48 protein-coding genes, 3 tRNA genes and 1 pseudogene are annotated in these 49,880 nt (G+C 72.1%); 17 read left to right on the top strand and 35 right to left on the bottom strand.

The annotated features are described in order from the left end of the window. Positions 1–110, bottom strand: a 110-nt coding sequence (locus AB0G35_RS32915) for a phosphoribosylformylglycinamidine synthase subunit PurS (RefSeq protein ID WP_359807651.1), incomplete at its 3' end; no start/stop codon positions are given. A 300-nt stretch (positions 111–410) separates the two neighbouring features. Here AB0G35_RS32915 and AB0G35_RS32910 point away from each other — a divergent pair. From AB0G35_RS32910 to AB0G35_RS32895, 4 genes are all read left to right on the top strand, one after another. After that, on the top strand, positions 411–731 hold the full coding sequence (locus AB0G35_RS32910) for an Lsr2 family protein (protein ID WP_030414484.1): 321 nt from the start codon (positions 411–413) through the stop codon (positions 729–731). A 119-nt stretch (positions 732–850) separates the two neighbouring features. Continuing rightward, positions 851–922 (top strand) — tRNA-Gly (locus AB0G35_RS32905). Between the two features lie 74 nt (positions 923–996). Further along, positions 997–1,069: transfer RNA gene (locus tag AB0G35_RS32900), tRNA-Gly, on the top strand. 455 nt (positions 1,070–1,524) lie between these two features. Further along, a tRNA-Gly gene (locus AB0G35_RS32895) sits at positions 1,525–1,600 on the top strand. Between the two features lie 69 nt (positions 1,601–1,669). On the opposite strand, the gene AB0G35_RS32890 is transcribed toward AB0G35_RS32895, so the two are convergent. Together AB0G35_RS32890 and AB0G35_RS32885 are read right to left on the bottom strand one after the other, a co-directional pair. Beyond that, the gene (locus AB0G35_RS32890) at positions 1,670–2,569 is read right to left on the bottom strand and encodes a phosphoribosylaminoimidazolesuccinocarboxamide synthase (RefSeq protein ID WP_360957078.1); all 900 of its coding nucleotides are present in this window, start codon (positions 2,567–2,569) and stop codon (positions 1,670–1,672) included. An 86-nt stretch (positions 2,570–2,655) separates the two neighbouring features. Then, the gene (locus AB0G35_RS32885; protein WP_360957075.1) at positions 2,656–2,994 is read right to left on the bottom strand and encodes a DUF3140 domain-containing protein; all 339 of its coding nucleotides are present in this window, start codon (positions 2,992–2,994) and stop codon (positions 2,656–2,658) included. Positions 2,995–3,183: 189 nt separating this feature from the next. Between AB0G35_RS32885 and AB0G35_RS32880 the strand changes: the two genes are divergently transcribed. Continuing rightward, the gene (locus AB0G35_RS32880) at positions 3,184–3,375 is read left to right on the top strand and encodes a DUF2795 domain-containing protein (protein WP_360957072.1); all 192 of its coding nucleotides are present in this window, start codon (positions 3,184–3,186) and stop codon (positions 3,373–3,375) included. A gap of 66 nt (positions 3,376–3,441) precedes the next feature. Continuing rightward, on the top strand, positions 3,442–3,888 hold the full coding sequence (locus AB0G35_RS32875; protein WP_360957070.1) for a DUF2267 domain-containing protein: 447 nt from the start codon (positions 3,442–3,444) through the stop codon (positions 3,886–3,888). 205 nt (positions 3,889–4,093) lie between these two features. Here the strand turns inward: AB0G35_RS32875 and AB0G35_RS32870 are convergent, their stop codons facing one another. From AB0G35_RS32870 to purD, 3 genes are all read right to left on the bottom strand, one after another. After that, the gene (locus AB0G35_RS32870; RefSeq protein ID WP_360957067.1) at positions 4,094–5,575 is read right to left on the bottom strand and encodes a N,N-dimethylformamidase beta subunit family domain-containing protein; all 1,482 of its coding nucleotides are present in this window, start codon (positions 5,573–5,575) and stop codon (positions 4,094–4,096) included. A gap of 212 nt (positions 5,576–5,787) precedes the next feature. Next, a complete protein-coding gene (locus AB0G35_RS32865; protein WP_360957065.1) occupies positions 5,788–7,599 on the bottom strand; it encodes a hypothetical protein in 1,812 nt (603 codons plus the stop codon). 345 nt (positions 7,600–7,944) lie between these two features. Next, entirely contained in the window at positions 7,945–9,210 is a 1,266-nt protein-coding gene (purD, locus tag AB0G35_RS32860) for a phosphoribosylamine--glycine ligase (RefSeq protein ID WP_360957062.1), read from the bottom strand. A gap of 303 nt (positions 9,211–9,513) precedes the next feature. Between purD and AB0G35_RS32855 the strand changes: the two genes are divergently transcribed. Further along, positions 9,514–10,314: an SLATT domain-containing protein gene (locus AB0G35_RS32855; RefSeq protein WP_360957059.1), complete on the top strand. Its 801-nt coding sequence runs from the start codon at positions 9,514–9,516 to the stop codon at positions 10,312–10,314. 69 nt (positions 10,315–10,383) lie between these two features. On the opposite strand, the gene AB0G35_RS32850 is transcribed toward AB0G35_RS32855, so the two are convergent. From AB0G35_RS32850 to AB0G35_RS32830, 5 genes are all read right to left on the bottom strand, one after another. After that, on the bottom strand, positions 10,384–11,034 hold the full coding sequence (locus AB0G35_RS32850; RefSeq protein WP_360957057.1) for a hypothetical protein: 651 nt from the start codon (positions 11,032–11,034) through the stop codon (positions 10,384–10,386). 139 nt (positions 11,035–11,173) lie between these two features. After that, positions 11,174–11,842 carry a GntR family transcriptional regulator gene (locus AB0G35_RS32845; protein ID WP_360957054.1) on the bottom strand — a complete coding sequence of 223 codons (669 nt, stop codon included), beginning with the start codon at positions 11,840–11,842 and terminating at the stop codon, positions 11,174–11,176. 112 nt (positions 11,843–11,954) lie between these two features. Then, positions 11,955–13,325: an aspartate aminotransferase family protein gene (locus tag AB0G35_RS32840; RefSeq protein ID WP_360957052.1), complete on the bottom strand. Its 1,371-nt coding sequence runs from the start codon at positions 13,323–13,325 to the stop codon at positions 11,955–11,957. A 187-nt stretch (positions 13,326–13,512) separates the two neighbouring features. Next, complete coding sequence (locus AB0G35_RS32835; protein WP_360957049.1) at positions 13,513–13,758, bottom strand: hypothetical protein; 246 nt, start codon at positions 13,756–13,758, stop codon at positions 13,513–13,515. Next, positions 13,755–14,036 carry a hypothetical protein gene (locus tag AB0G35_RS32830; protein ID WP_360957046.1) on the bottom strand — a complete coding sequence of 94 codons (282 nt, stop codon included), beginning with the start codon at positions 14,034–14,036 and terminating at the stop codon, positions 13,755–13,757. Before AB0G35_RS32830 ends, AB0G35_RS32835 begins: the two co-directional genes overlap by 4 nt. A 205-nt stretch (positions 14,037–14,241) precedes the next feature. On the opposite strand from AB0G35_RS32830, the gene AB0G35_RS32825 reads away from it, so the two are divergent. Together AB0G35_RS32825 and AB0G35_RS32820 are read left to right on the top strand one after the other, a co-directional pair. Further along, entirely contained in the window at positions 14,242–15,156 is a 915-nt protein-coding gene (locus AB0G35_RS32825; RefSeq protein WP_360957084.1) for a helix-turn-helix transcriptional regulator, read from the top strand. Next, positions 15,056–15,328 (top strand): DUF397 domain-containing protein, encoded by a 273-nt coding sequence (locus AB0G35_RS32820; protein ID WP_360957081.1) that lies wholly within the window; start codon positions 15,056–15,058, stop codon positions 15,326–15,328. The genes AB0G35_RS32825 and AB0G35_RS32820 overlap by 101 nt, the downstream gene beginning before the upstream one ends. Here AB0G35_RS32820 and AB0G35_RS32815 read toward each other — a convergent pair. From AB0G35_RS32815 to AB0G35_RS32805, 3 genes are all read right to left on the bottom strand, one after another. Further along, positions 15,303–16,115 carry a VTC domain-containing protein gene (locus tag AB0G35_RS32815; RefSeq protein WP_360957043.1) on the bottom strand — a complete coding sequence of 271 codons (813 nt, stop codon included), beginning with the start codon at positions 16,113–16,115 and terminating at the stop codon, positions 15,303–15,305. The genes AB0G35_RS32820 and AB0G35_RS32815 overlap by 26 nt on opposite strands. Before the next feature lie 158 nt (positions 16,116–16,273). Continuing rightward, positions 16,274–16,861, bottom strand: coding sequence for a Uma2 family endonuclease (locus tag AB0G35_RS32810; RefSeq protein WP_360957040.1), 588 nt, complete (start codon positions 16,859–16,861; stop codon positions 16,274–16,276). 161 nt (positions 16,862–17,022) lie between these two features. Then, entirely contained in the window at positions 17,023–18,309 is a 1,287-nt protein-coding gene (locus AB0G35_RS32805; RefSeq protein WP_360957037.1) for an adenylosuccinate synthase, read from the bottom strand. A gap of 207 nt (positions 18,310–18,516) precedes the next feature. Here AB0G35_RS32805 and AB0G35_RS32800 point away from each other — a divergent pair, with 207 nt between their 5' ends. After that, a complete protein-coding gene (locus AB0G35_RS32800) occupies positions 18,517–19,638 on the top strand; it encodes a hypothetical protein (RefSeq protein WP_360957034.1) in 1,122 nt (373 codons plus the stop codon). Between the two features lie 73 nt (positions 19,639–19,711). Here AB0G35_RS32800 and AB0G35_RS32795 read toward each other — a convergent pair whose 3' ends face one another. Next, positions 19,712–20,266: a MarR family transcriptional regulator gene (locus AB0G35_RS32795; RefSeq protein ID WP_360957031.1), complete on the bottom strand. Its 555-nt coding sequence runs from the start codon at positions 20,264–20,266 to the stop codon at positions 19,712–19,714. 113 nt (positions 20,267–20,379) lie between these two features. Between AB0G35_RS32795 and AB0G35_RS32790 the strand changes: the two genes are divergently transcribed. Then, entirely contained in the window at positions 20,380–21,393 is a 1,014-nt protein-coding gene (locus tag AB0G35_RS32790; protein WP_360957028.1) for an ABC transporter ATP-binding protein, read from the top strand. Beyond that, positions 21,390–23,030, top strand: a complete 1,641-nt coding sequence (locus tag AB0G35_RS32785) for an ABC transporter permease (protein WP_360957025.1) — start codon at positions 21,390–21,392, stop codon at positions 23,028–23,030. Before AB0G35_RS32790 ends, AB0G35_RS32785 begins: the two co-directional genes overlap by 4 nt. Before the next feature lie 197 nt (positions 23,031–23,227). On the opposite strand, the gene AB0G35_RS32780 is transcribed toward AB0G35_RS32785, so the two are convergent. The 14 genes from AB0G35_RS32780 to AB0G35_RS32715 all read right to left on the bottom strand — a co-directional run bounded on the left by AB0G35_RS32780 (position 23,228) and on the right by AB0G35_RS32715 (position 37,253). After that, positions 23,228–23,734: a carboxymuconolactone decarboxylase family protein gene (locus AB0G35_RS32780; protein WP_360957022.1), complete on the bottom strand. Its 507-nt coding sequence runs from the start codon at positions 23,732–23,734 to the stop codon at positions 23,228–23,230. A 121-nt stretch (positions 23,735–23,855) separates the two neighbouring features. Then, positions 23,856–24,512 (bottom strand): response regulator transcription factor, encoded by a 657-nt coding sequence (locus AB0G35_RS32775; RefSeq protein WP_360957020.1) that lies wholly within the window; start codon positions 24,510–24,512, stop codon positions 23,856–23,858. Next, complete coding sequence (locus AB0G35_RS32770) at positions 24,509–25,870, bottom strand: histidine kinase (protein ID WP_360957017.1); 1,362 nt, start codon at positions 25,868–25,870, stop codon at positions 24,509–24,511. Before AB0G35_RS32770 ends, AB0G35_RS32775 begins: the two co-directional genes overlap by 4 nt. A gap of 111 nt (positions 25,871–25,981) precedes the next feature. Then, positions 25,982–26,743: an alpha/beta hydrolase gene (locus AB0G35_RS32765; RefSeq protein WP_360957014.1), complete on the bottom strand. Its 762-nt coding sequence runs from the start codon at positions 26,741–26,743 to the stop codon at positions 25,982–25,984. Further along, positions 26,740–27,999, bottom strand: coding sequence for a kynureninase (gene kynU, locus AB0G35_RS32760; protein WP_360957011.1), 1,260 nt, complete (start codon positions 27,997–27,999; stop codon positions 26,740–26,742). Before kynU ends, AB0G35_RS32765 begins: the two co-directional genes overlap by 4 nt. Further along, the gene (locus tag AB0G35_RS32755; protein ID WP_360957008.1) at positions 27,992–28,834 is read right to left on the bottom strand and encodes a tryptophan 2,3-dioxygenase family protein; all 843 of its coding nucleotides are present in this window, start codon (positions 28,832–28,834) and stop codon (positions 27,992–27,994) included. Before AB0G35_RS32755 ends, kynU begins: the two co-directional genes overlap by 8 nt. Positions 28,835–29,001: 167 nt before the next feature. Then, positions 29,002–29,415 carry a DUF3151 domain-containing protein gene (locus AB0G35_RS32750; protein ID WP_360957006.1) on the bottom strand — a complete coding sequence of 138 codons (414 nt, stop codon included), beginning with the start codon at positions 29,413–29,415 and terminating at the stop codon, positions 29,002–29,004. Between the two features lie 114 nt (positions 29,416–29,529). Next, positions 29,530–31,074 carry an MFS transporter gene (locus tag AB0G35_RS32745; protein ID WP_360957003.1) on the bottom strand — a complete coding sequence of 515 codons (1,545 nt, stop codon included), beginning with the start codon at positions 31,072–31,074 and terminating at the stop codon, positions 29,530–29,532. Positions 31,075–31,189: 115 nt separating this feature from the next. Next, a complete protein-coding gene (gene fbaA, locus AB0G35_RS32740; RefSeq protein WP_360957000.1) occupies positions 31,190–32,212 on the bottom strand; it encodes a class II fructose-bisphosphate aldolase in 1,023 nt (340 codons plus the stop codon). Positions 32,213–32,429: 217 nt separating this feature from the next. Further along, positions 32,430–32,972: an orotate phosphoribosyltransferase gene (gene pyrE, locus AB0G35_RS32735; protein WP_360956997.1), complete on the bottom strand. Its 543-nt coding sequence runs from the start codon at positions 32,970–32,972 to the stop codon at positions 32,430–32,432. A gap of 10 nt (positions 32,973–32,982) precedes the next feature. Next, positions 32,983–33,831 (bottom strand): aldose 1-epimerase, encoded by an 849-nt coding sequence (locus AB0G35_RS32730; protein WP_360956995.1) that lies wholly within the window; start codon positions 33,829–33,831, stop codon positions 32,983–32,985. A gap of 58 nt (positions 33,832–33,889) precedes the next feature. Continuing rightward, positions 33,890–34,735, bottom strand: a complete 846-nt coding sequence (locus AB0G35_RS32725) for an SRPBCC domain-containing protein (RefSeq protein WP_360956992.1) — start codon at positions 34,733–34,735, stop codon at positions 33,890–33,892. A gap of 113 nt (positions 34,736–34,848) precedes the next feature. Continuing rightward, complete coding sequence (locus AB0G35_RS32720) at positions 34,849–36,546, bottom strand: polyamine aminopropyltransferase (RefSeq protein ID WP_360956990.1); 1,698 nt, start codon at positions 36,544–36,546, stop codon at positions 34,849–34,851. Positions 36,547–36,731: 185 nt separating this feature from the next. Then, positions 36,732–37,253 carry a DUF2617 family protein gene (locus AB0G35_RS32715; protein WP_360956987.1) on the bottom strand — a complete coding sequence of 174 codons (522 nt, stop codon included), beginning with the start codon at positions 37,251–37,253 and terminating at the stop codon, positions 36,732–36,734. Positions 37,254–38,034: 781 nt separating this feature from the next. On the opposite strand from AB0G35_RS32715, the gene AB0G35_RS32710 reads away from it, so the two are divergent. Then, entirely contained in the window at positions 38,035–39,237 is a 1,203-nt protein-coding gene (locus AB0G35_RS32710; protein ID WP_360956984.1) for a pyridoxal phosphate-dependent aminotransferase, read from the top strand. Positions 39,238–39,325: 88 nt separating this feature from the next. Here the strand turns inward: AB0G35_RS32710 and AB0G35_RS32705 are convergent, their stop codons facing one another. Beyond that, positions 39,326–39,862 (bottom strand): YbjN domain-containing protein, encoded by a 537-nt coding sequence (locus tag AB0G35_RS32705; protein ID WP_360956982.1) that lies wholly within the window; start codon positions 39,860–39,862, stop codon positions 39,326–39,328. Positions 39,863–39,991: 129 nt separating this feature from the next. Further along, positions 39,992–42,628 carry an ATP-dependent chaperone ClpB gene (gene clpB / locus AB0G35_RS32700; protein WP_360956979.1) on the bottom strand — a complete coding sequence of 879 codons (2,637 nt, stop codon included), beginning with the start codon at positions 42,626–42,628 and terminating at the stop codon, positions 39,992–39,994. 189 nt (positions 42,629–42,817) lie between these two features. Here clpB and AB0G35_RS32695 point away from each other — a divergent pair, with 189 nt between their 5' ends. The 3 genes from AB0G35_RS32695 (at position 42,818) to AB0G35_RS32685 (ending at position 44,487) form a co-directional block, all read left to right on the top strand. Beyond that, complete coding sequence (locus tag AB0G35_RS32695; protein WP_360956976.1) at positions 42,818–43,225, top strand: Uma2 family endonuclease; 408 nt, start codon at positions 42,818–42,820, stop codon at positions 43,223–43,225. 42 nt (positions 43,226–43,267) lie between these two features. Then, positions 43,268–43,672, top strand: a complete 405-nt coding sequence (locus AB0G35_RS32690; RefSeq protein WP_360956974.1) for a pyridoxamine 5'-phosphate oxidase family protein — start codon at positions 43,268–43,270, stop codon at positions 43,670–43,672. A 410-nt stretch (positions 43,673–44,082) separates the two neighbouring features. Continuing rightward, entirely contained in the window at positions 44,083–44,487 is a 405-nt protein-coding gene (locus tag AB0G35_RS32685; protein WP_360956971.1) for a hypothetical protein, read from the top strand. A gap of 120 nt (positions 44,488–44,607) precedes the next feature. Here the strand turns inward: AB0G35_RS32685 and AB0G35_RS32680 are convergent, their stop codons facing one another. Genes AB0G35_RS32680 through dnaK form a run of 4 tightly spaced genes read right to left on the bottom strand, consistent with a single transcriptional unit; the run spans position 44,608 to position 48,786 of the window. Next, complete coding sequence (locus AB0G35_RS32680; RefSeq protein ID WP_261956876.1) at positions 44,608–45,060, bottom strand: helix-turn-helix domain-containing protein; 453 nt, start codon at positions 45,058–45,060, stop codon at positions 44,608–44,610. Position 45,061: 1 nt separating this feature from the next. Then, positions 45,062–46,234 (bottom strand): molecular chaperone DnaJ, encoded by a 1,173-nt coding sequence (gene dnaJ / locus AB0G35_RS32675; RefSeq protein WP_360956968.1) that lies wholly within the window; start codon positions 46,232–46,234, stop codon positions 45,062–45,064. 45 nt (positions 46,235–46,279) lie between these two features. Then, positions 46,280–46,936: a nucleotide exchange factor GrpE gene (gene grpE / locus AB0G35_RS32670; RefSeq protein ID WP_310728446.1), complete on the bottom strand. Its 657-nt coding sequence runs from the start codon at positions 46,934–46,936 to the stop codon at positions 46,280–46,282. Beyond that, positions 46,933–48,786 carry a molecular chaperone DnaK gene (dnaK, locus tag AB0G35_RS32665; protein WP_360956964.1) on the bottom strand — a complete coding sequence of 618 codons (1,854 nt, stop codon included), beginning with the start codon at positions 48,784–48,786 and terminating at the stop codon, positions 46,933–46,935. Before dnaK ends, grpE begins: the two co-directional genes overlap by 4 nt. Positions 48,787–49,092: 306 nt before the next feature. Between dnaK and AB0G35_RS32660 the strand changes: the two are divergent. Continuing rightward, positions 49,093–49,880, top strand: a pseudogene (locus AB0G35_RS32660) (Fe-S oxidoreductase); the annotation flags it as partial.

The raw sequence follows: 49,880 nt of genomic DNA, 5'->3' as shown, positions 1-49,880 counted from the left end.
ACATCGGCGATCCCTTCGAAACCCAGACGAGGCAGTGCGCGCTGCACCGCCTGCCCCTGCGGGTCGAGGATCTCCGGCTTGAGCATGACGTCGACTACGACGCGTGCCACGGGCACTCCCGGTGGTGTGGTGCGTAAGGCGGTGCCCTCACAGTACCGTGTTCGAAAATCTACGCGCATAGATATCCTGCCTGCCCGATCACGGTGCGGTATCGGGCGGAGTGCACCCCAGGGAAAATCCTCGAAAAGATCCGGAGGCCGGATTGCGGGAAGACACGCTGACGAAATTAACTGGGCTTCACAATGCAATGCCCATCGCTGTACAAATGAAAAAGCATTGATCCCAATCAGCCGGATCCGGAGCATCACCCCACGTCAACACGGGGTCGCTCCACGAAAGGACCGATATCCGTGGCGCAGCGCGTAGTAGTAACGCTCTCCGATGACATCGACGGAGGAGAAGCCGCAGAGACGGTCGCCTTCGGATTGGACGGGAAGTCGTACGAGATCGACCTCAATCCCGCCAATGCGAAGAAACTGCGCGGCGCCCTCGCTCCCTTCGTCGAGGCCGGCCGTAAGCGGGCCAAGTCCGGCAAGGCCTACACCCGTACCGCGGTGACCCCCGACCCGGCCGCCGTCCGCGCCTGGGCCCGCTCGCACCAGATGGACGTCCCGCCGCGCGGCCGGATCCCCAAGAAGGTCTACGAGGCCTTCAACGCGGCGAACCACTAACCGACTTGCCGGCGTCCGCCGGCCCGGGCGCAGCCGACTTGCACAGCACCCCTACTGATCAGCTAGAGTCTGGAGCACGCCGAGGGGCGAGGCCGAAAGGCCGGGCCCCGAGGAGTCACGCGGGTGTAGCTCAGTAGTAGAGCGCCCCCTTTCCAAGGGGGAGGCGCAGTGTGCAATCCCTGTCACCCGCTCTGACAGTCTCGACCAGTCTTTTGGATCAGGTAGAGTAGCTGTCGCGCCACCGGTGAAAGCCGAGTGGATGCCTGCGGACGTAGCTCAGTTGGTAGAGCGCAACCTTGCCAAGGTTGAGGTCGCGAGTTCGAGCCTCGTCGTCCGCTCAGAATGAAGGCCCCGGTCCTTGTGACCGGGGCCTTCTGCATTTCCCGCCGACCGCCCGGAATCATGATCTGCAGGAATTGGCGTGAGGGATGTCACGGGCGCAGTGATCGAGAGGGAAGAGAACGCGTCGGGAGCTCGCAGATCGTTTTCCGGGTTCCGGGCGACGGCCACCGGCGGAGAAGGCGCGGACCCTCCGGGCCTTGCCGGCGGAAACTGTTTCGCCGGCTGGGGAGTTGGCGTTCGAAGGGGGCGGGCTCCCGGCTTCCGACGGCGCCGGGGCCGGTGTGCGTCTGGCGCCGGGGCCGGTGTGCGTCGACCGACCCTCGGTGGCCGCGTGAGCCGGCCGGGACGGATCCGTCCTGCGGCGGCGGTCCTCGGACGCCCCCAGGGTTGGCTATAGTGGACCCCGCACCGCGCGGTGAGCGACTGGAAACAGGAGCTCGGCACGGAGCATGCGGACGTAGCTCAGTTGGTAGAGCGCAACCTTGCCAAGGTTGAGGTCGCGAGTTCGAGCCTCGTCGTCCGCTCCATGGAGGAAGAGCCCCCGGTCGGTGACCGGGGGCTCTTCCCTTTGTGTCCGGCTGGGCGTCCGGCGGCCGTTACGACCAGCTCAGGCCGGTGAGGCGCTCGTACGCCTCGATGTACTTGGCGCGGGTGCGCTCGATGACCTCCTGCGGGAGGGCGGGCGGCGGCTGCTCGCCGGTGCGGTCCCAGCCCGAGGCGGGCGAGGTGAGCCAGTCGCGCACGTACTGCTTGTCGAAGGACGGCTGGGAGCGGCCGGGCTGCCACTGGTCGGCGGGCCAGTAGCGGGAGGAGTCCGGGGTGAGGACCTCGTCGGCCAGGACGAGGGTGTCGCCGTCGAAGCCGAACTCGAACTTGGTGTCCGCCAGGATCAGTCCGCGTTCGCGGGCGATGTCGCGGGCCCGGGCGTAGACGGCCAGGGTCAGCTGGCGCAGCTGGGCGGCGGTCTCGGCGCCGATCTGGCGGGCGACCTCTTCGTAGGAGACGTTCTCGTCGTGGTCGCCGACCGCGGCCTTGGTCGCGGGGGTGAAGATCGGCGCGGGGAGCTCGGAGCCGTCGTCCAGGCCCTCGGGGAGCGCCAGACCGCAGACGGTACGGCTCTGGCGGTACTCGACGAGGCCGGAGCCGGCGAGGTAGCCGCGGGCCACGCACTCGACGGGGACCATGCGCAGCGACTTGCAGACCAGGGTGCGGCCCGCCCAGTCGGCCGGGGCGCCGGGCGGGAGCTCGGTGGACAGCACGTGGTCGGCGGCCAGGTCGGAGAGCTGGTCGAACCACCACAGGGACAGCTGGGTGAGCACCCGGCCCTTGTCGGGGATCTCGCTGGGCAGCACCCAGTCGTAGGCGGAGATGCGGTCGCTGGCGACCATGATCAGCTCACCGGCGGCGTTCTGGTAGAGGTCGCGCACCTTGCCGGTGTGAAGGTGGGTGAGCCCCGGGACCTCCACGGGCTCAGGCTTTTCTACAAAACCGGACACGCTTCCTCCGCGTAGGTTGATCCAGGAGTCGTACCGATTCTCCCGTACGCCGAGGTACGGCGATGCCGCAGGGGTGCGGGGGCCCGCTAGGCGGGCTTGAGCGGGTCGTGGCCCATGCTCATCAGGCCGTGGCGCCAGGAGTCGCCGCCGGCCTGGGGGTCGCGGGAGGCGTCCCGTTGGGAGCGGACGGTGTCGCAGACCTGCGCCATGATCCGCGCGTCGTCCGCCGTGAGGTCGGTGCGGCGCTTGCCCAGGATCTCCAGGACCCGGCGGCCGGTGCGCTTGCCGGCCCGGTCGGGGACCTCCTCGGTCTCCTCGCCCGCCGCGTCGGTGCTCAGCCAGTCCTTCAGCTCGCGCGAGGTCATATTGACCAGGGCGTGGAACTCGTCCCAGAGCGTGTCGCTCACCGGTCCGGACTCCGCCATGACATGCCTCCAGAAGTCGGCCGTACGTCGGGTCTGTCGATGGGTTCCCGGCGCCCAGCGGCGACAAACCAGGGAGAACCGGGCGTATTTCTTGGGCGGTGGGGGCCGGCGGGCGGCCGGTTGGGCTCTTGAGGTGGTCCGCGGGGCGGCGGCGGTACGCGGCGCGCGGGAGCGGTTATTCCTCCCGGCATGAAGGTGAACCCCATCGAAATGCAGAAGTGCCTCGGCGGCGTCGAGTACCCCGCCTCGAAGGACGCCATCGTCAGTGAGGCCAGTCGCCACGGCGCCGGCAAGGACATCATGGACGCGCTGAAGAAGCTGCCGTCGAAGGAATATCCGTCGCCGGCGGAGGTCAGCAAGGAAATCGGCAAGGAGGGCTGAATCACTCCGCCTGTGATGGGCGGCGCGCGCCCCGGGTAGGTGACGGCTGGGAAGGGAGGCAGAACCATGCAGCATCACGAGTTCCTCGCTCTGGTGCAGGAACGCGCCTCACTGCCGGACCGGGGCGCGGCCGAACGAGCGGTCCGCTCGACGCTGGAGACGGTGGGCGAGCGGGTACCTTCCGGGCTGGCCCGGCACATCGCGGCGCAGTTGCCGCACGAATTGGCGGGCCATCTGACCCGGGAGCCGCAGCGGTCCGGCGGTTCCGCCGGGCCTTCGGCGGAACGGCCCGGCGGCCCTCCGGGCGACGGCGAGCGCTTCGACCTCACGGTCTTCGCCGCGCGGGTCGCCTGGCGCGGCGGGCTCTCCGAGCAGGCGGCCCTCCAGGAGGCGGCGGCGGTCTTCGAGGTGCTGGACGCCGCGTTGGCCCCGGAACTGATGGAGCACCTGAGCCACTCCCTGCCGCACGACATCCGGGAGCTGCTGCCGACGACCAGGGCCGAAGACGCGTAGCCGCTGCGCTCGGCGGTGCCGTGTAGGTAGCTGGGTGTCCCGGCGCGGGGCTCGTTGCGCGCGTACGGGGGCGCCGCGAAGCGGAACGGCGAGAAGCCCCGCGGCAGGACGGCCAGGTACGTACGGGGCGCCGCGAGCGCGATCGTGGCGGGGCGGGGCGGGGCGGGGCGGGGCGGCCAAGTGTGTGGGCGGCGGGCCGAAGTGCCTAGTCCCGTTTGCAGATGCGGTCGAGGAGGTTGGCGGTGGCGCGTTGGATGCGTTCGTCGACGTGGCCGGGGCGGTCCAGGGCGGGGGACCAGGCGAAGGTGCCGGAGGCGAAGACCAGGGCGCCACTGGGGGCGCGGTAGAGGGAGGTCTCCTGATGGCGGCGGTTGCCCTCGCCGTCGCGGTACGGGGAGTGCGCGAGCAGGATGCGGTGGGTGTGGTCGGGGAGGCTGGTGCGGGGGAAGTAGCGGTCGGCCTCGCCGGCGACCAGGCCGGGGAGTTCATCGCCTTCGTGCGCGCCGGTGGCCTCCCAGAGCCAGTGGTCGACGTTGCGGACGATCATCGGGGCCGGCTCGGGGACCCGGCCGGCGTACTGGATGCCCAGCAGGCGCTGCTCGGGGTCGCCCAGCTCGCGCCACAGGGCGGGGCGGCCGGGTCCCTGGCGTTTCCGGCAGGTGAGCAGGGAGTCGGGGCTGCCCGAGGGGGACGGGGCGAGCTCGACCTGCCAGTACATGGTGTTGGCGGAGAGGAAGACCAGGGAGGTGCCGGTGTCCCGGGCCAGCTCGACCGTGCGGCGCATCGGCACCGACCAGTACTCGTCGTGGCCGGGGAAGACCAGGCCGCGGTAGCGCGAGGGGTCGACCCGACCGGCGTGCAGATCGCGGGCGTCGGCGTAGGCGAGGTCGTAGCCGTAGCGCTCGGCCCAGCGGATGAAGTCGTAGGCGTGGCCGACGTGCAGGGGCAGGCCGGCGCCGGCGTAGGGGCGGTCGAAGGAGACGGTGGTGGCGGCGTCCTGCTCGCCGAGCAGGGCGCCCTTCTCGTCCCAGGCGTGGTAGAGGCTGGCGCCCGTACAGCCGTCCTCCGGGAAGAGGTTGTACGCCTGCCAGGTGATGTCGGGCAGGAGGAGCAGGAGGTCGGCGGGGTGGTCGTCGCGGACCGTGAAGGGGATGTGGGAGCGGCAGCCGTCGGCGGTGGTCAGGACCGCGACATAGGCGCCGAGCTGCCAGAACGCGGGGACCTGGAGGCGCCAGGACAGCCACCAGTGGTGGCAGGAGACGGTGCGGCCGGCGGCCATCGGGGGCGGCTGGACGATGCCGGACAGCCGGGGGCTGGTGGTGATCTTGGAGGCGCCGGCGCCGGCGTAGTGGCCGATGCGGTAGACGTCGATGCTGAACGGCTGGGGCGGGTCGACCGAGATCCGGAAGTCGATGGCCTCCCCCGGCGCCACCGCGCCGGAATTGGCGAAGCCCTTGATCTGGCCGTGCACGTCATCGGCGGTGCGCGGGCCGTCGAGCTTGCGGGGCGCGGGGGCCCGCAGATCGCCCTGGGCCACGGCGGGGTCGACGTACCAGGGGATGATGCGGCCGGAGTCGAAGTAGTTCTCGCTGCCGCGCAGCCAGGGCAGCGGGCCCTGCCCGAACGGGTCCGTGACCGCGTGGGCGAGGGCGCCCGACTCCCAGCGCCTGATCTGTTCCGTCGCCACCTTCCACTCCCCTCCCGCGTCCCCCACTGGCCGCGGCCGCTCGGGCCGGCGTTGCGTCCGGCTGGGTGAACCCGGCCACCCCCAGCACATCACATTACGCACTTACTCCATCACCCTTCGTCGTGAATTCAGATGCCTGTGGCTCCGAATCACGAAGGGAACATCACGAAGGGAACATTCAGCCGGTACGGCGGGGCACGTACGGCCCGGGGTCACACCAGGCGGACCGGCTTCTCCGGGCGCACGCCGACCGTCGTCAGCCAGCCGCGGAGCGGGCCCGCATCCCCGTCGTCGACCAGGCTGAGCACCGAGCTGCCCAGGTCGGACCGGCGGGCGCCGTTGACCAGCAGTGCGGGGCCGTCGAGCCAGTCCAGGCCGGGGACCGCGCCGGCGGTGTCCACCGCGGCGCAGCAGACCATGGCCGTGACGTGGTCGGCGAGCAGCTCCCGGCCCGTACGGGGCGGCTGCAGCGGGAACAGCGGCAGGCCGCCCTCCGCCAGGCCGTCGCCCCAGGCCACGCCCGCCGCGGCATCCTGGGCCGGACCGCCGCGGGCGGCCTGGCGGGCCGCCTCCTCGCGCTCCTCGCGCTCGACCTCCGCGCCCAGCCGGGCGGCGACCAGGTCGCCGGCGTGCGCGCCCTGGGTGAGCCGGTCGATGACCCGGTCGAGCGTCGGGCCCGGCGGCGCGGCGGACGCGGACGGCGGGCCGCCGGGACGCCCGTCGCCGGGCCGGTGGTCCGCCGGGCCGCCGCGGCCCGTGGGCGTACCGGCCGGGCTGCCGGCGTACGAGAAGGACGGGGCGGGGGACGGCTCCACCGGGGGCGTGGCCGGGGCGGGGCCGAGCGCCGGGGTCGGGAGGTCGTCGAGGACGCGGTGGAGGCGGGCCGCCTCCAGGCGCCACTTCCGGTCCACGACCTCTTCCGGGTACTGGTTCCAGCCGACCGGTGACCAGTCGGGTCCGGGCTCGGCCGGACCGCCGTGGAAGAGCCGGGCGGCCAGCAGGGAGGCGGCGCGGTCGATGGCGCCGGGCTCCTCCAGGAGGTCGCAGGCGGGGCGCTCGCCCAGCCGGGAGGCGAAGCCGTCGGCGAGGCGGTCGCGGCGGGAGAGCTCGGTGAGCGCGGAGACCACTCCGGCGTCCAGGCGGGACGGCCAGCGGCCCATCCGCCAGGCGGGCAGCGCGACCCGGGTCAGCAGCCGGTCCCAGCCCGCGTAGGCCAGGCCGACCTGCTCCTGGGCGACGATCCGCAGGCCGTAGTCGACGGTCTGGGCGCGCTCGGAGGCGGCGGCCGCGACGGCCCGTTCCATGATCGTGGCGTGTTCGCGGCAGGCGCGGAGCAGCAGCCGGGCCACCCGGCCGGCGAAGCGGAGCGCGGGGCCGCGCAGCGGGCCGCGGGCGCGGGCGGCGACCGCGACGGCGGCGTCCAGGCCGCGGATGAAGCGGCGGGCGGCGGCTATGTCCGGATGCGCGGACGGGCCCGTGCCGGCCACTACGGGGGCCAGCAGGGCGCGCAGCTCGGCGACCCGCATCCACCACAGGAACGGTGAGCCGATCACCAGGACCGGGGCCTCGGCCCGGCGCCCGGCACCGGACGCGGGCCCCCCGGCGCCCCGGGGCGGGCCGTGGGCGCGGTGCGTACGGTCCTCCAGCCAGCTGTCGCAGTCCGGGGTGAGCGCTATGGCGGACGGCGCGGGGACCTCCAGCCGGTCGGCCAGGTCACGGACGAGGCGGTAGAGGTCGGGGGCGGATTCCTCGGTGAGCGGCACGGAGGGGCTCAGGGCCGGCCGGGCGCGCGCGATCACGGCCCCGACCAGCGCGGCCAGGAGCAGGCCGACCAGCGCGAGTCCGCCGGCCACCCGGCCGGCCGGATCCCAGCCCGGGCCGAGACGGCCGGTGGCCCGGCCGACGGCCAGCACCACCGCCACCGCCGCGGGCAGCAGCGCCACGGCCAGCGCGGCGCCGCGGATCCGCAGCACGGCGAGGGCACGGGCACGCGCCGCCAGGACGCCTGTTTCCGGACTTGCCACGAGCCTGTACACCCCCTGCTGTCCTGATGGAGCCGGACGGAGAGAACAGTGGACGGACGCCTTCGAACATTGCGCGGTGTGGTGGAGCGAGCTCACTCACCACCACTGTGGCACCGGCCACTGACATCGCAATGCCGGTGAGCCACTTGCCGGACGTCCCCATGGCCACCGCACCGGTAGCGGACGCGGCGGCTGCAGGACGCTTGCGCGGCACCCTAGTTGCGGGGCCTCGTCCCGTCAGCCGGAATCTGGCGTGGTCACTCGATGGAATGGCTTTGGGCAAAGCCGGGAACCGGCGGTGCGGCGCCGTGGGCCCGGGGGCGCGGGACCCACGGCGCGGGCGGCTCAGGCGCCCGCGGCCTCCGCGGCGGCCTTGGCGGCGATGTCCGTACGGTGCTGGGAGCCGTCCAGGGAGATCCGGTCCACGGCCCGGTAGGCGCGCTCACGGGCGGCGGCGAGGTCCGCTCCGGAGGCCGTGACGGACAGCACCCGGCCGCCCGCACTGCGCACCGCGCCGCCCTCGTCGAGCTTGGTGCCGGCGTGCAGCACGTAGGCGTCGGGGGCGTCCTGCGCGGCGACGTCGGCCAGGCCCTCGATGACGTCGCCGGTGCGCGGGGTGCCCGGGTAGTTGTGGGACGCGATGACGACCGTGACGGCCGCGTCGTCGCTCCAGCGCAGCGGCGGCAGCGCGGCGAGGTTGCCGGTGGCGGCGGCCCGCAGCAGCCCGCCGAGCGGCGTCTTGAGGCGGGCCAGGACGACCTGGGTCTCCGGGTCGCCGAAGCGGGCGTTGAACTCGATCACCCGGACCCCGCGGGAGGTGATCGCCAGGCCGGCGTAGAGCAGACCGGAGAAGGGGGTGCCGCGGCGGCGCAGCTCGTCGACGGTGGGCTGCAGCACGCTCGCCATGACCTCGTCGACCAGCTTCGGGTCGGCCCAGGGCAGCGGGCTGTACGCGCCCATGCCGCCGGTGTTGGGGCCCTGGTCGCCGTCGTAGGCGCGCTTGAAGTCCTGGGCGGGCTGGAGCGGGACGACGGTCTCGCCGTCGGTGATCGCGAAGAGCGACACCTCGGGCCCGTCGAGGAACTCCTCGATGACCACGCGGTCGCAGGCCAGCGCGTGGGCGCGGGCCTGCTCGACGTCGTCGGTCACCACGACGCCCTTGCCGGCCGCCAGCCCGTCGTCCTTGACCACGTACGGCGCCCCGAAGGCGTCCAGGGCCTCGTCGATCTCTTCCGGGGTGGTGCAGACGTAGCTGCGGGCGGTCGGGACGGCCGCGGCGGCCATCACGTCCTTGGCGAAGGCCTTGGAGCCCTCCAGCTGTGCGGCGTCGGCCGACGGGCCGAAGACCGGGATGCCGCGCTCGCGGACCGCGTCCGCGACGCCCGCCACCAGGGGCGCCTCGGGACCGACGACGACCAGGTCGGCCTCCAGGCGCGCGGCGAGGTCGGCGACGGCCCGGCCGTCGAGGGCGTCGACCCCGTGCAATTCGGCCACCTCGGCGATGCCGGCGTTGCCGGGGGCGCAGTGCAGCGCGGTGACGTCGGGGTCGAGGGACAGAGAGCGGCACAGGGCGTGTTCGCGGGCGCCGCCGCCGATGACGAGGACCTTCACGACAGGCAGCCTAGACGAGTGGGCCGGGCGGCCGGACGGCGGACGGGCCGTCCGGAAACCGTCCGCCGCCGTGACGGCGACTCTTTCGGGTGAGATTCCCCGCCGTCCTCTACCCGATCCCGCACCACTTCTGGGCGGAAAGAGCGGGACCTTGGAGCCGAGGCCAGCCGTTCGGCGGTAGGAAGGGGGCGGCGCGCCACGGCCGTCCCGTACTCCCCCACGGCCCGAAAGGCATGGGAGGGACCCCCGTCGCAGGCACCGCACGTATCCGTTCCGTAGAGCGCGCAGAGAGGGAGTGCACGGGTGAGTCAGCCGGAGATGCAGCCCGAGGGGCCCCCTCAGCACGGGCACGGGGACCGCCCGCTCCGCCGGTACGGCGTCCGGGGCCGGACCCGACGGGACGTCGACGGCGTCCGGGGCCGGGCCCGACGGGACGTCGGCGGGCGGGCCTTCCCCCCGGGCGGCTGGGGCGATCCGGGCGACCGCCTCACCGCGCTCTACCTCTGGACCGAGGCCGGTGCGCTGCGCACCGCCGACTGGTACCTGCACGACCGGCTGGCCAAGCGCCGGGGCGCCCGGGTGCTCCGGCTGGGTGCCGCGGCCGGGGTCACGGGGGGCGGGGTGCTGCCGCTGCTGGACCTGGCCGGGGTGTGGGAGGGCGGGGCGCCCTGGGGCTGTCTGTCCCTGCTGCTGGCGGCGGTGTGCGTGGGCTGCGACCGGTATTTCGGGGTGACGGCCGGCTGGATGCGGGACCTGGCGACCGCGCAGGCGATCCACCGGCGGCTGGAGGCGCTGCAGTTCGACTGGGCGTCGGAGGGCATGCGGGAGGTGCTCGGGCCGACGGAGGGCACCGCGGGCGAGGCGGCCGAGCGCTGCCTGGGGCTGCTCCGGCGGTTCCACGAGGACGTCGGGGAGCTGGTGCGGGCCGAGACGGCCGACTGGATGGCGGAGTTCCGGACCGGGCCGGCGCCGCGGGCCACCCAGTCCGCGGAGCCGTGGGCGGCCCCCCGCCAGGAGCACGCCGGGCCGCCGGGCCGGTACGCGCTGCCGCACCGCGGCCGCCCCAACATGCCCCGCCAGCGCCCGCCGGAATCACCGCGCTGACGGCGGGCGGGGCGACGACGCTGACGGCGGGCGGGGGCGACGACAAGCCGCGCCCCGCCGCCCGCCGGATCAGCTGAAGACGATCATCGAGCCCTGGCCCAGGCTGCGGGTGGCCGCCGCGTGCAGACCGAGCCAGACATGGCGCTCCCGGGCGAACGGGCCGTCGTCCATGGGCACCGCCCCCACCCGCTCCTCCAGGGAGGTCGGCCCGGCCGGCGGCTCCGGTGCGGCCGGCGGATTGGCCGGATCGATACCGAGGGATGGCGCAACCAGTTCCAGGTCCCGCAGCAGACCGTGCGAGGAGCCCAGCGGGCCGCCGCCCTCCAGCAGTTCGTCGTTGGCGAGCGGGTGCGGGAAGTCCACCGGGACGTACGCGCCCGCGTGGTCGTAGTGCCAGACCAGGTGGGACTGCTGCGCGGTGGTCTCGAACATCTCCAGCAACTGCTCGTAGTCACCGCCCAGTTCGTCGACCGGGGTGACCTCCAGGCCGCACAGCCGCAGCAGGTAGGCGCGGCGCAGGAAGTGCAGTGCGTCGTAGTCGAAGCCCGCGACGGGGGCGACGTCCCCGGACAGGCCCGGCATGTAGCTGAAGACGGGGACCGGTGGCAGTCCCGCTTCCGTCAGGGCCTTGTCGTAGGCGGCGAGCTCTTCGGAGAACGGGTTGTCGGGGCTGTGGCACAGCACATCGACGAGGGGTACCAGCCACAGGTCACATGCCACGGGTGAGGACTCGCTTCCGGTCGGGGACAAGGACACCGGCGCACGCACAGCTACGGGTGCGGCCCATTACGGCCGAGTCGGGACAGCGTAGTGCCCGCGGCGCCATCCGACGAGAGCGGGCGCGCCCGGCGGCCACCGGCTAGCGGACCACGGCCAGGGCGTGCGCGTTGTGCTCGGCGATCAGCTGCTGGGCGGCGGCCAGGTCGCGCTGGACCAGGGCGTCGGCCAGGGCGCAGTGGCCGTGCCAGAGGCGGTTGGCGAGGTCGGGGGCGCGGCGCAGCAGCGGCACCGCGTACATCCAGGTCTGGACCCGGATGCGGTCCAGGAAGTCGCTGATGTAGGCGTTGTTCACGATGTTGCCGAGCTCACGCCAGAACCGCAGGTCGTAGCCGATGAGCACGTCCAGGTCGCCGGCCCGGGCGGCCCGTTCGGCCTCGTCGGCGCGGCGCCGGATGGAGATCAGCACCTCGGCGGGGGTGGCGGCGAGCGCCTCTTCGGCGCCGCTGCGGAAGATCCCCTCGATGACCAGGGTGCGGGCCTCGACCATGGCCCGGAAGTCGTCGGCGGTGAAGGCGTGGACCTTGAAGCCGCGGTGCTGTTCGACGTCGAGCAGTCCCTGGGCGCAGAGGTCGAGCAGCGCCTCGCGGACCGGGGTCGCGGAGACGCCGTACTGCTCGGCGATCTCCTTGACGGTGAACGGGTGGCCGCACGGCAGCCGGCCCGCGAGCACCTCGTCGCGCAGGGCGTCGGCGATCTGCTGGCGCAGGGTGCTGCGACGTATGACTGTGCTGTCTCCGCCGGCGGCCATCGTGTGCGTCTCCTTAGACGTCCCTGACCGCGGGTGGCAGCGGCCCCCGCCAACCATAGGCGAGGGCCGCGGGGTGCCGCTGCGTGCGGCGGCCGCTCAGGCGGCGGGGGCGTCAGTGCGTGTGGGCATCGGCCGCCGCCAGTGCCTCGTCGAGGGCGGCCAGGCCCTCCTTGGCCTCGGCCTCGGTGATCGTGCAGGCCGGGACGACGTGGGTGCGGTTCATGTTGACGAACGGCCACAGCCCGCCGCGCTTGCAGGCCGCGGCGAATTCCGCCATCGGGGCGTTGGCCGCACCGGAGGCGTTGTACGGCACCAGCGGCTCGCGGGTCTCCTTGTTCTTGACCAGGTCGAGGGCCCAGAAGACGCCCAGGCCGCGGACCTCGCCGACGGACGGGTGCCGCTCGGCGATCTCGCGCAGCCCCGGCCCGATGACCTTCTCACCGATCTCGGCGGCGTTCTCCACGATCCGCTCCTCGGCCATCGCGTTGATCGTCGCGACGGCGGAGGCGCAGGCCAGCGGGTGGCCGGAGTACGTCAGCCCGCCCGGGTACGGCCGCGTGTCGAAGGTCGCGGCGATCTCGGCGCTGATCGCGACACCGCCCAGCGGGACGTAGCCGGAGTTGACGCCCTTGGCGAAGGTGAGCAGGTCGGGGGTGACGCCGAAGTGGTCGGCGGCGAACCAGTGGCCGGTGCGCCCGAAGCCCGCCATGACCTCGTCGAGGATGAAGACGATGCCGTAGCGGTCGCAGATCTCACGGACACCGGCGAGGTAGCCGGCCGGCGGGACCATGATGCCGGCGGTGCCCGGGACGGTCTCCAGGACGATCGCCGCGATGGACTGGGGCCCCTCGAAGGCGATGGTCTGCTCCAGGTGCGCCAGCGCGCGCTCGCACTCCTGCTGCTCGGTCTCCGCGTGGAACGGCGAGCGGTACAGGAACGGGCCCCAGAAGTGGACCACGCCGGCGGAGGCGGTGTCGGAGGGCCAGCGGCGCGGGTCGCCGGTCAGGTTGATCGCCGCGGCGGTCGCGCCGTGGTACGAGCGGTAGGCGGACAGCACCTTGGCGCGGCCGGTGTGCAGCCGGGCCATCCGGACGGCGTTCTCCACCGCCTCGGCGCCGCCGTTGGTGAAGAAGATCTTGTCGAGGTCCCCCGGGGTGCGCTCGGCGATCAGCCGCGCGGCCTCGGACCGGACGTCCACGGCGAAGCCGGGCGCGAGCGTGCACAGCTTCCCGGCCTGCTCCTGGATCGCCGCGACGACCTTGGGGTGCTGGTGGCCGATGTTGGTGTTGACCAGCTGGGAGGAGAAGTCGAGGTAGCGGTTGCCGTCGTAGTCCCAGAAGTACGACCCCTCGGCGCCGGCGACCGGCAGCGGGTCGATCAGGCCCTGCGCGGACCAGGAGTGGAAGACGTGGGCGCGGTCGGCGGCCTTGACCGCCGCCCCGGCGGCGGGATCGGCGGCGGGAGAGGGGTGCGTCGTGGTCACGGTCAGTACCTCGGATCGGGTCGCTCGGGTCCGCCGAGGGATCGGCACGGCGAACGCCCCCAGCGTAGGGATCACGGTCCGCGGCCCGGTACCGACAGTCTGTATGGCGCTCACCACGCCCGCGGACACACTGTCGGCCGCCCGCGCGGCGGCCCGGAGGAAGCCCCAGGCCGCTCCATGGGCCCGCTCACGGCCGCGGCTCGCCCCTCCGCCGCCCCAGCAGGGCTTCCATGACCACCAGGGGATCGGGCGCCGCGGGCACGTGCGGCGCGCAGCCCGGGCAGGCGTAGACGTTCCAGCCGGGCCCGCTGTTCCCGTGCACCTCGGCGACGAGAACGGGCTCGTCCGTGATCCGCTCACACCTCACACACATGCGCAGGGGCAGCGGCCGCCCCGCGGCCCCGGTGGCCTCACCGGTCCCCTCCCCGCTCATCGGGCGACCTCCACGCCGTGGATCCAGTACGGGCCGGGGGCGTCGACACCGAGCGTGGCCAGTAGCAGGGCGTCCCGCCGAGCCCGCTGCTCATGCGCCACGAGGTAGGGGCGGACGAGGGGCGAGGCGTCACCGTCGATCGGCGTCTCGATCACCGGCCGACGCGGCCTGCGGTGCAGGGTCACACGGGGCTCGGGGACGGCGCGATGACGCCCTTGCGGACGGGGAGTTCGGAGAAGCCCCCACCGCGCGAGGCAGCGGGCAATACGCTGAAACATGTCGACGTTCTCTCTCGAAATTGCGCGTTGACCATGCCCCCGGACCGGTCGCGTCGGTCGCGGGGGTCTGTCGTTGCGGATCACTACGTTCCGTGCCTACATCGTTGCCGTGCGGCATAGGCTGCGGAAGGCGGTAGCTCCTTACTTCTCAAGCCGTAAGGACGGAAGTGACCCTTTGGCCAACGAAGTTGACCCCTCGTCATCCATGGCAGCCCTCTTCGGACTACGGGTCCGCAGACTCCGCGAAGCGGCCGGACTCACCCAGTCCGAGCTGGGAAAACGCGCCCATACGCACAGCACGCGGATCAATCAGGTCGAGCGCACGACGGGCTCCAAGCCGACCCTGAAACTGGCCCAGGCCCTGGACGGGGCCCTCGCCGCCGACGGCTTGCTCATCGACCTGTGGCCGTACGTCCACCGGGAGACGTTTCCGGACTGGTCGCGGAAGTTCATGGCGCTTTCGGAGCGAGCGGTGGCCATCAGGGAGTACGGCGCGGCTGTCGTGCCAGGCCTACTCCAGACCGAGGACTACGCCCGCGAAGTTCTGAGCGTCGGGCTGACGTTGAGGAGCCCCGAGCAGTTGGAAGAGCGGCTGGCCGCTCGACTCGGTCGTCAGGCGCGGCTCGCACAGCCCGACGGGCCCGACCTCTGGTTCGTCCTCGATGAAGCGGTCTTGCGGCGGCCCATCGGCGGTCCGGCTGTGATGCGGGCCCAGCTTGCCCGCCTGCTGAAGGCGGCCGACGATCCGCGCATCACTCTTCAGGTCCTGCCCTTCGGCAGCGGTGCCCACGGCGCCATGGGCTGGTCGCTCACGGTGCTGACGCTGCCGGACGGCCCGGAAGCGGCCTACATCGAAGGCGGCCACAGCGGCCAACTCATCGAGGAGCCAGAGGAGGTGAAGTCATACGCGGTCACTTACGATCAGGTTCGGGCTCTGGCCCTGCCACCGAACATGTCGCTCGACATGATCCGATCCGTCATGGAGGGGACTTACCTTGCTGAGCGCATCCCGTCCCGATCTGAGCACCGCAGTCTGGCGCAAGTCCAGCTACAGCAACGAGGAGGGTGGCAGCTGCGTCGAGGTCGCCGAGGGCTTCCCCGGCGCCGCCGCTTGGCGTAAGTCCAGCTACAGCAACCAGGAGGGTGGCAACTGCGTCGAGGTCGCCCCCAACCTCCCCGGCATCGTCCCCGTCCGTGACTCCAAGGACCCCCACGGCCCCGCGCTCGTCTTCCCCGCCCGCTCATGGGCCGCGTTCGTGGGAGCCGTCAGAGCGGACGAGTTCGCGGGCTAGCCGGTGGAAAGACCGTGTGGACGGCCTTCCGCCAGTGGGCCGCAGCCAGGTCCGGGCGGAGGGCGGACAGCCCGCCGCAGTACTTGGTGAAGTCCGCCGCCCGGACGCCGTAGCCGTGTAGCCACCGGTCGGCCGCGGTCGGCCGGCCGGTGGTCCTGGTCTCGACGAGGACCAGCCCGCCGTCGGCCTGTACCGTGCGGCCGGTCGCCAGGTCGCGGCAGTGCAGCGCCGCGTCACAGGTGATGCGCTGGCCGTCCGCCACGAACGTGGTGCGGGTGTATTCCGTTTCCAGGGCCAGGGCCAAGTCGGCGGGGGCGGCGATGCCGTACGAGCGGTCCAGTACGGAGGCCAGGAAGCCGCGCGGGGCCGGGCCGAGGGGCTCGTCCTCCGGCAGCAGCGGCTGCCGGTGCTTGACCGTTTCGCCGCGCCGCCCCCTCAGCTTGATCTCGAACTGCCGCTGCCCGGTGTCCTCGTAGCGCCGCTCGCGGATCAGATAGCCGGGCCGGTCGCCCTCCCTGTGGTCGTGAAAGAAGCGCAGGTCAGGGGTGTCGTAGTGGACCGAGCGGTAGCGGAACCAGCGCCGCCCGTTGATGCACAGCACGACGAACGGGCCACCGGGCCGGCGCCGGTCGGTCAGTTCGGCGGCGAAGGCGGCGAAGAGCTCGACCGGGACGAGGTAGCTGTGTCCGAAGCGGGCCAGGAGTTCGGCCCGTGCCTGGACGTCGGCGAGCGGTACCGGACGCGCGGCCATGGCGGCGCGGACGAGGGCTCGTAAGGCGGGAATCACACGGTCTCCTCGGCGGGCGGGGCGGGGACGGACGATCGTGCGGAGGCGGGCGAACGGGCTGTGCTCGTGCTGGTTCTACGTTCCACACCCGTGCAAGGTTCCGCCACACGGAATCCGACATCCGCCAGCGCGAAGGCGACAGCCCCCGCGCCGTGCCGTCAGCGCACGTAGTTCTTCAGAGCCTCGGTGTCGAGGGTGATGCCGACCGGGTCGGGGAGGGTGACCTGCTCGCCGAAGGGGGCACGGTGGATGTCGAGGTAACGGCCCCGCTCAGGGTCGGGGTTGGTGTGGACGACGACCTCGCAGTAGTCGCGGTCCACAAGGAGGTGGATGGGAATGCCCACCGCTGCGTAGGCGGCCGGCTTCTCGTGCCGGTCGCGGCGCTCGGTGTCGCCGTCGTACGAGGTGACCTCGACGGTCATCAGGACACCGTCGGGGTCCGACCACTCACCGTGCCCGAGGAAGTGTTCGTCCGCCGCCAGGACGCCATCCGGCCGGGCCCGACCTTGGCGGTATGCCTCGACCTTCACGCCGCGGCCGGTCGCATGCAGCCAGAGATCGGGGCGGTGCTGCATGCAACGCTTCTGCAGCCACATGATGATCGTGTCGTGGTCCCCGTCGGCCATCGGCTTTTCCTCGATCCGTCCGTTGATGAACTCCAACGTGACGGTCTCGGGCGCGGCGGAGGCGATCTGCTCGAACTCCTCCACCGACATGTATGACGTGCGCTCGGCCATAACCGTCATGCTGCACTCCTTTCGAGAGGAAGGCCAGTGTCGCCAGGCAGGGACAGTGCCGGTGGCATATTCCGCCCCAGATCACCCGTTCGAGCACATGGGGCGCACGTACAAGGGCCCGCGCCCCGTCCTCTGCGGACGGTGCGCGGGCCCTGGTGTTCAGCCGGTCCCTACGACAGGAACGAGTTGATCTCGATCGTCTCGTCGCGGCCGGGGCCGACGCCGATGGCCGAGATCGGGGCGCCGGACATCTCTTCCAGTGCCTTGACGTAGTTCTGGGCGTTCTTCGGCAGGTCGGAGAAGGACTTCGCCTTGGTGATGTCCTCGGACCAGCCCGGCAGGGTCTCGTAGACCGGCTTCGCGTGGTGGAAGTCGGACTGCGAGTAGGGCAGCTCCTCGACGCGCTTGCCGTCGATCTCGTACGCCACGCAGACCGGGATCTGCTCCCAGCCGGTGAGCACGTCGAGCTTGGTGAGGAAGAAGTCGGTCAGGCCGTTCACGCGGGTCGCGTAGCGGGCGATGACCGCGTCGAACCAGCCGCAGCGGCGGTCGCGGCCGGTGGTGACGCCCCGCTCGCCGCCGATGCGGCGCAGTGCCTCGCCGTCCTCGTCGAAGAGCTCGGTCGGGAACGGGCCGGCGCCGACGCGGGTGGTGTACGCCTTGAGGATGCCGATGACCCGGCTGATCTTCGTCGGGCCGACGCCGGTGCCCGTGCAGGCGCCGCCGGCGGTCGGGTTCGAGGAGGTCACGAAGGGGTACGTGCCGTGGTCGATGTCGAGCAGCGTGCCCTGGCCGCCTTCGAAGAGGACGACCTTGTCCTCGTCGAGGGCGTTGTTGAGGATCAGGGTCGTGTCGGCGACGTAGCCCTTGATCTGGTCGGCGTAGCCGAGCAGCTCCTCGACGACCTGGCCGGCCTCGATGGCGCGGCGGTTGTAGAGCTTGGTCAGCAGCTGGTTCTTGACGTCGAGCGCCGCCTCGACCTTCTGCGTGAGGATCGACTCGTCGTAGAGGTCCTGGACGCGGATGCCGACGCGGTTGATCTTGTCGGCGTAGGTCGGGCCGATGCCGCGGCCGGTGGTGCCGATCTTCCGCTTGCCGAGGAACCGTTCCGTCACCTTGTCGACGGTGATGTTGTACGGCGTGATCAGGTGCGCGTTACCGCTGAGCAGCAGCTTGGACGTGTCGACGCCGCGCTCGTTGAGTCCGCTCAGCTCGGAGAGCAGGACCGCCGGGTCGACGACGACACCGTTGCCGATGACCGGGGTGCACCCCGGCGAGAGGATTCCGGAGGGGAGGAGATGCAGCGCGTACTTCTGGTCGCCCACGACGACCGTGTGGCCGGCGTTGTTGCCGCCCTGGTAGCGCACCACGTAATCGACGGATCCACCGAGCAGGTCGGTGGCCTTCCCCTTGCCCTCATCACCCCACTGAGCACCGAGCAGCACAAGTGCGGGCACAGGCGTACACCCCTTCCGGGCGGGGCATGTCCAACGTGCGTGGATGGCGCGACGCCCGCGTGTTCACGCGTCCGTCATCGCTCAAGCCGTCGAACCGGTGCCCCGGAATAGACGAAGCCCCTGGCGCAATAGCGCAAGGGGCTCTTGCACCGAGATGCTACCTGAGGAAGGACCGAGGTGTCGGCGCAGCCTTCTGGGCACTCTCCCGTGGACTCCGTTCGGGGGTGCCCCCTGCTGGTGGTCATCGATCCGGTCGCGCGCAGTACGGACGGGGAATCCGTACGGATCGCCCGGGATGTGCTGTGTGCGGGCGCGGGGGGTGCGGGGGCGAAGATCTGCCTGCCGGAGGGGCCCGAGGAGTTCGCGCGGGCGCTGGCCCGGCGGGGGCAGCGGCGGCCGGTCGTGATCGGCGACGACCGGGCGTTGTTGCAGGTCGTGGGGCTGCTGCACAAGGAACGGGAGCTGGCCGGGGTGCCGGTGTCGATGGTCCCGGTGGGGGCGCCGGCCGCGGTGGCGCTGAGCCGGTCGCTGGGCGTCCCGCAGGACACCGTCGCCGCGGCGCGGACGGTGCTGGACGGCGCGGAGCGGGCGATGGACCTGCTGACGGACGACAGCGGCGGGATCGTGCTGGGCGGGCTGCGGATCCCGGGCGGGCGGGACGGGGGACGGAACGGCGGACGGCGGGCGGTGGCCGGGCCGGGGCGGGTGTTCGTGCCGGGTGCGGCCGGGCCGGTGGACACCGGGGAGCGGGTTTCGGGTGCGGTGCCTTCCGGGGCGCCGCGTACGGGGTCCGGAGCGCCGGGTACGGAGTCCGGGGCGCCGGGTGCCGACGGGAACGGGCCGTGGTGGGGGCCGGCCGCCCGGACCGCGCGGACGGCCCTGGCGCTGCTGGCCCCGGCGGCCGGGCGCTGGGGGGCGTTGCGTACGGAGGCCGGGGCGGCGGGCGGCCGGCGCGTGCGGGTGCCGGGGCAGCGGCTGCGGATCGAGGCGGACGGGGTGCTGCTGGCGGATCTGGACCGGCCGGTGCGCGGGGTCTCGGTGGTGCCGGGCGGGCGGGCCGGGGCGGGGTGGCCGGGCGCCGGGGCCGGTCGTGGCGTGGGGGGCGGCGACGGCCGGGGGGACGGCCGGGACGGCGACGGGGAGTTGGCCGAGGTCGTGGTGCACTGGCCGGGCGGTGGCCACCCGGTACGGGCCCGGGCGCGGGCGGTGACGGTCTCCGGCGCGGACTTCCACTACCGGGCGGACGCGGTGGTCGGCGGGCCGGTACGGACCCGCACGTGGACGGTGCAGCCGGGGGCCTGGCGGTTGCAGCTGCCGCGGCGGGGGTGAGTGGCGGGGGTGAGTGGCGGGCCCTGGGCCGTACCGCTCAAGCCTCGTGCCCCGCTCAGCCCCCCTGCCCCGCTCAGTCCTCGGTGCCGCCGTAGGCCGCGCGCAGCTGGTCGCGGTGGTCGCGCCAGCGGTCCAGCAGGGCGGGCAGTTCCTTCTGCAGGAATTCGAAGAAGACCAGGGTCTCGTTGAGCCGGCGGCCGGCCGGGGAGGTGGGGCCGAGGCTCTCGACGCCCTCGCGCAGGGTGCCCTCCCAGCGGGCGAGGACGTTCTCCCGGCGGGTCAGCGCCTCGTACCACTGGTCGCTGTGCACGCGGTAGCGGTCGCGGCGGGAGCCCGGCTCGCGCTCGCGGCTGATCATGTCGACCTGGGAGAGGTAGCGCACCGCGCCGGACACCGCTGCGGGGCTGATCTGGAGCCGTTCGCCCAGCTCGGCGGAGGTCAGCACGCCGGAGTCGGAGGCGAGCAGGCAGGCGAAGACGCGGGCCGGCATGCGGGCCATTCCGGCGTCCACCAACTGGGCCGCGAACCGCTCGACGAACTGGGAGATCGCCTCCCGGGCGCGCGGGTCGTCGGCAGCCCCCCGCCCGTCGCCGCCGTCCGTTCCGGCCGCACGTTCCGCATTGCTCATGTCCGCATCCTCTCCCCTGATCAGCGCCACCCTTCCCTGATCAGCGCCACCCGCTCAACTTTATATGGTTTCTTAACTTCACAAATTTATGAAACTAGCGTAGCTTCCAAAGCATGACCAAGCCAATCGCCCCCGCTCCCGCGATCCGGGTCGAGGGTCTCCACAAGTCCTTCGGGCGGACCCATGCGCTGGACGGCCTCGACCTCACCGTCGAGGCCGGTGAGGTACACGGCTTCCTCGGGCCCAACGGCGCCGGGAAGTCCACCACCATCCGCGTGCTGCTCGGCCTGCTGCGCGCCGACCGCGGCACCGCCCGGCTCCTGGGCCGCGACCCCTGGCACGATGCCGTCGCCCTGCACCGCCGCATCGCCTACGTCCCCGGCGATGTCACCCTGTGGCGCAACCTCTCCGGCGGCGAGGTCATCGATCTCTACGGGCGGCTCCATCAAGGCAGCGGCGCGAAGCGCCTCCCGTGGAAGGGTGGTGGCGGGCGACGGGCGGGCCTGGACCGGGGGCGGCGGGACGAGCTGCTGGAGCGCTTCGAGCTCGACCCGACCAAGAAGGGGCGCACGTACTCCAAGGGCAACCGGCAGAAGGTCGCCCTGGTCGCCGCGTTCGCCTCGGACGTCGATCTGCTGATCCTCGACGAGCCGACCTCCGGGCTCGACCCGCTGATGGAGGAGGTCTTCCAGACCTGCGTCGCCGAGGAGCGCGACCGCGGCCGTACGGTGCTGCTCTCCAGCCATGTGCTGTCCGAGGTCGAGGCGCTCTGCGACCGGGTCAGCATCATCCGCAAGGGGCGGACGGTCGAGTCCGGTTCGCTCGGCGAGCTGCGGCACCTGACCCGTACGTCGATCGTGGCCGAACTGGCCGGGCAACCCAATGGACTGGGCGCGCTGCCCGGCGTCCATGACCTGGACATCCAGGGGCACCGGGTCAGGCTGCAGGTCGACACCGACAAGCTCGACGCCGTGCTGCGCGCGCTGGGCACCTCCGGGGTGCGCAGCCTGACCAGCACCCCGCCGACCCTGGAAGAGCTGTTCCTGCGGCACTACCAGGACGACGTACGGGGCGGGACCGACGTACGGGGTGGGGCCGACCGCGACGAGACGGGGGTCAGCCGATGACCGCCGTGGCCGCCGCGGTGCCCGCCGGCACCGCCCGCTCGCGCCAACTGGCCGGTACCGGCGCGCTGTTGCGGCTCGCCCTGCGCCGCGACCGGGTGATGATCCCGGCCTGGGTGCTCTGCCTCGGCCTGGTCGTGGCGAGCATGGGCTCGTCCTTCGAGGCGCTCTACGACACCGCCGCCGAGCGCGCCGAACTGGCCGGCTCGATGACCGCCAACGGTTCGCTGCGTGCGCTGTACGGCCCCGTCTTCAGCGACTCCCTCGGCGGTCTGATCGCCTGGCGGATGGCCGGGTTCGGGGCGGTGCTCGCCGCGGTGATGAGCCTGCTGATCGTCGTCCGGCACACCCGCGAGGAGGAGGAGACGGGACGTCAGGAACTGCTGTCCGCCGCGATGGTGGGCCGCCGGGCACCGCTGACCGCGGCCCTGCTGGCGGCGCTGCTCGCCAATGCCGCGCTCGTCGTGCTGATCGCGGCGGGGCTGGCCCGGTCCGGCCGGCCGGCCGCCGGTTCGCTGGCACTCGGGCTCGCCATCGGCGGCACCGGCATGCTCTTCGCCGGACTGGCCGCCATCACCGCCCAGTTGACCGAGAGCGCGCGGATGGCGAAGGGACTGACCGGTGCGGTGCTCGGCCTCGCCTTCGCGCTGCGCGGCGCGGGCGATGCCGCCGACGCCACCGCGGACTCCCCGCTCACCTGGGTCTCGCCGCTCGGCTGGGCGGAGAACCTGCGGGCGTACGCCGACGAGCGCTGGTGGGTGCTGCTGCTCTTCCTGGCCGGCACCGCGCTCTCCGTGGGCGCCGCGTACGCGCTGACCGCCCGCCGCGACCTCGGCATGAGCTTCCTGCCCGCCCGGCCCGGTCCGGCGGTCGCTCCGCGCTCCCTGGCAGGCCCGTTCGGCCTGGCCTGGCGGCTGCAGCGGACGACCCTCGGCGGCTGGACGCTCGGTTACGTGTGCGCCGGCGTGGTCTTCGGCGGGATCGCCGAGGGCGCGTCCGACATGGTCGGCGGCAACCGGCAGACCCGCGAGATCTTCGAGCGGATGGGCGGACAGGCCGGGCTGACCGACGCCTTCCTGGCCACGATGGTCGGCATGCTCGGCATGGTCGCCGCGATCTACGCGGCCGGTGCGGTGCTCCGGCTGCGCGGCGAGGAGACCGCCGACCGGGCCGAGCCGGTGCTGGCCGGAGCGGTGGGCCGGCTCCGCTGGGCCGCCGGCCACCTGCTCGTCGCCTACGCCGGCACGGTCGTCGTCCTCGGCTTCGGCGGACTGGCGCTCGGCGTCTCGTACGGCATCTCGGTCGGCGACCCCGGCGGCCGGGTGGGGCCGGTGCTGGCCGCCGCGCTCGCCCAGGTCCCGGCGGTCTGGACGCTCACCGGTCTGGCGGTGCTGACCTTCGGGCTGCTGCCCCGGGCCACCACGGCCGTGTGGGCGGTGGTCGGCGGCTGCCTGGCGCTCGGCTGGATCGGGCCGTCGCTGAAGTTCCCCCAGTGGGCCATGGACCTCTCGCCCTACGGCCATCTGCCCAAGCTCCCGGGCGCCGAGGCCACCGCGAGCCCCTTCGTCTGGCTGCTGGCACTCTCCGCGGTGTTCCTCGCCGCCGGCCTGGCCGGGTTCCGCCGACGCGACCTCGACTGACCCGTCCGGCCGTTTCACGTGAAACGGCCGCCCACGGACGTACGCCGCCGTTTCACGTGAAACCCCAACTCGCCGACGTACGCCGCCGTTTCACGTGAAACACCCCACAGACGTACGCCGCCGGAGCTGTAGCGGACTCCGGCGGCGTACTCGCGTCCACAGGCTGTGGATCCAGGGTCGGGCTTCCCCAGGCGCTCTCAGTTCCACGGGTCGGTGAACGACCGGCCGGGCACCGGCTTGGCGATGAGTGCCACGGCGATGAAGAAATTGACCTGGCCGATCGCGAACATCAGGGTGGCGAGCGCCTTGGCCTCATAGTGTTCCGCTGCCTGGGCATACAGCTCGTCGGAGACCCTCTCGCCGTGCGCCGACGGCTGCAGCACGGCTTCCACGAGTGCCAGCGCGGCACGCTCGGCACCGGTGAAGTACGGCGAGTCCTGCCAGGAGGCCACCGACGTGATGCGCTCCTCCGACTCCCCGGCCTTGCGCAGGAAGCCCGTGTGCAGAACCGTCAGGTAGGTGCTGCCGACGATCTGGCCGGCACGCAGCTGGACCAGACCGATCGTGGAGCGCGGTACCGAACCGTTGCCGGTGGCCTTGAACAGCGCCGCCGACACCGCTGCCAGCTCGGGCACGAGCTCCGCGGGGTCCTCGGTCATCCGCGGAACCATCGGGACCTCAGCCGTGATCGAACGTGCTTCCATCGCCGTCTCCTTTAGGGCCTTGATGTTGCTGTCACCGCCCTGACGGATCGCGACGCAGAAATGTGACCGAGGGACGACAGTCGTTCGGATCCGGCTCGGACCTCGCCCCGTCGGACCGGTCTCAGGCCCCCGGCGTCACCAACCGGACCTCGTACGCGAACACCGCCGCCTGCGTGCGGTCGCGCAGGCCGAGCTTCACCAGGATGCGGCTGACATGCGTCTTCACCGTCGATTCGGCGACGACGAGATGGGCCGCGATCTCCCCGTTCGACAGGCCCTGGGCGACCAGCACCAGCACCTCGGTCTCGCGTTCCGTCAGATCGGCGATGCGCTCCTGGGCGGGGGCGCGGGGCGTGCCCAGCCGGGAGAACTCCGAGATCAGCCGCTTGGTGACGGTCGGGGCCAGCAGGGCCTCGCCGGAGGCGACGATCCGCACGCCCTCCGCGAGCTGGCCGGCCGAGGCGTCCTTGAGCAGGAAGCCGCTGGCCCCGGCGCGCAGCGCCTGGTAGACGTACTCGTCCAGATCGAAGGTGGTCAGGACCAGGACCTTGGCGTCCGCATCGGCGGCGACAATCTCGCGGGTCGCGTCCAGCCCGTTCATCTCCGGCATGCGGATGTCCATCAGGACGACGTCGGGCTTGAGCTCCGCGACCTTCCGCACCGCCTGGCGGCCGTCCACGGCCTCGCCGACGACCTCGATGTCCGGCATGGCATTGAGCAGGACGGAGAACCCTTCGCGGACCATCACCTGGTCGTCGACGATCAGCACCCGGATCATGCCGCACCCCCCTTCGTGGTGGTCTCGGACGGAGCGACCGGGATGAACGCCGCGACCTCGAAGCCGCCGTCCTCGGTGTGGTCGGCGGTCATCTCGCCGCCCAGCATCTGCACCCGCTCGCGCATGCCCAGCACACCGTGACCCGCCCCCGGGGAGGGCTTGGCCAGCCGGCTCGGGGCGCCGTTGACGATCCGCAGGCCCAGCCCGCCGAGGACGTAGGAGATCTCCACCCGGGCCTCGGCGCCCGGCGCATGGCGCAGCGTGTTGCTCAGCGCCTCCTGCACGATCCGGTACGCGGAGAGCTCCACGCCCTGCGGCAGCGGACGCGGCGCACCGGTGATCACCGCCTCGACGGTCAGTCCGGCGCCGCGGACGCTGTCCAGCAGCGAATCGAGGCTGGCCAGCGTCGGCTGCGGGGCCTCCGGGTCCACCTCCCTGAACGCGTCCGGATCCTCGGAGCGGACCACGCCCAGGATGCGACGCAGCTCGGTCAGCGCGGCCACGGCGTTCTCGCGGATCGTGGCGAAGGACGTGGCGAGCTCGGGCGGGGTGTTCTCGACCCGGTAGGGGGCCGCCTCGGCCTGGATCGCGATCACGGACATGTGGTGGGCCACCACGTCGTGCAGCTCTCGGGCGATGGTGGCGCGCTCCTCCAGCAGCGTGCGCCGGGACCGCTCCTCGGCGGTCACGGTCTGCGTCTCCACGACCGTCCGGCGCTCCTCGCGCCAGGCGCGGACCGCGGCGGCGGAGATCAGCACCACACCGGCGAAGACCGCCACCGGCGGCATATCGCCCGGGTCCCCGCCGGTGAACGCCGTCAGCACCGCCGCCAGCGCGAAGGTGACCAGCCACATCTCCACCGCCAGCCGCGGGCGGGTGCGCAGCACCACGAGGACCATCGTGGCGAGCAGGGTCATGAAGGGGGCGGCGGCGAAGTAGGAGGTGTAGGGGGAGAGCGCCGCGGCGGCGAACACCGACAGCCCGAAGGCGCACAGCGACAGCCAGAAGGCGCCCACCGGCCGGAAGAGCGTGATCGCCGGCCCGGCGGCGACCAGCAGGCTGAAGCCGGCGGCCAGGACGTTCTGCACCGGCCCGACGCCGTGGACCGTGGCGAGGGTCGCCAGGAAGACCAGCGCCGAGAAGCATCCGACGATGAGGTGCGGCAGCCAGCGCGCCCAGTGCCGCAGCCGCTCCGGCAGCCACGAGACCCACCGGTTCACCTTGGCGTCCTCCAGCGGCGGCATCGGACGGAAGGCGAAGGCGTCGACGAACAGGTCCTGGCGCAGCCGATGCAGCGCACCATGAGCTATCCGGGCCTCTGAGCGCAGGGAGCCCTGCTGCTGAGTCTTCTCGTTCACGCAGACAACGGTAAGCAGAGACGGACCGCCGGGCGTCCCCACCAATGGGGATCTGCCGGGGTCCGTCTCAAGTACTACCTGGTCGGCGCGGTACCGGAGATCAGCCGGGGATCACCGCGGAACGGGCCCCGGCAGCAGCCCGCACAGCGTGGCGCAGGCCGGGGTGCCCGGCGTCACCGGGGCGTAGTGCCCCACGCCCGGCAGCTCCCGCAGCTCCGTGCCGGCGGGGTGCGCCGCGGCGTACCGGCGGGAGAGCTCCGGCGGGACGTCCGGATCGTCGGTGCCGTGCAGGATCGTCACCGGGACGCCGGCCGGCGGACGGCGCACCGGATCGGCGACGGCCAGCCGCTCCGCCAGCCCCGGGCCCGGTCCGAGCAGCTCCGCCACCGCCCCGTCGCTGAGGCCCAGCTCATGGGCGCGCGCCAGATCGGCCACCGGCGCGACGGCCAGCACCCGGGCGACCGGCGTGCCGGGACGGGCCGCGGCGAGCAGCGCGAGGTGGCCGCCCGCCGAGTGCCCGACCAGCACCGGGCCGCCGGCACCGGGAGCCTGCGCCACGACCGCGTCGACGCCGGCCGCCACGTCCTCGAAGGTCTCCGGCGCGCCGCCGCCCGCCCCGACCCTGCGGTACTCGACCAGCGCGACCGGCCGCCCCTGCCCGGCCAGCGCGGCGGCCAGCGGCGACAGATGACGCCGGTCGTAGGCCGCCCGCCAGAACCCGCCGTGCAGCAGCACCACCGGCCGACCGGCACCGGCGTCCCACGGACCGTAGAGGTCGACGACCTGGTCCGGGTGCGGCCCGTAGGACACGGTGCGGTCCGGCGCCACCGGGGCGAGCCCCAGCAGCGCCGACTCCTCGTCCGCCGCGCTCACCCGCCGGCTCCGGGCACCACCGCGTCCGGCTGCGCGCCCAGCACCTCGCCGAGCACCCGCGCCGCCCGCTCCGCGTCGGCGAAGGAGGTGTAGAGCGGGGTGAAGCCGAAGCGCAGCACGTCCGGGCGGCGGAAGTCGCCCACCACGCCGCGCCGGATCAGCTCGTCCATCACCTCACCGGCGCCCGTACAGGCGAGCGCCACCTGGCTGCCGCGCTGCCGGTGGTCGGCCGGGGTGACCGAACGGACCCGGCCCGGCGGCACATAGGCGTCCACGCACTCCAGGAAGAAGTCGGTCAGCGCCAGGCTCTTGGCCCGCACCGCGTCCATCGACACCCCGTCCCAGACCTCCAGCGCCGCCTCCAGCGCCAGCAGCGACAGGATGTCGGGGGTGCCCACCCGGCCGCGCCGGATGCCGTCGGCAGGGGTGTAGCCGGGGTCCATCGCGAACGGGTCGGTGTGCGAGTTCCAGCCCGGCAGCGGCGACTCGAACCGCTCCTGGAGACCCTCGCGGACGTAGAGGTACGCCGGCGAACCCGGGCCGCCGTTGAGGTACTTGTACGTGCAGCCGACCGCGAGGTCCACACCGTACGCGTCCAGGCCGACCGGCAGCGCGCCCGCGCTGTGGCACAGGTCCCAGATGGCCAGCGCGCCCGCGGAGTGCAGGGCGGTGGTGATGGAGGGCAGGTCGTTGAGCCGGCCGGTGCGGTAGTCGACGTGGTTGACCAGCGCGACCGCGGTGCGTTCGGTGACCTCGTCGGCGATCCGGGCCGGCTCCACCGGCCGCACCGCGAGCCCGGTCATCCGCGCCGCCGACCGGGCGATGTAGCCGTCGGTCGGGAAGGTCGTGGCGTCGACGAGGATCTCCGTGCAGCCCTTCCCGGCCATCCGGACGCCGCCCACCACGGCCTTGAAGATGTTCACGCTGGTCGAGTCGCCGACCACCACCCGGCCCGGGCCGGCCCCGATCAACGGCGCGATCTTGTCGCCGATCCGCTCGGGCGCGGTCCACCAGCCGGATTCGGTCCACGAGCGGATGCGCAGCTCGCCCCACTCGCGGGCGATCACGTCGGCGATCCGGCCGGGCACCGCGCGGGGCAGCGCGCCGAGCGAATTGCCGTCCAGATAGACGGTGTCGTCGAGGACGAAACGCTCACGGACCGCGGCGAGCGGATCGGCGGCGTCCAACTCCCGTGCACGTATGGCCAGTTCACTCCCGGATGCGGGAGCGGCGGGGGTCTCGGAGGTCTCAGACATGGCTGCGCGCCGTCCACAGCTCGGGGAACACGTTCTTGCGGGCCCGCTTCTCCAGCCAGGCGACGCCCGCGGAACCACCGGTACCCATTTTCGCCCCCATCGCCCGCCGGGTCGCGACCAGATGGTCGTTGCGCCATCGCCAGACCAGCTCGGCGACCTCGGTCAGCGCCTCGCCCAGCCGGACCAGCTCGGAGTCCTGGTCCCCCGCGTAGATCTCCGCCCAGACGGCCTCCACCGCCGGGTCCGGCTCGTAGCGCTGCGCCGGGTCCCGCTCCAGTACGGCCGCGGGGACCGGGTGGCCGCGGCGGGCCAGCAGCCGCAGCACCTCGTCCCACAGACTCGGCTCGTGCAGCGCCTTCTCCAACTCCGCGTGCGCGCGCGGGGCGCCGCGGTGCGGCACCAGCATCGACGCGGACTTCTCACCGAGCAGGAACTCCAGCCGCCGGTACATCGCCGACTGGAAACCGGAGCCCTCACCCAGCGCACTGCGGTAGGCGTTGAACTGGGCCGGGGTCAGCTTGGCCAGCGGCTTCCACGCGGCGTTCAGCGCCTCCAGCTCGTAGGCGGAGCGCCGCAGCGCGTCGACGGCCACCGGTATGTCGTCACGGCGCAGTGCCTCGGCCGCGGTGTGCCATTCATGGACGATGACGGTGAACCACAGCTCCATGACCTGGGTGGTGACCAGGAAGACCATCTCGCCGGGATCCTCGGAGAGCGGGTGCTGGAGATGGGTGAGGACGTCCGCCTGGACGTAGTCCTCGTACGGGGTGGTACCTGCGAAGTCGAGGTTCGGGGTCTCAGGCTCCTGAGCCCCGCCGGTTACCTCGTGGGACATCGCTGTCTCCTCGAAACGTACTCCGGGTAGCGGTCCGCCCCTGCCGAATCCGGCACGGGGGCCCCGGTCCCCACCGGGCATCTTCCGCAATGGTCCCCGGCAAGTGCAAGGCCCGCCTGGTCAGGGGGCCAGGCGGGCCACGGCGGGTGCTCCGCGGGTCCGGCGGGTCAGCCCAGGGTCTGGGCGGCCGTCGGCGAGGAGTCCTTCAGGAACTGCGTGCAGCGCTCGTACTCGTCCTGCTCACCGATCGCGCCGGCGGCCCGGGCGAGGGCGTGCAGCGCCCGCAGGAAGCCGCGGTTGGGCTCGTGCTCGAACGGCACCGGGCCGTGGCCCTTCCAGCCGGCCCGGCGCAGCGCGTCCAGACCGCGGTGGTAGCCGGTACGGGCGTACGCGTACGACTCGACGACCCGGCCGCCCTCGAACGCGTCGTCCGCGAGCTGCGCCCAGGCGAGCGAGGACGTCGGGTGCTTCGCGGCCACATCGGCCGGCGCGGTACCGGCCGCGAGCGCCTCGCGGGGCTCGGGGTCGTCGGGGAGGTGGGTGGGGGGCGGTCCCCCCAGCAGGTTTTCGTGAATGGGCATGCCCTTAGTCTCCCCCACGGGGTGGCTGTGGCGGCCCTGCGCACGTACCCGGCCTTCCGCCGCGGGGCTTCGCTCCTCATTGCGCCCTCGGAAGCGATGCCCCCACACCAGGCCCTACGGCCCGTCCCCTCCCGTTGGAGGGAAAGGGGAGGTGGGTGGGGGTGGGCGTGGTGGCTCAGGTGGCCGGTCGCCCGGGTCCAAGGGCGGCGAGGCCACTCCGCAGTGGTAGGTGCACTCGGGGTGGCAGGGTTCCTTGGCGGGTGGGGGGCGGGGCGTCGGGCGGACGGTGAGCCAGGCGATCAGGGCGCCGGCCAGGAGGACGGCGGCGCACAGGGGCATGGCGCGGCGGAAGGTGGCGGCGAATTCGCCGGCCGAGCGGTAGGCCTCGGGGCCCATGCCCGCCAGGAGGGGCAGGGCGGCCACCGCGACCAGGCCCGCGGCCCGGGCCGCCGCGTTGTTGATGCCGCTGGCCAGCCCGGCCCGGTCCACGTCCACCGACGCCAGCACGGTCGAGGTGAGCGGCGCGACCAGCGTCACCATTCCCGTGCCCAGCACGACCAGCGCGGGCAGCACGTCGGCGGCGTAGGAGGCGCCCGGGCCGACCCGGATCATCAGCAGCATCCCGGCGGCGCACAGCACCGGTCCGGCGGTGAGCGGGATCCGCGGCCCGATGCGCTGCCCCAGTTCACCGGCGCGGGCGGAGAGCAGGAGCATCAGGCCGGTGGTCGGCAGCAGGGCGACACCGGCCTGGAGCGCCGAATAGCCCGCGACGACCTGGAGCTGGAGGACGGCCAGGAAGAAGAAGCCGCTGAACGCCGCGTAGACGCACACGGTCACCGCGTTGATCGCGGAGAACAGGCGGATGCGGAAGATCGCGAGCGGCAGCATCGGGTCGGTCCGGCGTCCCTCGACGCGGACGAAGACCACCCCGAGCAGCACACCGGCCACCGCGGGGACGATCACCCCCGGCGAGGCGCCCCGGCCGGGCGCGGCGATCAGCGCGTACGTCACCCCGGCCAGCGCCAGCGCCCCCAGCGCCGCGCCCGCCACATCGAACCCGCCGCGCCGGTCGGCGGCCCGCTCCCGGGTCTCGGGGACGTGCCGCAGCGCCACCGGCACGCACACCAGCGCCAGCGGCACGTTCACGAAGAACACCCAGCGCCAGCCGGGGCCGTCCACCAGCCAGCCGCCGACGAACGGTCCGATCGCCGCGGCCACCCCGCCCAGCCCCGACCAGGCACCGACCGCACGGGCCCGGTCGCCCGGCCGGAACACCGCCTGGATCAGGGCGAGCGAACCGGGCGTGAGCAGTGCCCCGCCGACCCCCTGCAGCGCCCGTGCGGCGATCAGCACCCCGGCGTGCGGCGCCAGCCCGCACAGCAGCGAGGCGGTGGCGAACCAGACCACCCCGATGACGAAGACCCGCCGCCGGCCGTACCGGTCCCCCAGCGCCCCGCCCAGCAGGATCAACGCGGACAGAGTGAGCAGGTAGGCGGTCACCGTCCACTGCAGAACCGCCAGGTCGGCGTGGAGATCCTGCCCGATCCGGGGCAGTGCGACATTGACGACGGTGCTGTCCAGCATCGCCATCCCGGACCCCAGCACAGCGGTCAGCAGGACCCACCGCCCCTGTGCGGATCCCAGCCCGACGTCGCTCATAGCCCGAGCGTGCCCGCGATCCCGGCCCCTCGCACGACAAAGGGGGCGGACGCCCACCGGCGCCCGCCCCCTCGGCCCGAAGCCCCGCACCCGGAAGACGGGTACGGGCGGAGAGTTACTTGATCTTCGTGCCCGTCGAGCGAAGGTTCGCGCACGCCTCGGTCACCCGCTTGGCCATGCCGGCCTCGGCCAGCTTGCCCCAGCTGCGCGGGTCGTAGGTCTTCTTGTTGCCGACCTCGCCGTCGACCTTCAGCACTCCGTCGTAGTTGCGGAACATGTGGTCCGCGATCGGACGGGAGAACGCGTACTGCGTGTCGGTGTCGAGGTTCATCTTGACCACGCCGTTCTCCAGCGCGGTGGCGATCTCCTGCTCGGTGGAGCCGGAGCCGCCGTGGAAGACGAAGTCGAACGGCGCGGCCTTGCCGTACTTGGCGCCGACGCCCTCCTGGAGGTCCTTGAGGAGCTCGGGGCGGAGCACGACGTTGCCCGGCTTGTAGACGCCGTGGACGTTGCCGAAGGAGGCGGCGAGCAGGTAGCGGCCCTTCTCGCCCAGGCCCAGCGCCTCGGCGGTGCGCAGCGCGTCGTCGACGGTGGTGTAGAGCTCGTCGTTGATCTCGTGGCTGACGCCGTCCTCCTCGCCGCCGGTCGGGGTGATCTCGACCTCAAGGATGATCTTGGCGGCGGCGGCCTTGGCGAGCAGCTCCTGGCCGATGGCCAGGTTGTCGGCGAGGGTCTCGGCCGAGCCGTCCCACATGTGCGACTGGAACAGCGGGTTCTGGCCCTTGGCGACGCGCTCGGCGGAGATGTCCAGCAGCGGGCGGACGTAGCCGTCGAGCTTGTCCTTGGGGCAGTGGTCGGTGTGCAGCGCGACGGTGATGTCGTACTTGTCGGCCACGACGTGCGCGAACTCGGCGAGCGCGACCGCGCCGGTCACCATGTCCTTGTTGTGCTGGCCACCCAGGAACTCCGCACCACCGGTGGAGATCTGGATGATGCCGTCGCTCTCGGCCTCGGCGAAGCCGCGCAGCGCGGCGTGCAGCGTCTGCGTCGACGTGACGTTGATGGCCGGGTAGGCGAACTTGCCTGCCTTCGCCCGGTCCAGCATCTCGTTGTAGACCTCGGGAGTTGCGATGGGCATCTGTCCGCTCCTTGTATGTGCGGGTGTGCGTTCTTGGCCCTGACCTGGGACGGCGACGTTGCCGAGCACATCTTCCCAGACTCCGCGGATTGCTCCACTCCCCCCATCCGGCCACCACGCGAAAGTGGCGGCCGGTTTCCCGTGAAACCAACCGCCACTTGGCGAAACCGCAGGTCAGCGCGTTTCTCCCGCGTCAGCGCCGGATGCCTGGCGACCCTCAGGCGAGCCCGAGGTCGCCGAGCTGGAAGCCCGTGATATAAGGCAGCCCGGCGTCGGCGATCGCGGACGCGGCGCCGCGGTCGACGATCGTGGCCACCGCGACGACCTCGGCGCCCGCCTCGCGGGCCGCCTCGACGGCGGTCAGCGGGGAGCCGCCGGTGGTGGAGGTGTCCTCGACGACCAGGACCCGGCGGCCCTTGATGTCGGGGCCCTCGATGCGGCGCTGCATGCCGTGCGCCTTCTGGGCCTTGCGGACGACGAACGCGTCCAGCCGCCGGCCGCGCGCGGCGGAGGCGTGCAGCATCGAGGTCGCCACCGGGTCGGCGCCCAGCGTCAGCCCGCCCACCGCGTCGTAGTCCAGGTCGGCGGTGATGTCCAGCATCAGCTGCCCCACCAGCGGCGCGGCCTCGCCGTCCAGGGTGATCCGGCGCAGGTCGATGTAGTAGTCGGCCTCCTTGCCGGAGGAAAGCGTCACCTTGCCGTGCACCACGGCCTTGTCCTTGATCTGCTGCAGCAGCTCGCCGCGCACGTCGTCACTCATGGTCTTGAGCTTATGCGGTGTCCCCGGCAAGGCTCCGCCAGCTCCAGGTCATGGAGATCTCCAGCGGATCGATGGGGGTGACCAGCCGCGGCAGGGTGTTGAGGCCGTTGGGCGGGCCGGACTGCGGTTCCACGCAGACCGCGGCCTCCTGCTCGTCGTAGACCACCACCCACTCGGCGCGGCTGGTGACCTTCAGTTCCAGACGGCCCGGCCAGGTGAGGGTGGCGGCGACCCCGCGCGGGGTGCCGAAGCAGTCGTCCCACGGGCCGGGCCGCGGGGTGATCCGCCGGCCGGTCGGGAGGTGGTCGGGGCCCCGCTCCTCCTGCCACTCGGGCAGGAAGTCGAGGTGTACGTCCTGCCCCTCGCCGAGGTTCCGCCGGAACCACGGGTGCCAGCCGGCCTGCGCCGGGAAGGAGTCGTCGGTCGCCTCAACGCCCATGGTGAGGGTGAGCGAGGCGCCGTCCGCTGCGAGCTCGACGAGCTGGGTGACCCGCCCCGGGTACGGCCAGGGGGCCGCCGGGTCGGTGAGGTCGTAGGTGAAGGCCGCCTCCGTCGGGCCGGTCCGGGCGGTGCGCCAGTGCAGGTTGCGGCCGGTGCCGTGGATCGCGTGCGGCGGGGCGTTCAGCGGCATGCGGTGCAGCTCGCCGCCGTTGCGGAACTCGCCGTGCGCGAGCCGGCCGCACCACGGAACCATCGGGAAACAGCCGTATGTGTCGCCCTGCCGCAGCAGTTCCGTACCGCCGACGCGGAGGCTTCCGATCCGGCAGCCGTTGTCCGGCCGGACGGTCACTTCGGTGTCTCCGGCGGCGAGCCGTACCCCGGACGGCGCGCCGCCCTGCGTGGTGTTGTCGGTACTCACGGGGCCCGACCCTAGCGGTGCGCCGGGCCGCGCCGGGGGACGCCGCCGGGCGTCGCGGTCAGCGGCGGCGGCGCAGCACCCGGCCGACGACGACGGCGGACGCCAGCACCACCGCGGCGGCCGGCGCCGCCCAGCGCAGGGTCAGCGAGGTGGCGTGGGGCTCGGGTGCGGGCACCGGCGCGTACCGGCCGCGCGGCGGGGCGTGGTCGACCTCCTCGGCACTGCGCCCGATCATCGTGCGGCGGGCGTGCGCGGCCTCGGCCGGGGCGACCTCGTCCAGGTCGTCGTCGTAGGTGAAAGCGGTCTCCTCGACGGCGTCGCCCGCGTCGGCCAGGTCGGCCTCCTCGATGGCGTCCTCGTCGCTGAGCGGGTCCAGGGCGGGCGGCGGCACGTCGCTGTCGAAGACGCCGGTCGGGGCGGGCCCGTCGGCGACCGGGTGCTGCCGCAGGTCGTCCGCGAGGTTCTCGGCGAACCGGTCCAGCAGCCGGCGCCCGGCGGTCTCGGCGGCCCGGTCGGTGGCCTCGGCGAGCCGGCCGTCGCTGTGGACGGTGCCGGCGCAGGCCAGGGTGGTGCCGGGGCCGGGGTCGGTGGCCGGGGACAGCCGTACGGTCAGGGTCAGCGCGACCGCTCCGTCACCCACGGATTCGGCGCCCTTCGCCTCGACGGTCAGTTCGGCGGTGCCGTCGTCACCGGGGCCGCCGTCGGCCGGCTCGCTGACCGTGAGACTGCCGCGGTAGGTGATGGTGGAGCTTCCGATGCGCAGCCGCAGCCGGCCCTCGGGGCGGTGCGGGGCGGCATCGGCGTCGAGTTGGACTCCGGGGACACAGCGCGCCACCCGCTCCGGTTCGGTGAGCGCCTGCCGCACGGTCCGGACGGGAAACGGAACGTACACCTCATGCTCCATGACACGGGAGCCTACCCAGCAGGCCGGGACACGTGCCCGCGCACGCACAACTTTCTGCGCTCCGGCCCGGGTCCGGGCCGTCGCGCGTACGCTGCCCCGGCCCGCGGAACGGGTCAGTACTGGTAGCGCGGGTGCATCAGCGTGGACGCCGGGAGGCCGGGGATGCGGTCGCGGAGGTCGCCGTGCCGGGCGGCCCCCAGCGCCTCGCGGGTCACCGGCGGAAGGGGTGCGTCGGGCGCCGGGCCGAAGCGGGGTCGGTGCCGGGCGGCGAGCACGAAGCCCCAGTAGCGGGGCGCCGGTCCGAGGGTGAGCGGTTCGCCGGTCGGCCCCGGCGTGGGGTCGGCCGCGCGGTCGGGACCGGAGAAGGACGCGGGGCGGCCGGGCATGCGGTACGGGTCGGTGGCCAGGCCCACCGAGCGGACCGTGGCGTCCACCGTCCAGTACGCCCGGGCCCGGCCGACCGGCGGGCCGGCGTGCACCACCAGGCGTCCGCGGTCGGCCAGCAGCCGTGCGGCCAGGCCGTAGAACTCCTGGGAGTACAGCTTGGTGCTGGCGGTGATGCCGGGGTCGGGGAGATCGGAGACGATGACGTCGTAGGGCGCCGGGCGGTCGCCGGAGGCGTTCCGGTCGCGCAGCCAGTCGAAGGCGTCGGCGGTGACGACGTGGACCCGCGGATCGCCGAGCGAGTGGTCGTTCAGGCGGGTCAGGCCGGGGTCCGTACGGGCCAGCCGGAGGACGCCGGGGTCGAGTTCGACGACGGTCACCGAGCGGACCGCGCGGTAGCGGAGGATCTCGCGTACGGCCAGGCCGTCGCCGCCGCCGAGGACCAGGACCCGGGCATGCGGGCCGGCGGCCATCGCCGGGTGCACCAGCGCTTCGTGGTAGCGGACTTCGGTGTCCCCGCTGACCCGCAGCCGGCCGTCGAGGTACAGCTCCAGCGGCCGGCCGGAACCTTTCCTCTCCCGTCCCGCACCGGTTCCGGTGCCGCCGGTCAGCACCACTTCCTGCACGTCGGTCTGCACCGCGACCCGGGCCGCCGAGCCGTACACGGCCCGGCGCGCGGCCCGTTCGAAGGGCGCGGCCAGCACTACGCCGGCGGCGAGCAGCGCGAGCACGAGGACGTTCACCACCAGCAGCGTCCAGCGGGCGCGGGCGGTCAGGTCGCGGCGGAAGAGCCAGAGCACCAGGGCGCTGCCGGCCACGTCGTTGACGGCGCCGGTGACCAGCGCGCCGGACAGCTGGCCGAGGTTCGGCAGCAGCAGGAAGGGAAAGGCCAGGCCGCCGACGAGGGCGCCGACGTAGTCCGCGGCGAACAGGTCGGCGACCGCCCCGCCCGGGTCCTGCCGCCGCACCCGCTGGATCAGGGTCATCAGCAGCGGCACCTCGGCGCCGATCAGCACACCGATGACCAGGGAGAAGGCGACCAGCGCGGTGCGGGCCTGGGCGAACCAGGCGAAGCAGGCGTAGAGCGCCATCGCGGAGCTGCCGCCGACCAGCGCGAGCCCGGCCTCGACCGCGCCGAAGCCGACCGCCGCCCGGCACCGCAGCCGCTTGGCGAGCAGTGCGCCGATGCCCATCGCGAAGACCATGACGGACAGCACGACGGACGCCTGGGTGACCGAGTCACCCACCAAGTACGTGGCCATGGCGACGAGTTCGAGTTCGTAGACCAGTCCGCAGGCGGCACAGACGAAGACCACGCAGAGCACCAGCAGCCGGCCGAGCCCGGCCGGGACGGGCAGCCGCGCCGACGTCATGGCCTCCGGCCGCCCGAGGGTGCCGGTGAGAGCGGACTCTGGCGGGTCGATCATGCGTGAACGCTACGTGACGATTCCGGACCTATCGGTCACCCACACGAGTGCACTCTGCGGGCTACACGCGTCAGTTGGGCGAGACTGGAGCGCAAGTCCGCGGCGGACGTCGGACATTGCGCGCCCGCGCACACCACACCGCGCGCACCCCGCCGACCTTCCCCACGCCCGGCGTGTACCCGCCCCTAGACAGCCGCGACCGGCGCCCGTACGACCACCCGCGTCCGGGTGGCCACCAAACGACCCTCCTGCGGGTACGCATGCCAGGTCCGCCAGCGCACCTGGTCCCGCTGGCACTGCGCCAGCAGCGCCGTGAAGGCGTGCGGCGAACCGGGGAACGTCCCGGCGAGCCCGTACGGATGCTCGGCGACCAGCGCGAGCAACTCCTGCGCGCGCCCCGCGAACGAACCGCGCGACAGGGTCTCCACATGCGCGGCGAACTCGTACTCCCAGTCCCCCAGGCGCTTGGCCACGCCGAGCGGCAAGGGGGTGCTGCTGCCCGGCATACAGGCGACGGTCTCGGAACACGTCCCGCGTTCCTCTTCGAGAATGACCTGGTGGGAGGCGCCGAGCAGCCTCAACTGGACCTGGATGTCATGGAGTTGGAGGTCGAGCACGGCCAGGGCCGGCAGGGGTTCCCTGTCCAGCGCCCAGGCCAGGTCGGATGCACGGGTATCGGTGTACGCCGTCTTCAAAGTGGTGAGCATGGGTCGGCTCCGCAAACACGCAGTGGAATGGTGGGCCGGCCCGCCCGTGAAGGATCAGGAACGTACGCCTGCCTGCCGGCTCGCGCCCACGTGGGATCGGAGAACGTGGGGGATTCTCTATGAAGAGGGAATCATGAATGCCCGGTCGCCCACAGCGGTTTTACCCATGTTCTCCGGCTTTCCATCCCCTAGAGGGCCTAGCAGCTCAACTGTTCAACTGCCTTGCGCCCAGCGGGTGTTGGCACTCGCCGACGGCCCGCCGGGCGCATATGCGGACAGATATGGGCCACCCGCATGTGTGCGGTTCAGGACCCGCCGCCACCGCAGCCGCCACCGCCGCCGCACGAGTGGCCGCCGTGGTGGCCACCGCCGTGATGCCCCCCGTGATGCCCACCGTGGTGGCCGCTCGCACCCGAGTCACCACCCGCCCACCAGCTGGCGCCGGACGAGCTCCCGCCGCGACCGCCGCCCCCGCCCCGCACGGCCAGGGCCACGACCCCGGCCACCACCGCACAGATCACCAGGAAGAACAAAATCCCCATCGTCATCTGCCACACACTCCTTTCGCTCCCCCGAAGCGTGAGGCCCCTCCCACTCCCTTCGGGCAGTGGGACAGCAACGCTCCGTCCGGCGCCCGATGCGCCGTCCCGGCCCCTCCCGGGCCGCCGGCCGCCCCCGTCGGCGACCGCTTCCGTCCTTGTGTGCTGGGGCTGATGCCCCTGCCCTCCCCGTCTCAAAGCACAGTTGAGGAACTCCAGAGGTTCGGCGCAGGATGGCGCGCATGGACCGACCGCTGCTCAATCGCCGCCTCGCCGAATTCGGCACCACGATCTTCGCCGAGATGTCGGCACTCGCCGTACGCACCGGCTCCATCAACCTCGGCCAGGGCTTCCCGGACGCCGACGGCCCCGAGGAAGTCAGGGAGGCGGCGGTGCGCGCGCTGCGCGACGGCCGCGGCAACCAGTACCCGCCCGGCCCCGGCATCCCCGAGCTGCGCACCGCCGTCGCCGCCCACCAGGAGCGCTTCTACGGCCACCTGGGCCTGTCGTACGACCCCGACACCGAGGTCCTGGTCACCGCCGGCGCCACCGAGGCCATCGCCGCCGCGCTGCTCGCCCTCCTCGAACCGGGCGACGAGGTCGTCGCGCTGGAGCCGTACTACGACTCCTACGCCGCCTGTATCGCCATGGCGGGCGGCCGCCGGGTGCCGGTGACCCTGCGCGCCGAGCCGGAATCCGGTACGTACCGCCTCGACCTCGACGAGCTGCGCGACGCCGTCACCGACGACACCCGCCTCCTCCTCCTCAACACCCCGCACAACCCCACCGGCACCGTCCTGACCCGCGAGGAGCTCACCGCGGTCGCCGAGCTGGCCGTGGAACGCGATCTCCTCGTGATCACCGACGAGGTCTACGAGCACCTCGTCTTCGAGGGCGAGCACCTGCCCCTCGCGTCCTTCCCGGGCATGCGCGACCGCACCGTCACCATCAGCTCGGCCGGCAAGACCTTCTCCTTCACCGGCTGGAAGGTCGGCTGGGTCACCGCGGCGCCGGAGCTGATCACCGCGGTCCGCTCGGCCAAGCAGTTCCTCACCTACGTCTCCGCCGGCCCCTTCCAGTACGCCGTCGCCGAGGCCCTGGCCCTGCCCGACGGCTACTACAGCGGGCTGCGCGACGATCTGCGCACCAAGCGCGATGTGCTCGCCGCCGGCCTGGCCGACGCCGGCTTCCGGGTCTTCCGGCCCTCCGGCACGTACTTCATCACCACCGACATCCGCCCCCTGGGCGGCGCACTGTCCGAAGAGGGCGACGGCTTCGCCTTCTGCCGCGCCCTCCCCGAACGGGCCGGCGTCGTCGCCATCCCCAACGCCGTCTTCTACGACCACAAGGACCAGGGCGCCCCCTTCGTCCGCTTCGCCTTCTGCAAGAGCGTCGAGGTCCTCCAGGAGGCGGCGGGGCGGCTGAAGGCACTGGCGGCCGGATAGCCGGCGCGGGCGGGCACACCAACGACGACGCGGGCCCCGGAGCGGATGCTCCTGGGCCCGCGCAGCCGGGTCCGGGGTGAAGGGGGCGTCAGCCCTCCTCGTCGCCCGGCTTGTCGTCGGAGTCGCCGTCGATCTCGGCCTCCAAACCGAGCTGCTCGACGATCCACTTGTCGAATTCGATGGAGGCGCGGACCCAGCTGACCGTGCTCGACACGAAGTGTTCGAGCGAAACACCGGTGCCGATCAGCATCGATGCCTCACCGATCAGACGGACCGTGCCGTCGTCATGGGTGTGGGTGTAGGCCTTGGGCCACAGCGTCCGGCGGTTCCAGTCGTCGATCGCCTCCAGCAGCTTCGACTTCTCGTCGAGGCCGTGGACGCGGTCGTAGAACGTGCGGACGGAGAAGATCTGCTGCTCCTCCTCGCCCCGGAACATGAAGTACGTGCGGAACTGCTCCCACGGCGCGGCGAGGTCACCCTCCTCGTCGACTACGTACTTCAGCTCCATCTGGTCGAGGAGCTGCTTGACCAGGTCCTGGTCAGGCAGGACGGGACCATCAGGCCCCGACGGCTGCGGTTCGGGCTGGCCCCCGAAATTCGGAATCGAGGACGGGTCGATGCTCACCGTGGAATTCCCTTCGTATGGTCCCTGCCATCCTCCCCCACATCAGCCCCGTCCTGGCAAGCCCGGACGGGGCCGGTGCGGGCAACGTGTAGGTCAAGGGAACGATCCCCCCGGCGGGACCGCGTCCGGTCAGACCGCGGCGCGCCCGGCGGCCGCCACCGTCAGCCGCTCCCCGTCGCCGTCCACGTCCACCCGTACGGTGTCGCCGTCGAGCACCTCGCCGGCCAGGATGGCCCGGGCGAGCTGGTCGCCGATGGCCGTCTGCACCAGGCGGCGCAGCGGCCGGGCACCGTACGACAGGTCGGGGGCGGGGGCGTCGACGACCGGTTCCCGGCCCAGCCAGGCGAGCCAGTCCAGGGCGCGGTCGGTGACGTCCAGGGTGAGCCTGCGGTCGCCGAGCCGGCGCTGGAGATGGGCCAGCTGGATCCGGGCGATCCGCTGCAGCTGTGCCGTGCCGAGCGCGTGGAAGACCACCACGTCGTCGAGCCGGTTGAGGAATTCGGGCCGGAAGGACGCACGGACGGTCTCCAGCACCTTCTCCTTCTTCTCCTCCTCCTTCAGCAGCGGGTCCATCAGGAACCCGGAGCCCAGGTTGGAGGTCAGGATCAGGATGGTGTTCCGGAAGTCGACCGTGCGGCCCTGGCCGTCCGTGAGCCGGCCGTCGTCGAGCACCTGGAGCAGGATGTCGAAGACCTCGGTGTGCGCCTTCTCCACCTCGTCGAGCAGGATCACGCTGTACGGGCGGCGGCGGACCGCCTCGGTCAGCTGGCCGCCCTCCTCGTAGCCGACGTAACCGGGCGGCGCGCCGACCAGGCGGGCCACGCTGTGCTTCTCGCCGTACTCCGACATGTCGATCCGGACCATCGCCCGCTCGTCGTCGAAGAGGAAGTCGGCGAGCGCCTTGGCCAGCTCGGTCTTGCCGACGCCGGTCGGGCCGAGGAAGAGGAACGAGCCGGTGGGCCGGTCCGGATCGGCGATCCCGGCGCGGGTGCGGCGGACCGCGTCCGACACCGAGCGGACGGCCTCGGTCTGGCCGATCAACCGCTTGCCGATCTCCTCCTCCATGCGGAGCAGCTTCTGGGTCTCGCCCTCCAGGAGGCGGCCGGCCGGGATGCCGGTCCAGGAGCTGACCACGTCGGCGATGTCGTCCGGGCCGACCTCCTCCTTGACCATGGACTCCTTGGCGGCCTCCTGCTCGGCCTCGGCGGCCGCGGCCTCCTCCAGTTCCCGTTCGACGCCCGGGATCTCGCCGTAGAGCAGCTTGGAGGCGGTGTCGAAGTCGCCGTCCCGCTGGGCGCGCTCGGCCTGGCCGCGCAGTTCGTCGAGCTTCTCCTTCAGCTCACCGACGCGGTTGAGGCTCTGCTTCTCCTTCTCCCACCGGGCGGTCAGCCCGCGCAGCTCCTCCTCCTTGTCGGCAAGGTCCTTGCGCAGCTTCTCCAGGCGCGCGACGGAGCCGGCGTCGGTCTCGTTGCGGAGCGCGAGCTCCTCCATCTTGAGGCGGTCGACGGCGCGCTGGAGCTCGTCGATCTCCACGGGGGACGAGTCGATCTCCATGCGGAGGCGGGAGGCCGCCTCGTCGACCAGGTCGATCGCCTTGTCGGGCAGGAAGCGGGAGGTGATGTAGCGGTCGGAGAGGGTGGCCGCGGCGACCAGCGCGGAGTCGGCGATCTGCACCTTGTGGTGCGCCTCGTAGCGGCCCTTGAGGCCACGCAGGATCGCCACCGTGTCCTCGACGGTCGGCTCGGCGACCAGCACCTGCTGGAAGCGCCGCTCCAGCGCGGCGTCCTTCTCGATCCGCTCGCGGTACTCGTCGAGCGTGGTCGCACCGACCATCCGCAGCTCACCGCGGGCCAGCATGGGCTTGAGCATGTTGCCCGCGTCCATCGACGAGTCCCCGCCGGCGCCCGCACCGACGACGGTGTGCAGCTCGTCGATGAAGGTGATGATCTGGCCCTCGCTGGACTTGATCTCCGCCAGAACGGTCTTCAGCCGCTCCTCGAACTCACCGCGGTACTTCGCGCCCGCGACCATCGCCCCCAGGTCCAGCGCGACCAGCCGCTTGTTGCGCAGCGACTCGGGCACGTCGCCCTTGACGATCCGCTGCGCCAGCCCCTCGACGACGGCGGTCTTGCCGACGCCCGGCTCGCCGATCAGCACCGGGTTGTTCTTCGTACGGCGGGAGAGGACCTGCACCACCCGCCGGATCTCGTGGTCCCGGCCGATGACCGGGTCGAGCTTGCCCTCGCGGGCGGCCGCGGTGAAGTCCGTACCGAACTTCTCCAGCGCCTTGTACGTGCCTTCCGGGTCGGGGTTGGTCACCCGCTGCCCGCCGCGGTTCGCCTCGAACGCGGCCAGCAGCTTCTTGGCGGAGGCGCCCTGCTGCTCCAGCAGCTCGCCGGTGCGCCCGCCCTTGGCGGCGATCCCGATCAGCAGGTGCTCGGTGGAGACGTAGTCGTCCCCGAGGTCCTTGGCGCGCTGGGTGGCGTCCGCGATGGCGGTCAGCAGCTCGCGGTCCGGCTGCGGCGGGGACACCGTCGAGCCCTGCGCGCTGGGCAGCGCGGCGAGCTGCCGCTCGGCGCCGTTGCGCAGCGCGGCGGCGTCCGCTTCCACGGCGGCCAGCAGGTCCATGATGTTCTCGTTGTCCTGCCCGGCCAGCAGCGCGAGCAGGAGATGCGCGGACGTCATGTCCGCGTGCCCGGCGGTGACCGCCCGCTTGTTGGCAGCGCTCAGCGCCTCTCGGCTCTTGTTGGTCAGCTCCGCGTCCACGGCCTCGTGATCCTCCTCGTACTCGTGCCCATACCCGGTACTGGCGCACGTTCCCTGAGCCAATCCTGCCTATGCCAACGTGCGATAAGTTGAGTCTATTCCACTCAAGGCTCATCCGTGCGAGGGAATTGCCCCGGAATATGCCACTGGCACTGACCACCCGGGGGACGCGGCATCGTCAACGAGCAGGTGTATGGGCAGTCGGCGACGGCCATGCAGGTCTCGGGCTACAAGGGACTCGTCCTCGCCGGCTCGGGTGACCAGCCCGCGGACCACGCGATTCCCGCTGCCACCATCGCCCCACGCTCACTGCGTCTCTTCCGGGGCGCCCCACCGTGGATGCCCAGCGACGGCGTTGCCATGGTCGCCGAGGCGACCTCGGCCAGGCCCCATAACGACCGCGAGGGCAAGAGACGCGCCTATGCCCGCGCCGGTCTTCCGCTGCACCTCCTCGTCGACCGCGACAGGTCCACGGTGACGCTGTTCAGCGAGCCTTCCGCGGAAGACTACGTGGGCCACACCGCCGTGCCCTTCGGCAAACCCGTCCCCCTCCCCGCCCCCTTCTCCTTCGGCCTGGAGACGGTCGAATTCCTCTGACCGCCGGTCCGGGGCCCCGGGGCCCGGTCTACCCTGACCCCCATGGCCCACGACCTCAGCGCCCTCTCCCCCGAGTACCTCGCCTTCTGGGACGAGTACCTCATGTCGACGCTCACCACGCCGCGGCCGGACGGGACGCCGCACGTGGTGCCGGTGGGGGTCACCTACGACGCCGGGCAGCGGATCGCGCGGGTCATCACCCGCAAGGACAGCACCAAGGTCAAGAACGTGCTCGCCGCCGGGCCGGACGGCGCGCGGGTCGCCGTGTGCCAGGTCGACCGGGGCCGCTGGGCGACCCTGGAGGGCATCGCGCGGGTGCGGACCGAGGCCGGGGCGGTGGCCGACGCGGTCGCCCGGTACGCCGGGCGGTACGGGCGGACGCCGGCCCCCAACCCCGACCGGGTCATGATCGAGATCGCGGTGACCAGGGCCATGGGACGCGCCTGAGCGGCCGAACCACCTCTGGTCCACACCTGTCCGAAAACGGGCGCTCCGCATCCGGCGGCATCGCGCCACCTGGTACCCAAGGACGACGGGGACCGAACAGCACCGGGCAACGACGAGCGGCCTCGGCCTCGTCCCGGGCAGAAGAAGGCAGCTGGAGGCGCCATGGCGTCGGCTTTGCGCATCGTGACGACCGTTCCGCGCCGTCCGCACCCCGCCCGGCCGCGCCCCGCCCGGCCACGCCCGCACGCCGAGCTCTGCCCGCGCTGCGGCGGCCAGCTCGCGGTCAATCAGGACGGCTGGAAGATCTGCCACGCCTGCGGGTACGCCTCGCCACCCGGTACAGCCCCTCCACCACGGGCCGCCCTCGGGGGTATCGTCGCCCCCACAGTCGCCACGCCCCGGAGGGCACGATGAACTCGGTCCGAGTGACGGCGATCGCCTGCCTGATGCCGCTGTCCGAGCTGGACGAGGATCCGTTCCTGGTCGATGACCGCAGCCAGCACGACATGTGCAAGCAGTGGGCGGCAGCCCGTGAGTACCACCTGACCTGCCAGCTCACCCTGCATCAGCTGCGCGCCGACCACAGCGCGCTGTGGCGCGACGTGGAAAACGGCCTGGTCGACGTGTTCGTGACGCCCAATCGGCGGGCGCTGGAGAACGCCATCGACGGCGCCGACGAGTTCAGCGCCCGGTGCGCGGCGGCCGGCATCCGGCTGGAGACCGCCGACCTCGACGAGCCGGTCTACACGCTCGCGATGAAGTCACAGGTGCACCGCCGGCTGTCGATGCCGACGGCGGGCTACAACGGCTGCTGAGCACCCGCCGGGGCCCTTGCCGGCCGCCCCCGTTCGCCCGCCCGGACACGGCGAAGGGCCGGGGCGGCTCCTCACCACCCCGGCCCTTCGCCGTAGTACCACCGCGCCGCGCGGCGCCCGTCACTCGGACCGCTTCGGCCGCCACACCACCAGCGCGCTGGTCTGCTGCACGTCCTGATACGGCACCAGATCGCGCCGATAGGAGGCGTGCACCGCGGCCTCCCGCTGCTGCATCGCGCTGGCCGCGCCCTCCAGGGCGCCCTGCAGCTCGGCGACCCGCTGCTGCAGGGCCGCGACCTGGTTCTCCAGTTCGATGATGCGCTTGATGCCGGCGAGGTTGATGCCCTCGTCCTGGGACAGCTGCTGCACCGTGCGGAGCAGCTCGATGTCCCGGGCGGAGTAGCGGCGGCCCCGCCCGGCCGTGCGGTCGGGCGAGACCAGCCCCAGCCGGTCGTACTGACGAAGGGTCTGCGGATGCAGGCCGGAGAGCTGAGCCGCGACGGAGATGACGTACACCGGCGACTCTTCGGTCAGTTCATACGGGTTACGACGCTGCCCGCCCCGGCTCTCCATCTCAAGCTCCCTTCGCGGCCTGGAACAGCTCCTCCCGCGGGTCGGCCCCCGCGGTCGCCTCGCGATAGGACTCCAGCGCTTCCCTCGCCTGGTCGCTGAGGTCCTGGGGAACGACGACCTCGATGGTGACCAGCAGATCACCCCGGGTGCCGTCCTTGCGGGCCGCGCCCTTGCCCCGGGCCCGCATGGTGCGTCCGTTGGGAGTGCCGGCCGGCAGCTTCAGCGTCACCGGCGGACCGCCCAGCGTCGGCACCTTCACCTCGCCGCCGAGCGCCGCCTCCGGGAAGGTGACCGGCACCGTGACGGTGAGGTTGTCGCCCTTGCGGCCGAAGACCGGGTGGGCGCCGACATGCACGACCACGTACAGATCACCGGCCGGGCCGCCGCGCTCACCGGGAGCGCCCTTGCCGCGCAGCCGGATCCGCTGCCCGTCCGAGACGCCCGCGGGGATGCGGACCTGCATCGTGCGCGCGCTGGTGGCCCGTCCGCTGCCCTTGCAGACGTCGCACGGGTCCTGCGCGATCAGACCGCGGCCCTTGCAGTCGGCGCACGGGTCGGTGAGCGAGAAGCCGCCGCCCGCGCCCCGGCTGACCTGGCCGGTGCCGACACAGGTCGGGCAGACCCGAGGCGTACCGTTTTTGTCGCCGGTGCCCGAACAGGCCTTGCACGCCGCCTGGCTGGACATCCGCAGCGGGACCGTGGCCCCGTCGACCGCCTCGGTGAAGCTCAGCGTCACCTCGGACTCGATGTCCTGGCCACGCCGCGGCTGGGTACGCGTACCCGCGGCGCCGCCACGGTTGAACAGCCCGCCGAAGACGTCCCCGAGCCCGCCGCCGAAGCCGCCGGCACCGCCGCCGCCACCCGAGCCCCCGAACAGGTCGCCCAGGTCGAAGTTGAAGCTGCCGCCGCCGCCCGGCCCCGGCCGGAAGCCGCCGTTGCCGAACAGCGCGCGCGCCTCGTCGTACTCCTTGCGGCGCTTGGCGTCGCCCAGGACGTCATTGGCCTCGGAGATCTCCTTGAAGCGCTCCTCGGCCTTGGCGTCGCCCTTGTTGGCGTCCGGGTGGTTCTCCCGGGCCAGCTTGCGGTACGCCTTCTTGATCTCCGCTTCGGTGGCGTCCTTGGGGACGCCGAGGACCTTGTAGTAGTCCTTCTCGACGAAGTCCTTGGTGCTCATCCCCGACGTCCCTCCTCCCGCGCGGTTCTTCTGTTCGTGCTCACGTCAGCCCTCTTCCGGGCCACCGCTCTCCTCGTCCGAAGCCTTGGCGTCCTCGTCCGAGGCGGACTTGGCGCTCTGCGCGCCCGGCTGCGGTTCGGCGACGGCGACCCGCGCGGGGCGGATCGTTCGCTCACCGATGCGATACCCGGGCTGCAGAATCGCCACGCACGTCGTCTCCGTGACGTCGGGCGCGTACGAGTGCATCAGGGCCTCGTGGATCGTCGGGTCGAAGGGCTCGCCCTCCTTGCCGAACTGCTGCAGACCGAGCTTGGCGACCACGGTTTCCAGCGACTCGGCGACCGACTTGAAGCCGCCGACCAGCTCGCCGTGTTCACGCGCCCGGCCGACGTCGTCGAGCACGGGAAGGAGCTCGGACAGGAGGTTCGCCACGGCGATCTCCTTGACCGCGACCCGGTCCCGTTCCACCCGACGGCGGTAGTTCTGGTACTCCGCCTGGAGCCGCTGGAGGTCCGCCGTGCGCTCGTTGAGCGCCGTGCGTACCTGGTCCAGCTGCGCCTGGAGCGCTACGTCCTGTACGTCCCCGGCCGGGGCCGAGCCCGCCTTGTCGGCGGACTCGGCTTCCTGCGCCGCGTCTTCGGGGGTGGCGGCGTCAGAGGGGACGTCGGGCTTCTCCTCGAAGCCCGGGGTCTCCTCCGTCACGCGGCACCGTCCTTCTTGGGCTTCTCGTCGTCGACGATCTCGGCGTCCACGACGTCGTCGGCGGCGTCGGCCTTGGCCTGCTCACCGGCGGCGGCACCCTCGGCGCCCGCCGCGGCCTGCGCGTCGGCGTACATGGCCTGGCCGAGCTTCTGGGAGACGGCCGCGACCTTCTCGGTGGCGGTGCGGATCTCCGCGGTGTCCTCGCCCTTGAGCTTCTCCTTCAGCTCGCCCACGGCGGTCTCGACCTCGGTCTTGACCTCCGCGGGGACCTTGTCCTCGTTGTCCTTGAGGAACTTCTCGGTCTGGTAGACGAGCTGCTCGCCCTGGTTGCGGGCCTCGGCGGCCTCGCGGCGCTTGTGGTCCTCGTCCGCGTAGCGCTCGGCCTCCTCCCGCATCCGGTCGACCTCTTCCTTCGGCAGCGACGAGCCGCCGGTGACGGTCATCTTCTGCTCCTTGCCCGTGCCGAGGTCCTTCGCGGTCACGTGCATGATGCCGTTGGCGTCGATGTCGAAGGAGACCTCGATCTGCGGGACGCCGCGCGGGGCCGGCGGCAGACCGGTCAGCTCGAACATCCCGAGCTTCTTGTTGTACGCCGCGATCTCGCGCTCGCCCTGGTAGACCTGGATCTGCACGGACGGCTGGTTGTCCTCGGCGGTGGTGAAGATCTCGGACCGCTTGGTCGGGATCGTCGTGTTCCGCTCGATGAGCTTGGTCATGATGCCGCCCTTGGTCTCGATACCGAGGGACAGCGGGGTGACGTCCAGCAGGAGGACGTCCTTGACCTCACCCTTGAGGACACCGGCCTGCAGGGTGGCGCCGATGGCCACGACCTCGTCCGGGTTGACGCCCTTGTTGGCGTCCTTGCCGCCGGTCAGCTCCTTGACGAGCTCGGCGACGGCCGGCATACGGGTCGAACCGCCGACCAGGACCACGTGGTCGATGTCGGACAGCGCGATGCCGGCGTCCTTGATCACGTTGTGGAACGGGGTCTTGCAGCGCTCCAGGAGGTCCGCGGTCAGCTGCTGGAACTGCGAGCGGGTGAGCTTCTCGTCCAGGTGCAGCGGGCCCTCGGCCGAGGCGGTGATGTAGGGCAGGTTGATCGTGGTCTCGGTGGACGACGACAGCTCGATCTTCGCCTTCTCGGCGGCCTCGCGCAGACGCTGCAGCGCCATCTTGTCCTTGGACAGGTCGACGCCGTGGCCGTTCTGGAACTGCTTGACCAGGTAGTCGACGACGCGCTGGTCCCAGTCGTCACCACCGAGGTGGTTGTCACCGTTGGTGGCCTTCACCTCGACGACGCCGTCACCGATCTCCAGCAGCGAGACGTCGAAGGTGCCGCCACCGAGGTCGAAGACCAGAATGGTCTGGTCGTCCTTCTCCAGGCCGTAGGCCAGGGCGGCCGCGGTGGGCTCGTTGACGATGCGCAGGACGTTGAGACCCGCGATCTCACCGGCCTCCTTGGTGGCCTGGCGCTCGGAGTCGTTGAAGTAGGCCGGAACGGTGATGACCGCGTCGACGACCTTCTCGCCCAGGTACGCCTCGGCATCCCGCTTGAGCTTCTGCAGGATGAAGGCGCTCATCTGCTGCGGGTTGAAGTCCTTGCCGTCAATGCCGATCTTCCAGTCGGTGCCCATGTGGCGCTTGACCGACCGGATCGTCCTGTCGACGTTGGTGACCGCCTGGCGCTTGGCGACCTCGCCGACCAGCACCTCGCCGTTCTTCGCGAAGGCGACGACGGACGGCGTGGTCCTGGCGCCCTCGGCGTTGGTGATGACGGTGGGCTCACCGCCTTCAAGAACACTGACGACGGAGTTCGTCGTGCCCAGGTCGATGCCGACCGCACGTGCCATTTCGATTCCTCCAGCTGACTTGAGTGGAACAGGCTCAAGAGTGCAACACCGAGGAAAACCTGTCAACAGAGCTGAGTCGAGTCCACTCAACTTTTATGTCGCCCTTATCCTCACCCGGCCACCACCATGGACGCCCCACCTCGACGCAGGGTTGCCTTCGCGACACAGATCACCGGCCGGGCGCCTTCATGGCACCGGGGAGAATGGGTAACCTCAGCCGCAGACCCAAAAAGTTACTCAGTAGTAGTCCGCTGAGCCCGCTCAGCGCTCTCCGTCTTCCGCTCTCGCAGGTCCGAGGAGCCCCTCATGCAACTCGCCGCGATCATCGTGTCGCTGGTCCTCATCGCGATCGGTGTCGCGCTGTTCGGCCGCGCCATCCTGCAGATCTACCGCCAGATGCGGCTCGGCCAGCCCGTACCCGCCGGCACCCGCACCGATGCCCCCGTGCAGCGTACGGTCACCGTGGTCAAGGAGTTCCTCGGCCACACCCGTATGAACCGCTGGGGCGTCGTCGGGGTCGCGCACTGGTTCGTGGCGGTGGGCTTCTTCTCGCTGCTGCTGACGATCGTCAACGCCATCGGCCAGCTCTTCAAGGCCGACTGGCTCCTTCCGGTCATCGGCGACTGGGCGCCGTACAACGTCTTCGTCGAGTTCCTCGGCACGATGACGACGCTCGGCATCCTCGCCCTGATCGTGATCCGCCAGCTGAGCAAGCCGAACAAGCCGGGCCGCAAGTCCCGCTTCGCCGGCTCCAACTTCGGCCAGGCGTACTTCGTCGAGGCCGTCATCCTCATCGTCGGCGTCTGCATCTTCATGCTGCACGCCCTGGAGGGCGCCCAGCACCACGTGGACGCCTACGAAGCGTCGTTCTTCATCTCGTACCCGGTGGTCGCCTGGCTCAAGGGCCTGGACGTCGCGACGCTCCAGAACCTGACCTACTTCTTCGCCGGCCTGAAGATCGCGACCTCGTTCATCTGGATGATCACGGTCGCCCTGAAGACCGACATGGGTGTGGCCTGGCACCGCTTCCTGGCGTTCCCCAACATCTGGTTCAAGCGCGAGGCGGACGGCGATGTGGCGCTGGGTGCGCTGCA

This window comes from Streptomyces sp. NPDC021749 (assembly GCF_040640655.1).
Taxonomy (GTDB): Bacteria; Actinomycetota; Actinomycetes; order Streptomycetales; family Streptomycetaceae; genus Streptomyces.
Note: the sequence above shows the minus strand (reverse complement) of the source record. Positions and strands in the feature narration are given on the sequence as shown.

Coding starts and splice junctions, on each gene's coding strand:
- AB0G35_RS32885 (WP_360957075.1), bottom strand. CDS start 2,994: ATGGCGGAGTCCGGACCGGTGAGCGACACGCTCTGGGACGAGTTCCAC.
- AB0G35_RS32880 (WP_360957072.1), top strand. CDS start 3,184: ATGAAGGTGAACCCCATCGAAATGCAGAAGTGCCTCGGCGGCGTCGAG.
- AB0G35_RS32875 (WP_360957070.1), top strand. CDS start 3,442: ATGCAGCATCACGAGTTCCTCGCTCTGGTGCAGGAACGCGCCTCACTG.
- AB0G35_RS32845 (WP_360957054.1), bottom strand. CDS start 11,842: ATGGCCGCCGGCGGAGACAGCACAGTCATACGTCGCAGCACCCTGCGC.
- AB0G35_RS32835 (WP_360957049.1), bottom strand. CDS start 13,758: ATGAGCGGGGAGGGGACCGGTGAGGCCACCGGGGCCGCGGGGCGGCCG.
- AB0G35_RS32830 (WP_360957046.1), bottom strand. CDS start 14,036: ATGTTTCAGCGTATTGCCCGCTGCCTCGCGCGGTGGGGGCTTCTCCGA.
- AB0G35_RS32825 (WP_360957084.1), top strand. CDS start 14,242: ATGGCAGCCCTCTTCGGACTACGGGTCCGCAGACTCCGCGAAGCGGCC.
- AB0G35_RS32810 (WP_360957040.1), bottom strand. CDS start 16,861: ATGACGGTTATGGCCGAGCGCACGTCATACATGTCGGTGGAGGAGTTC.
- AB0G35_RS32795 (WP_360957031.1), bottom strand. CDS start 20,266: ATGAGCAATGCGGAACGTGCGGCCGGAACGGACGGCGGCGACGGGCGG.
- AB0G35_RS32790 (WP_360957028.1), top strand. CDS start 20,380: ATGACCAAGCCAATCGCCCCCGCTCCCGCGATCCGGGTCGAGGGTCTC.
- AB0G35_RS32785 (WP_360957025.1), top strand. CDS start 21,390: ATGACCGCCGTGGCCGCCGCGGTGCCCGCCGGCACCGCCCGCTCGCGC.
- AB0G35_RS32780 (WP_360957022.1), bottom strand. CDS start 23,734: ATGGAAGCACGTTCGATCACGGCTGAGGTCCCGATGGTTCCGCGGATG.
- AB0G35_RS32775 (WP_360957020.1), bottom strand. CDS start 24,512: ATGATCCGGGTGCTGATCGTCGACGACCAGGTGATGGTCCGCGAAGGG.
- kynU (WP_360957011.1), bottom strand. CDS start 27,999: ATGTCTGAGACCTCCGAGACCCCCGCCGCTCCCGCATCCGGGAGTGAA.
- AB0G35_RS32755 (WP_360957008.1), bottom strand. CDS start 28,834: ATGTCCCACGAGGTAACCGGCGGGGCTCAGGAGCCTGAGACCCCGAAC.
- AB0G35_RS32750 (WP_360957006.1), bottom strand. CDS start 29,415: ATGCCCATTCACGAAAACCTGCTGGGGGGACCGCCCCCCACCCACCTC.
- AB0G35_RS32745 (WP_360957003.1), bottom strand. CDS start 31,074: ATGAGCGACGTCGGGCTGGGATCCGCACAGGGGCGGTGGGTCCTGCTG.
- fbaA (WP_360957000.1), bottom strand. CDS start 32,212: ATGCCCATCGCAACTCCCGAGGTCTACAACGAGATGCTGGACCGGGCG.
- pyrE (WP_360956997.1), bottom strand. CDS start 32,972: ATGAGTGACGACGTGCGCGGCGAGCTGCTGCAGCAGATCAAGGACAAG.
- AB0G35_RS32725 (WP_360956992.1), bottom strand. CDS start 34,735: ATGGAGCATGAGGTGTACGTTCCGTTTCCCGTCCGGACCGTGCGGCAG.
- AB0G35_RS32720 (WP_360956990.1), bottom strand. CDS start 36,546: ATGATCGACCCGCCAGAGTCCGCTCTCACCGGCACCCTCGGGCGGCCG.
- AB0G35_RS32715 (WP_360956987.1), bottom strand. CDS start 37,253: ATGCTCACCACTTTGAAGACGGCGTACACCGATACCCGTGCATCCGAC.
- AB0G35_RS32710 (WP_360956984.1), top strand. CDS start 38,035: ATGGACCGACCGCTGCTCAATCGCCGCCTCGCCGAATTCGGCACCACG.
- AB0G35_RS32690 (WP_360956974.1), top strand. CDS start 43,268: ATGGCCCACGACCTCAGCGCCCTCTCCCCCGAGTACCTCGCCTTCTGG.
- AB0G35_RS32685 (WP_360956971.1), top strand. CDS start 44,083: ATGAACTCGGTCCGAGTGACGGCGATCGCCTGCCTGATGCCGCTGTCC.
- AB0G35_RS32680 (WP_261956876.1), bottom strand. CDS start 45,060: ATGGAGAGCCGGGGCGGGCAGCGTCGTAACCCGTATGAACTGACCGAA.
- dnaJ (WP_360956968.1), bottom strand. CDS start 46,234: ATGAGCACCAAGGACTTCGTCGAGAAGGACTACTACAAGGTCCTCGGC.
- dnaK (WP_360956964.1), bottom strand. CDS start 48,786: ATGGCACGTGCGGTCGGCATCGACCTGGGCACGACGAACTCCGTCGTC.